The sequence below is a fragment of the Belnapia sp. genome (assembly GCF_059504005.1).
The window spans coordinates 55,729-110,110 of sequence record NZ_JCACHU010000048.1 but is presented as its reverse complement, the minus strand read 5'-3'; the positions used below and the strand labels follow the sequence as shown (position 1 = coordinate 110,110).

56 protein-coding genes and 1 tRNA gene (2 of these 57 running past the window's edge) are annotated in these 54,382 nt (G+C 72.5%); 24 read left to right on the top strand and 33 right to left on the bottom strand.

What is annotated here, in order from left to right:
• On the top strand, positions 1–112 hold the 3' portion of the coding sequence (locus tag AC5JJ1_RS08105) for a 3-hydroxyacyl-CoA dehydrogenase/enoyl-CoA hydratase family protein (protein ID WP_495784601.1). It extends 2,276 nt beyond the left edge of the window; only the last 112 of its 2,388 coding nucleotides appear in the window; its start codon lies beyond the left edge, outside the window; its stop codon occupies positions 110–112.
• A 13-nt stretch (positions 113–125) separates the two neighbouring features.
• Positions 126–1,910: an acyl-CoA dehydrogenase C-terminal domain-containing protein gene (locus AC5JJ1_RS08100; RefSeq protein ID WP_495784600.1), complete on the top strand. Its 1,785-nt coding sequence runs from the start codon at positions 126–128 to the stop codon at positions 1,908–1,910.
• 24 nt (positions 1,911–1,934) lie between these two features.
• Here AC5JJ1_RS08100 and AC5JJ1_RS08095 read toward each other — a convergent pair whose 3' ends face one another.
• The 21 genes from AC5JJ1_RS08095 to AC5JJ1_RS07995 all read right to left on the bottom strand — a co-directional run bounded on the left by AC5JJ1_RS08095 (position 1,935) and on the right by AC5JJ1_RS07995 (position 23,015).
• Positions 1,935–2,909, bottom strand: a complete 975-nt coding sequence (locus tag AC5JJ1_RS08095) for a Bug family tripartite tricarboxylate transporter substrate binding protein (protein WP_495784599.1) — start codon at positions 2,907–2,909, stop codon at positions 1,935–1,937.
• A gap of 113 nt (positions 2,910–3,022) precedes the next feature.
• The gene (locus AC5JJ1_RS08090) at positions 3,023–3,472 is read right to left on the bottom strand and encodes an EF-hand domain-containing protein (protein WP_495784598.1); all 450 of its coding nucleotides are present in this window, start codon (positions 3,470–3,472) and stop codon (positions 3,023–3,025) included.
• Positions 3,473–3,668: 196 nt separating this feature from the next.
• Positions 3,669–3,758 (bottom strand) — tRNA-Sec (locus AC5JJ1_RS08085).
• 1 nt (position 3,759) lies between these two features.
• Positions 3,760–5,640, bottom strand: a complete 1,881-nt coding sequence (gene selB, locus AC5JJ1_RS08080) for a selenocysteine-specific translation elongation factor (RefSeq protein WP_495784597.1) — start codon at positions 5,638–5,640, stop codon at positions 3,760–3,762.
• Complete coding sequence (gene selA / locus AC5JJ1_RS08075) at positions 5,637–6,983, bottom strand: L-seryl-tRNA(Sec) selenium transferase (RefSeq protein WP_495784596.1); 1,347 nt, start codon at positions 6,981–6,983, stop codon at positions 5,637–5,639. Before selA ends, selB begins: the two co-directional genes overlap by 4 nt.
• Positions 6,983–7,357, bottom strand: coding sequence for a cytochrome C oxidase subunit IV family protein (locus AC5JJ1_RS08070; protein ID WP_495784595.1), 375 nt, complete (start codon positions 7,355–7,357; stop codon positions 6,983–6,985). The genes selA and AC5JJ1_RS08070 overlap by 1 nt, the downstream gene beginning before the upstream one ends.
• A complete protein-coding gene (locus AC5JJ1_RS08065) occupies positions 7,354–7,980 on the bottom strand; it encodes a cytochrome c oxidase subunit 3 (RefSeq protein WP_495784594.1) in 627 nt (208 codons plus the stop codon). Before AC5JJ1_RS08065 ends, AC5JJ1_RS08070 begins: the two co-directional genes overlap by 4 nt.
• Positions 7,977–9,662 (bottom strand): cytochrome c oxidase subunit I, encoded by a 1,686-nt coding sequence (locus AC5JJ1_RS08060; RefSeq protein ID WP_495784593.1) that lies wholly within the window; start codon positions 9,660–9,662, stop codon positions 7,977–7,979. Before AC5JJ1_RS08060 ends, AC5JJ1_RS08065 begins: the two co-directional genes overlap by 4 nt.
• Positions 9,659–10,600 carry a cytochrome c oxidase subunit II gene (gene coxB, locus AC5JJ1_RS08055; RefSeq protein ID WP_495784592.1) on the bottom strand — a complete coding sequence of 314 codons (942 nt, stop codon included), beginning with the start codon at positions 10,598–10,600 and terminating at the stop codon, positions 9,659–9,661. The genes AC5JJ1_RS08060 and coxB overlap by 4 nt, the downstream gene beginning before the upstream one ends.
• A complete protein-coding gene (locus AC5JJ1_RS08050; RefSeq protein ID WP_495784591.1) occupies positions 10,597–11,313 on the bottom strand; it encodes a hypothetical protein in 717 nt (238 codons plus the stop codon). The genes coxB and AC5JJ1_RS08050 overlap by 4 nt, the downstream gene beginning before the upstream one ends.
• Entirely contained in the window at positions 11,310–11,696 is a 387-nt protein-coding gene (locus AC5JJ1_RS08045) for a hypothetical protein (protein ID WP_495784590.1), read from the bottom strand. Before AC5JJ1_RS08045 ends, AC5JJ1_RS08050 begins: the two co-directional genes overlap by 4 nt.
• Positions 11,686–12,738: a hypothetical protein gene (locus AC5JJ1_RS08040; RefSeq protein WP_495784589.1), complete on the bottom strand. Its 1,053-nt coding sequence runs from the start codon at positions 12,736–12,738 to the stop codon at positions 11,686–11,688. The genes AC5JJ1_RS08045 and AC5JJ1_RS08040 overlap by 11 nt, the downstream gene beginning before the upstream one ends.
• Positions 12,735–13,253, bottom strand: coding sequence for a c-type cytochrome (locus AC5JJ1_RS08035; RefSeq protein WP_495784588.1), 519 nt, complete (start codon positions 13,251–13,253; stop codon positions 12,735–12,737). The genes AC5JJ1_RS08040 and AC5JJ1_RS08035 overlap by 4 nt, the downstream gene beginning before the upstream one ends.
• Positions 13,250–13,771 carry a DUF3341 domain-containing protein gene (locus AC5JJ1_RS08030; RefSeq protein WP_495784587.1) on the bottom strand — a complete coding sequence of 174 codons (522 nt, stop codon included), beginning with the start codon at positions 13,769–13,771 and terminating at the stop codon, positions 13,250–13,252. Before AC5JJ1_RS08030 ends, AC5JJ1_RS08035 begins: the two co-directional genes overlap by 4 nt.
• Positions 13,768–15,120 (bottom strand): NrfD/PsrC family molybdoenzyme membrane anchor subunit, encoded by a 1,353-nt coding sequence (gene nrfD, locus AC5JJ1_RS08025; protein WP_495784586.1) that lies wholly within the window; start codon positions 15,118–15,120, stop codon positions 13,768–13,770. Before nrfD (AC5JJ1_RS08025) ends, AC5JJ1_RS08030 begins: the two co-directional genes overlap by 4 nt.
• Positions 15,117–17,903, bottom strand: a complete 2,787-nt coding sequence (locus tag AC5JJ1_RS08020) for a 4Fe-4S dicluster domain-containing protein (protein ID WP_495784585.1) — start codon at positions 17,901–17,903, stop codon at positions 15,117–15,119. Before AC5JJ1_RS08020 ends, nrfD (AC5JJ1_RS08025) begins: the two co-directional genes overlap by 4 nt.
• Positions 17,900–18,601 carry a cytochrome c3 family protein gene (locus AC5JJ1_RS08015; protein WP_495784584.1) on the bottom strand — a complete coding sequence of 234 codons (702 nt, stop codon included), beginning with the start codon at positions 18,599–18,601 and terminating at the stop codon, positions 17,900–17,902. The genes AC5JJ1_RS08020 and AC5JJ1_RS08015 overlap by 4 nt, the downstream gene beginning before the upstream one ends.
• 107 nt (positions 18,602–18,708) lie before the next feature.
• On the bottom strand, positions 18,709–19,518 hold the full coding sequence (fdhD, locus tag AC5JJ1_RS08010) for a formate dehydrogenase accessory sulfurtransferase FdhD (RefSeq protein ID WP_495784583.1): 810 nt from the start codon (positions 19,516–19,518) through the stop codon (positions 18,709–18,711).
• Between the two features lie 4 nt (positions 19,519–19,522).
• Positions 19,523–19,834, bottom strand: a complete 312-nt coding sequence (locus tag AC5JJ1_RS08005; RefSeq protein ID WP_495784582.1) for a hypothetical protein — start codon at positions 19,832–19,834, stop codon at positions 19,523–19,525.
• Positions 19,824–22,367: a molybdopterin-dependent oxidoreductase gene (locus AC5JJ1_RS08000; protein WP_495784581.1), complete on the bottom strand. Its 2,544-nt coding sequence runs from the start codon at positions 22,365–22,367 to the stop codon at positions 19,824–19,826. Before AC5JJ1_RS08000 ends, AC5JJ1_RS08005 begins: the two co-directional genes overlap by 11 nt.
• Positions 22,368–22,421: 54 nt before the next feature.
• On the bottom strand, positions 22,422–23,015 hold the full coding sequence (locus AC5JJ1_RS07995) for a hypothetical protein (protein WP_495784580.1): 594 nt from the start codon (positions 23,013–23,015) through the stop codon (positions 22,422–22,424).
• 157 nt (positions 23,016–23,172) lie between these two features.
• Between AC5JJ1_RS07995 and AC5JJ1_RS07990 the strand changes: the two genes are divergently transcribed.
• The 3 genes from AC5JJ1_RS07990 to nrfD (AC5JJ1_RS07980) are packed head-to-tail and all read left to right on the top strand — an operon-like array spanning position 23,173 to position 25,398.
• A complete protein-coding gene (locus tag AC5JJ1_RS07990) occupies positions 23,173–23,394 on the top strand; it encodes a hypothetical protein (protein ID WP_495784579.1) in 222 nt (73 codons plus the stop codon).
• A 16-nt stretch (positions 23,395–23,410) separates the two neighbouring features.
• Entirely contained in the window at positions 23,411–24,319 is a 909-nt protein-coding gene (locus AC5JJ1_RS07985; protein WP_495784578.1) for a 4Fe-4S dicluster domain-containing protein, read from the top strand.
• Between the two features lie 2 nt (positions 24,320–24,321).
• A complete protein-coding gene (gene nrfD / locus AC5JJ1_RS07980) occupies positions 24,322–25,398 on the top strand; it encodes an NrfD/PsrC family molybdoenzyme membrane anchor subunit (protein ID WP_495784577.1) in 1,077 nt (358 codons plus the stop codon).
• Here nrfD (AC5JJ1_RS07980) and AC5JJ1_RS07975 read toward each other — a convergent pair.
• Genes AC5JJ1_RS07975 through AC5JJ1_RS07935 form a run of 9 tightly spaced genes read right to left on the bottom strand, consistent with a single transcriptional unit; the run spans position 25,340 to position 32,055 of the window.
• Entirely contained in the window at positions 25,340–26,479 is a 1,140-nt protein-coding gene (locus AC5JJ1_RS07975; RefSeq protein WP_495784576.1) for an NAD(P)H-dependent flavin oxidoreductase, read from the bottom strand. The genes nrfD (AC5JJ1_RS07980) and AC5JJ1_RS07975 overlap by 59 nt on opposite strands.
• A gap of 21 nt (positions 26,480–26,500) precedes the next feature.
• Positions 26,501–27,058: a HupE/UreJ family protein gene (locus tag AC5JJ1_RS07970; RefSeq protein ID WP_495784575.1), complete on the bottom strand. Its 558-nt coding sequence runs from the start codon at positions 27,056–27,058 to the stop codon at positions 26,501–26,503.
• Positions 27,058–27,681 carry an urease accessory protein UreG gene (ureG, locus tag AC5JJ1_RS07965; protein WP_495784574.1) on the bottom strand — a complete coding sequence of 208 codons (624 nt, stop codon included), beginning with the start codon at positions 27,679–27,681 and terminating at the stop codon, positions 27,058–27,060. Before ureG ends, AC5JJ1_RS07970 begins: the two co-directional genes overlap by 1 nt.
• Positions 27,678–28,376 (bottom strand): urease accessory protein UreF, encoded by a 699-nt coding sequence (locus AC5JJ1_RS07960; protein ID WP_495784573.1) that lies wholly within the window; start codon positions 28,374–28,376, stop codon positions 27,678–27,680. The genes ureG and AC5JJ1_RS07960 overlap by 4 nt, the downstream gene beginning before the upstream one ends.
• Positions 28,354–28,866 carry an urease accessory protein UreE gene (locus AC5JJ1_RS07955; protein WP_495784572.1) on the bottom strand — a complete coding sequence of 171 codons (513 nt, stop codon included), beginning with the start codon at positions 28,864–28,866 and terminating at the stop codon, positions 28,354–28,356. Before AC5JJ1_RS07955 ends, AC5JJ1_RS07960 begins: the two co-directional genes overlap by 23 nt.
• Positions 28,866–30,578, bottom strand: a complete 1,713-nt coding sequence (gene ureC / locus AC5JJ1_RS07950) for an urease subunit alpha (protein ID WP_495784571.1) — start codon at positions 30,576–30,578, stop codon at positions 28,866–28,868. Before ureC ends, AC5JJ1_RS07955 begins: the two co-directional genes overlap by 1 nt.
• A complete protein-coding gene (locus AC5JJ1_RS07945) occupies positions 30,578–30,883 on the bottom strand; it encodes an urease subunit beta (RefSeq protein ID WP_495784570.1) in 306 nt (101 codons plus the stop codon). Before AC5JJ1_RS07945 ends, ureC begins: the two co-directional genes overlap by 1 nt.
• Positions 30,880–31,182, bottom strand: a complete 303-nt coding sequence (locus AC5JJ1_RS07940; protein ID WP_495784569.1) for an urease subunit gamma — start codon at positions 31,180–31,182, stop codon at positions 30,880–30,882. Before AC5JJ1_RS07940 ends, AC5JJ1_RS07945 begins: the two co-directional genes overlap by 4 nt.
• 42 nt (positions 31,183–31,224) lie before the next feature.
• On the bottom strand, positions 31,225–32,055 hold the full coding sequence (locus AC5JJ1_RS07935; RefSeq protein WP_495784568.1) for an urease accessory protein UreD: 831 nt from the start codon (positions 32,053–32,055) through the stop codon (positions 31,225–31,227).
• Between the two features lie 102 nt (positions 32,056–32,157).
• On the opposite strand from AC5JJ1_RS07935, the gene AC5JJ1_RS07930 reads away from it, so the two are divergent.
• The 3 genes from AC5JJ1_RS07930 to AC5JJ1_RS07920 are packed head-to-tail and all read left to right on the top strand — an operon-like array spanning position 32,158 to position 34,402.
• Positions 32,158–32,634, top strand: a complete 477-nt coding sequence (locus AC5JJ1_RS07930) for an ureidoglycolate lyase (protein WP_495784663.1) — start codon at positions 32,158–32,160, stop codon at positions 32,632–32,634.
• The gene (locus tag AC5JJ1_RS07925; RefSeq protein ID WP_495784567.1) at positions 32,634–33,560 is read left to right on the top strand and encodes an allantoinase PuuE; all 927 of its coding nucleotides are present in this window, start codon (positions 32,634–32,636) and stop codon (positions 33,558–33,560) included. Before AC5JJ1_RS07930 ends, AC5JJ1_RS07925 begins: the two co-directional genes overlap by 1 nt.
• Positions 33,557–34,402, top strand: a complete 846-nt coding sequence (locus AC5JJ1_RS07920) for an NHL repeat-containing protein (RefSeq protein WP_495784566.1) — start codon at positions 33,557–33,559, stop codon at positions 34,400–34,402. Before AC5JJ1_RS07925 ends, AC5JJ1_RS07920 begins: the two co-directional genes overlap by 4 nt.
• A 67-nt stretch (positions 34,403–34,469) precedes the next feature.
• Here AC5JJ1_RS07920 and prfB read toward each other — a convergent pair.
• Positions 34,470–35,601 (bottom strand): peptide chain release factor 2 gene (gene prfB, locus AC5JJ1_RS07915; RefSeq protein WP_495784565.1). Its coding sequence is split into 2 segments (ribosomal slippage): positions 34,470–35,531 and positions 35,533–35,601, totalling 1,131 coding nucleotides; the frame shifts between segments, so codons are not numbered across the junction.
• A 128-nt stretch (positions 35,602–35,729) separates the two neighbouring features.
• Between prfB and AC5JJ1_RS07910 the strand changes: the two genes are divergently transcribed.
• Positions 35,730–37,328, top strand: coding sequence for a DUF1800 domain-containing protein (locus tag AC5JJ1_RS07910; RefSeq protein WP_495784564.1), 1,599 nt, complete (start codon positions 35,730–35,732; stop codon positions 37,326–37,328).
• A gap of 12 nt (positions 37,329–37,340) precedes the next feature.
• Positions 37,341–38,558, top strand: coding sequence for a DUF1501 domain-containing protein (locus AC5JJ1_RS07905; RefSeq protein ID WP_495784563.1), 1,218 nt, complete (start codon positions 37,341–37,343; stop codon positions 38,556–38,558).
• 22 nt (positions 38,559–38,580) lie between these two features.
• Here AC5JJ1_RS07905 and AC5JJ1_RS07900 read toward each other — a convergent pair whose 3' ends face one another.
• Complete coding sequence (locus AC5JJ1_RS07900; protein WP_495784562.1) at positions 38,581–40,155, bottom strand: aq_1923 C-terminal domain; 1,575 nt, start codon at positions 40,153–40,155, stop codon at positions 38,581–38,583.
• 173 nt (positions 40,156–40,328) lie between these two features.
• Between AC5JJ1_RS07900 and AC5JJ1_RS07895 the strand changes: the two genes are divergently transcribed.
• The 12 genes from AC5JJ1_RS07895 (at position 40,329) to AC5JJ1_RS07840 (ending at position 51,282) form a co-directional block, all read left to right on the top strand.
• Complete coding sequence (locus AC5JJ1_RS07895) at positions 40,329–41,024, top strand: VWA domain-containing protein (RefSeq protein WP_495784561.1); 696 nt, start codon at positions 40,329–40,331, stop codon at positions 41,022–41,024.
• On the top strand, positions 41,024–41,698 hold the full coding sequence (locus AC5JJ1_RS07890) for a J domain-containing protein (protein ID WP_495784560.1): 675 nt from the start codon (positions 41,024–41,026) through the stop codon (positions 41,696–41,698). Before AC5JJ1_RS07895 ends, AC5JJ1_RS07890 begins: the two co-directional genes overlap by 1 nt.
• A 57-nt stretch (positions 41,699–41,755) precedes the next feature.
• Positions 41,756–41,968, top strand: coding sequence for a hypothetical protein (locus AC5JJ1_RS07885; RefSeq protein WP_495784559.1), 213 nt, complete (start codon positions 41,756–41,758; stop codon positions 41,966–41,968).
• 117 nt (positions 41,969–42,085) lie between these two features.
• Entirely contained in the window at positions 42,086–42,961 is an 876-nt protein-coding gene (locus tag AC5JJ1_RS07880; protein ID WP_495784558.1) for a UTP--glucose-1-phosphate uridylyltransferase, read from the top strand.
• A 9-nt stretch (positions 42,962–42,970) separates the two neighbouring features.
• Positions 42,971–44,386 (top strand): phosphoglucomutase/phosphomannomutase PgmG, encoded by a 1,416-nt coding sequence (gene pgmG, locus AC5JJ1_RS07875; RefSeq protein ID WP_495784557.1) that lies wholly within the window; start codon positions 42,971–42,973, stop codon positions 44,384–44,386.
• Positions 44,387–44,444: 58 nt separating this feature from the next.
• Entirely contained in the window at positions 44,445–44,789 is a 345-nt protein-coding gene (locus AC5JJ1_RS07870; protein ID WP_495784556.1) for a gamma-glutamylcyclotransferase family protein, read from the top strand.
• Positions 44,790–44,995: 206 nt separating this feature from the next.
• Positions 44,996–46,069 carry a heat-inducible transcriptional repressor HrcA gene (gene hrcA, locus AC5JJ1_RS07865; protein ID WP_495784555.1) on the top strand — a complete coding sequence of 358 codons (1,074 nt, stop codon included), beginning with the start codon at positions 44,996–44,998 and terminating at the stop codon, positions 46,067–46,069.
• 134 nt (positions 46,070–46,203) lie between these two features.
• A complete protein-coding gene (locus AC5JJ1_RS07860; RefSeq protein WP_495784554.1) occupies positions 46,204–47,367 on the top strand; it encodes a glycoside hydrolase family 1 protein in 1,164 nt (387 codons plus the stop codon).
• 91 nt (positions 47,368–47,458) lie between these two features.
• Positions 47,459–48,205 (top strand): SapC family protein, encoded by a 747-nt coding sequence (locus AC5JJ1_RS07855; RefSeq protein ID WP_495784553.1) that lies wholly within the window; start codon positions 47,459–47,461, stop codon positions 48,203–48,205.
• Positions 48,206–48,261: 56 nt separating this feature from the next.
• Positions 48,262–49,224 carry a Bug family tripartite tricarboxylate transporter substrate binding protein gene (locus tag AC5JJ1_RS07850; protein WP_495784552.1) on the top strand — a complete coding sequence of 321 codons (963 nt, stop codon included), beginning with the start codon at positions 48,262–48,264 and terminating at the stop codon, positions 49,222–49,224.
• The gene (locus AC5JJ1_RS07845; RefSeq protein ID WP_495784551.1) at positions 49,221–49,730 is read left to right on the top strand and encodes a tripartite tricarboxylate transporter TctB family protein; all 510 of its coding nucleotides are present in this window, start codon (positions 49,221–49,223) and stop codon (positions 49,728–49,730) included. Before AC5JJ1_RS07850 ends, AC5JJ1_RS07845 begins: the two co-directional genes overlap by 4 nt.
• A 55-nt stretch (positions 49,731–49,785) precedes the next feature.
• A complete protein-coding gene (locus tag AC5JJ1_RS07840) occupies positions 49,786–51,282 on the top strand; it encodes a tripartite tricarboxylate transporter permease (protein ID WP_495784550.1) in 1,497 nt (498 codons plus the stop codon).
• 12 nt (positions 51,283–51,294) lie between these two features.
• On the opposite strand, the gene AC5JJ1_RS07835 is transcribed toward AC5JJ1_RS07840, so the two are convergent.
• Positions 51,295–52,653 carry an LLM class flavin-dependent oxidoreductase gene (locus AC5JJ1_RS07835; protein ID WP_495784549.1) on the bottom strand — a complete coding sequence of 453 codons (1,359 nt, stop codon included), beginning with the start codon at positions 52,651–52,653 and terminating at the stop codon, positions 51,295–51,297.
• A gap of 111 nt (positions 52,654–52,764) precedes the next feature.
• On the opposite strand from AC5JJ1_RS07835, the gene AC5JJ1_RS07830 reads away from it, so the two are divergent.
• Together AC5JJ1_RS07830 and AC5JJ1_RS07825 are read left to right on the top strand one after the other, a co-directional pair.
• Positions 52,765–53,586, top strand: coding sequence for a sugar phosphate isomerase/epimerase family protein (locus AC5JJ1_RS07830; protein ID WP_495784548.1), 822 nt, complete (start codon positions 52,765–52,767; stop codon positions 53,584–53,586).
• On the top strand, positions 53,583–54,382 hold the 5' portion of the coding sequence (locus tag AC5JJ1_RS07825; protein ID WP_495784547.1) for an enolase-like domain-containing protein. It continues 604 nt past the right edge of the window; the window shows 800 of its 1,404 coding nt (coding positions 1–800); it begins with the start codon at positions 53,583–53,585; its stop codon lies off the right edge, out of view. The genes AC5JJ1_RS07830 and AC5JJ1_RS07825 overlap by 4 nt, the downstream gene beginning before the upstream one ends.

Sequence of the window (54,382 nt, the reverse complement as noted above, 5' to 3'; positions counted from 1 at the left end):
GGAGGAGGTGCTGACGCTCGAGCGGCAATCCTTCATGGCCCTGCTCCGGACGCCTGCCACCCTCGCCCGCGTCGAGCACATGCTCGAGACCGGGCGCCCGCTGCGCAACTGAGGGATACCGAACCATGCCCGCCTATCACGCGCCGCTGCGCGACATGCGCTTCCTGTTCAACGAGCTGGCCGACCCGGCCCGGCTCCGCGCCCTGCCGGGCTGCGAGGAGATGACGCCCGACCTCGTCGACCCGATCCTCGAGGAGGCGGCGAAGCTCTGCGAGGAGGTGCTCTTCCCGCTCAATCGGCCGGGCGACGAGGAGGGCTGCGCCCTAGAGAACGGCGTGGTCCGCACGCCCCGCGGCTTCCCCGAGGCCTATGCCGCCTTCCGCGACGGCGGCTGGGCGGCGCTGGCCTGCGACCCGGACTACGGCGGGCAGGGCCTGCCGAAATCCGTCTCGCTGCTGTTCGAGGAGATGATGTGCTCCGCGAACCTCTCCTTCGGCATGTATCCCGGCCTGTCGCACGGCGCCTATTCCGCGCTGAGCAAGCACGGCACGGATGAGCTGAAGGCGCGCTACCTGCCGAAGCTCGTCTCCGGCGAGTGGACGGGGACGATGTGCCTGACCGAGCCGCAATGCGGCACCGATCTCGGCCTGATCCGCACCCGGGCGGTGCCGCAGGAGGACGGTTCCTACGCCGTCACCGGCAACAAGATCTTCATCTCGGCCGGCGAGCACGACCTGGCGGAGAACATCCTCCACCTGGTCCTCGCCAAGCTGCCGGATGCGCCGGCGGGCACGCGCGGCATCAGCCTCTTCCTCGTGCCGAAATTCCTCCCCGGGGAGGATGGCCGGCCGGGTCCGCGCAACGCCGTCACCTGCACCTCCATCGAGCACAAGATGGGCATCAAGGCCTCGGCGACCTGCGCCATGGCCTTCGACGGCGCCACGGGCTGGCTGGTCGGGCGGCCGCACAAGGGCTTGTCCGCCATGTTCACCATGATGAACGCGGCGCGGCTCTCGGTCGGCGTGCAGGGCCTCGGCCTCGCCGAGGTCAGCTACCAGAACGCCGTCGCCTATGCGAAGGACCGGCTGCAAGGCCGCGCCCTCGGCGGCGCCGCCGCGCCCGACAAGCCGGCCGACCCCATCCTCGTCCATCCGGATGTCCGGCGGATGCTGCTGACCATGCGGGCGCAGATCGAGGGCTGCCGCGCGCTCGCCATGCTGACCGCGGTGGAGCAGGACGTCGCCACCCGCCATCCCGATCCGGCCGAGCGCCAGGCGGCCGACGACTTCGTCCAGCTCATGACGCCGGTGATCAAGGCCTACCTCACCGATATCGGCTGGGAGACGACGGCGACGGGGATGCAGGTGCTGGGCGGCCACGGCTACATCCGCGAATGGGGGATGGAGCAGTACGTCCGTGACGCCCGCATCGCGCAGATCTACGAGGGCACCAACGGCATCCAGGCGCTCGACCTGGTCGGGCGGAAGATGGGCGCGCATGCCGGGCGCTACCTCCGCCGCTTCTTCCACCCCGTCCTCGCCTTCATCGAGGCGAAGTCGGAGGACCCGGCGATGGGCGAGTTCGTCCTGCCGCTCTCCAAGGCCTTCGGCCGGCTGCAGCAGGCGACGGCGGAGCTGGCGCGGCGCGGCCTCTCGGACCCGTTCGAGGCCGGGGCAGGGGCCTCGGACTATCTCCGCCTCTTCGGCCTGACGGCGCTCGCCTATGTCTGGGCGCGGATGGCGGAGGTGGCGCTGGCGAAGCAGGCCGACGACCCGACCGGCTTCTACCGCGCCAAGCTGACCACGGCACGCTTCTTCATGCAGCGGCTGCTGCCGCAGGCGGGGCCGCATTTCCAGGCCGTGCTGGCCGGCGGGGCGGTGCTGCGCGAGATGGAGGACGCGGCCTTCTGAACCGGGCGCCGGCCGCCGTCGCGCTCAGTCCGTCAGCCGCTCGATGCCCGCCGTCTCCACGACGGACCGCCAGCGCGCGACCTCCGCCTGCACATGCGCGGCGAAGCGGCCGGGCGGCCCGCCCTCGGGCCGGGCGCCGAGGTCGAGAAGGCGCTGGCGGACCTCCGGGTCGGCCAGCGCCTCGTTCATCAGGGCGTTCAGGCGCCGCACGACATGCGGCGGCGTGCCGCGCGGCGCCATGAAGCCGAACCAGGGCTCGACGACGACGTCCGGGACGCCGGCCTCGGCGAAGGTCGGAACCTCCGGCAGCGCCGGGTCGCGCTCCCGCCCCGTCACGGCGATGGGCCGGATGCTGCCGGCCCGGGCGGCGGCGACGAGCGTCGGGACATTCTCCAGCATCAGCTGGACCTGGTTGGCCATCAGCGCCTGCAGCGCCGGCGCGCCGCCGCGGAAGGGGATGTGCACGAGCCCGAGGCCGTAGCGCCCGTTCAGCAACTCCGGCGCGAGGTGGTTGGAGGAGCCGAAGCCAGAGGAGCCGTAGTTGACCCGCCCCTTGTTCGCCGCCGCCCATTCCATGAAGCCCCGCAGGTCGCGCGGCGGCAGCGAGGGGTGGATGGCGAGCAGGTTGATGACGCTCGCCGACCAGAAGACGGGGACGAGGTCGCGCTCGATGTCATAGGGCATGCGCGCATAGATCGAGGCGTTGATGGCGCAGTTGCCGACCGTGCAGTTGCCGAGCGTGTAGCCGTCGGGCGCGGCGCGCGCGACGACCTCCATGCCGATATTCCCGTTCGCGCCGGAGCGGTTCTCGACCACCCATTTGTTCGGCAGGTCGCGCGACGCCCGGTCGGCGACGAGGCGGGCCACGAGGTCGGAGGCCCCGCCCGGCGGGAAGGGCTGGATGATCCGCACCGGACGCTCGGGCGTCCAGTCCTGCGCGGCGGCGGGGAGCGCGAGCAGCGCGCAGGCAAGCAGGAGGGCGAGCCGGTGCATCATCATCCTATCCTCTCCGGGGCAGCGGGCTGCCGCACTGGATAGCGGCATCCGCCTGCGCCTCTTGTTGGGCAGGCCATTTGCTTCGACCGGGTGGCTCCACCTGACCGGAATGGGTCCTAGCGCGACGGGGTTGCCGATTGGCTCGGCCGGCGCCGCGGTATCTCCTGGCGCGTCAGCGCGCCGTCCCGGTTCAGGTCCTGCGACCGGAACCAGGCCTCCGATGCCGACCGAAGCTCGTCCGGCGTCACCTTCCCGTCCCGGTCCGCATCCGTGGCGCGGAAGGTGTCGGCGCGATCCCGGGGCGCGCGGGATTCCGACAGGCTCAGGGCGCCGTCGCGGTCCCGGTCCCGGCTGTCCAGGCGCTTCCGCACCCATACCCAGAACTCGTCCGGCGTGACCCGCTGGTCGCGGTCGGCATCCGCTTCCATGGGGTCCCCGCCGAACAGTCCGCCCGGGCTGTCCGGCCCTCCCCAGGGCGATCGCTGGGCCTGCGACGGCACCGGCAGCAGCAGCAGGACTCCCAGGGCGCCTAGGACGCTGAAGCGCATGGCTTCCTTCTCCGACATGACACGGCGTTTCCCGGAACGGCTGGGACGGGCCACGAGCCCTGTCCAGGTGCCGCGACCCGCACCATTCCAGTGTTAGAGGCGCGGCGGTGCCTGGTCAAAGCCCGGCCCGAAGGCGCCTGGAGCGGCCTTCCGGACGAGCTCGTCGGGAAGGCGTGGCTCGGGCGTCGCTTGTCCTGGCTGGGCGTCACGGCGGCGGAGGCGGACAGGAATCGAACCTGCCGCACGCGGTTGGCGTGCCACCGGTTTTGAAGACCGGGAGGGCCACCAGGCCCAGGACGCCTCCATCACCCCGCCAAGCTGGGCGCCGGCTGCCCCTCCGTCGAATCACGGATCAGGAAGCGCCGGTCGCCGACCCGCCGGGTGATGTGCACGGCATCCAGGTGCTCGAGCAGCGGGATGCCGTATTTGCGCGAGATGCCGAGCAGCGCCCCGGCCTCGCCCGCGGTGAAGCCATCGGGCGCGGCGGCGAGGCGGCGCTTGGCCTCCTTGATCGCCTCGCGGTGGAAGAGGAGGGTGCGGCGCTGCACGGCATCCACCGCGCGCACCAGCACGCCGCGCTGGAGCAGGAAGCGGAGCGCGGCCTGGCGCCGCGGGTCGCCGGCCGCGACCTCCGCCGCGTCGGGCGGGGTGAGGCCGGCGCGGCGGAACAGGGCGGCGAGGCCGAGCGCGAGCTCCTTCGCGTCGCCGGGGAGGGCGCGGGCCGGGTCGAAGCCGGGGGCGCGGAGCAGGCCCTGGACCCGCTCCGCCGCACCCTCGGCGAGCAGGGCGGCGAGCACGGGCTCGGTGATGGCAGGGGGCAGGGCCTCGGGGCGGAGGCCGGCCTCCATCGGATGCGCGGCGTGGAAGGCGGCGAGGCTGGCGCGCAGGGTCTCGCGCAGGGTGGCCCAGCTTTCCGGGTGGACAAGGGTGCCATCGGCCAGCTCCCGCGCCCCGGCGGCGAGGGCCCAGGCGCGCAGCCGCGCCGCAGGCTGGCCGAGGCGGAGCATGAGCGCGGCGGGGGTGGCCGGCTGCTCGCGCAGCAGCGGGGCGGCGGCGGCGGGCCAGTCCCCCGCGGCGGCGGCCTCGAGCCGGGGATGGGCCAGGCGGTCGCCGCGGCGCCGGCGCCGGGCGCCGGGGTCGAGGATGGTGCCGCCGGCGATGCTGCGCGCCGGCGAGGCGAGGCGAAGGATGAAGCCGTCGCCCGACATCGCCGCCAGCGGCGGATCGCAGCGGAGCTGGACGAGGGCGGTGGCGCCGGGGGCCAGGGCCCCGCCGTCCGGGAGGCGGAGCCGGGCGGAGGCCTCCGCCGTGCCGGCGAGCAGGCGGAGGGTCGTGCCATCGGCCAGCGGGGCGGGGGCGGAGGGGAGCAGGGTGAGGCACGCATCCAGCCATTCCGCCGGCTGCACGGCGCCGGGCGGGGCGAGCAGCAGGCCGCGATGCAGCCCGGTCAGTTCCACCCCGCGCAGCGCCACGGCGACCCGGCGGCCGGGCGGGGCGGCGGAGACGGGGCGGCCATGCATCTGCAGGCTCCGGATGCGGGCGCGCCGGTCGCCGGGATGGAGCGCGACCTCGTCACCCACGGCGAGGCGGCCGCGGCGGAGGGTGCCCGTCACCACCGGGCCGATGCCGGGCAAGGCGAAGGCGCGGTCGACGGGAAGCTGCGGCAGGCCGGGCTCGGCCGGCGGCACCGTGCGGGCGAGGCGGGCCAGGGCCTCGGCCAGCGCGGCGATGCCCTCCCCGGTGACGGCGGAGGTGGCGACGACCGGGGGCGGCAGCAGCCCGGCCTCCACCGCCAGCGCTGCCGTCGCCGTCCCGGCCGCCTCCGGCGATGCGCGATCGGCGAAGGAGACGGCAATCACCGCATGGCGCAAGCCGAGCAGGCCGGCGATCTCCAGATGCTCCCGCGTTTGCGCCCGCGGCCCCTCCAGTGCGGAGACGACGACGAGGGCGGCGCCGATACCTGCTGCGCCCGCGACCATGGTGCGGAGGAAGCGCTCATGGCCGGGCATGTCGATGAGGTCGATCTCGGCATCCCCTGCCCGCAGCAGGGCGAAGCCGAGCGCGATGGAGATGCCGCGCGCCCGCTCCTCTGGCAGGCGGTCGGTCTCAGTGCCGGTCAAGGCCCGGACCAGCGCGGTCTTGCCGTGGTCGACATGGCCCATGACGCCGATGGCGAGCGCGCTCATGGGGCAACGGGGCGTTCGAGAGCCGCCGGATCCTCGAGGCAGCGCAGGTCGAGCAACAGGGCGCCGCGGGCGACTCGGCCGATCACCGGCACGGGCAGGCGGCGGAGGCGCGCGGCGAGGCCCTCCGCGCTGTAGCCGCGGCGGGGGCGGAGGCAGAGGGCGGCGCTCGGCAGGCGGTCGGTAGGGCGGGCGCCGCTGCCGATCTGGCTTTCGCAGGGCGTGACGGTGACCTCGGCGCAATCGGCGAGCGCGGCGGCGAGGGCGGGACGGAGACGCTCGGCCATGGCGGCGATGTCCGCCTGGGGGCGCGTCAGCAGGCGGAGGGTGGGCAGGCGCTCGGCCAGCCGGTCGGGATCGGCCTGCAGGCGGAGCACGGCGGTGAGCGCGGCGATGGTGGTCTTGTCGAGGCGCAGCGCCCGCTTCAGCGGATGGCGGCGCAGCTTCGCCACGAGATCGGCGCGGCCGACCACGAGCCCGGCCTGCGGGCCGCCCATCAGCTTGTCGCCGCTGAAGGTGACGAGGTCCGCGCCGGCCGCGATGGCCTCGCGCACCGTGGGCTCCTGCGGCAGGCCCCAGCGCCCGAGGTCGTGCAGGCTGCCGCTGCCGAGATCGACCACCATCGGCAGGCCCTGCGCATGGGCGAGGCGGGCGAGCTCGGCCTCGGCGACCTCGGCGGTGAAGCCCTCGATGGCGTAGTTGCTGCGGTGGACCTTCATTAGCAGCGCAGTGCGGGGGCCGATCACCTCCTCGTAGTCGCGCGGATGGGTGCGGTTGGTGGTGCCGACCTCGCGCAGGCGGCAGCCGGCCTCGCGCATGATGTCGGGGATGCGGAAGGCGCCGCCGATCTCCACCAGCTCGCCGCGGGAGACGACCACCTCGCGCCGCGGGGCGAGGGCACGCAGCAGCAGCAGCACGGCGGCGGCGTTGTTGTTGACGGCGAGCGCGGCTTCGGCGCCGGTGAGGTGGCGGAGCAGGGCTTCCAGATGGGCATCGCGCTCGCCGCGTTCGCCGGCCGCGAGGTCGTATTCGAGGTCGGTGGCGGCGGCGGCCTCGGCCATGGCGGCCAGCGCCTCGGGCGGCAGCGGGGCGCGGCCGAGATTGGTGTGCAGCACGGTGCCGGTGAGGTTCAGCACCCGGCGCGGGCCCCGCGCATGGCGGTCGAGCCAGGCGGCGGCGGCATTGAGCGGCGGCGTCTCGTCGCCGGTGCGGAAGGCCTCAGCAGCGGCGCGCAGAGCCTCGGTCACCAGCGGGCGGCCATGACGCTCGACCAAGGCATGGGCCTCGGGCGTGGCCAGTAGCCGGCCGATGGCGGGCGGGCGGCGGGGCGGGGCGAGCGCGTCCATCAGAAGGCCCGCCTGCCGGTCGCGGCGCTGTCCGGCTGGCTGCGCGGCATGACCGTGCCCGGCTGGGTCGGCGCGGAGCGGGTCAGCACGTCGGAGAAGGTGAGCACCAGCAGGAAGGCGACGAAGACCAGCGCGGCGCCGGCGGCGAGGCGCAGCAGCGGGTCCGGCTTCTCCAGCTGCATGAAGACCGCCATCACCAGCACCGCCTTCAGCGCCGCGATGCCGAGCGCGGCGAGGATGGCGAGGCGGCCGAGCGGCACATAGGCGAGGCCGAGCGTCAGCGCGAGCAGTAGCATCAGCCCGGCCCAGACCGGCAGCAGCCGCCGCCAGATGGCGCCCGGGCTTTGCGGAACCCCTTCGCCGAGGCCGCTCATGACCGCCCCATCAGGTAGAGCAGCGGGTAGAGGATGATCCAGACCAGGTCGACGAAGTGCCAGTAGAGGCCGGCGCCCTCGAAGGCCGGGCTCCTCAGCGGGCGGGAGCCGCGCCAGGCCTGGGCCAGCAGCGTGGAGACGATGCCGAGGCCGATCGTCATGTGCAGCGCGTGCACGCCCGTCAGCAGCCAGTAGAAGGCGAAGAAGACCTGCGCCTGCGGCTCCGCGAGGCGGAAGCCGGGGCCGGGGACGAGGTGCTTCTCGATATCCTCGGCATATTCGAGCCCCTTCACCACGAGGAAGGCGAGGCCGAGGGCGAGCGTCAGCCCGAGGCAGACCAGGGTGAGCCGGCGAAGCTCCGCCCGCGCGCCCTCCGCCGCCGCCGCCATGGTGAGGCTGCTGGTCAGCAGCAGCGCGGTGTTGAGGGTGCCGTAGAGGATGTTCGCCTCGCGCCCGGCGGCGGCGAAGGCCTCGGGCCAGAGCACGCGGTACACCGCATAGCCGGTGAGCGCGCAGGAGAAGAACATGATCTCGCTGCCGAGGAAGACCCAGAGGCCGAACTCGGACGCCTCGCGCTCGCGGCGGGGGCTGCGCCAGGGCTTGTGGAGCGCGGCCCCGCTCATTGCGGCTGCCCGCCCTGCGGACTGTGCGGCTCGCGCTCCATCGCCGGCGGGCCGGCATGTTCGGGGTGGTAGTTGTAGGGGCCCTGCGTCACCACCGGCGGCTTGCGGAAATTCTCGGTCGGCGGCGGCGAGCTGGTCTGCCATTCGAGCCCCGTCGCGCCCCAGGGGTTGGACGGTGCGCGCTTGCCCCAGACCAGCGACCAGGCGAGGTAACCCATCGGCAGCAGATAGGCGACGGCGAGGATCAGCGCGCCGCCCGAGGCCAGCACGTGCCAGACCTGGAACTCCGCCGGATAGACATGGTATCGCCGCGGCATGCCGAGGAAGCCCATGATGAACATGGGGAAGAAGGTGAAGCCGAAGCCGAAGAACATCATCACCGCGGCGAAGCGGGCCCAGGCTTCCGGATACATCCGCCCGGTGATCTTCGGCCACCAGTGGCTCAGCCCGCCATACAGCGCCGAGACCGCGCCGCCCACCATGATGTAGTGGAAATGCGCGACGACGAAGTAGGTGTCCGTCACATGGATGTCGACGGGGACGGAGGCGAGGAAGAGGCCGGTCAGCCCGCCGATGGTGAAGAGGCCGATGAAGCCGAGCGCATAGATCATCGGCGCGTCGAAGACGATCTGGCCGCGGTAGAGCGTCGCCGTCCAGTTGAAGACCTTGATCGCCGAGGGCACCGCGACGACGAAGGACAGGAATGAGAAGGCCATGGTGGCGAAGAGCGACTGGCCCGAGACGAACATGTGGTGGCCCCAGACGAGGAAGCCGACCAGCGCGATCCAGAGGATCGCATAGACCATGAAGTTGTAGCCGAAGACCCGCCGCCGCGCGTAGCAGGTGACGAGCTCCGAGATCACCCCGAAGGAGGGGAGGATCATGATGTAGACGGCCGGGTGGCTGTAGAACCAGAAGAGGTGCTGGAACAGGACCGGGTCGCCGCCGCGCAGCGGGTCGAAGATCGGGATGCCGAAGAGCCGTTCGGCCGAGATCAGCAGCAGCACCATCGCCAGCACCGGCGTCGCCAGCACCATGACGATGCTGGTCGCATAGATGGCCCAGACGAAGAGCGGCAGGCGGAACCAGCTGAGGCCGGGCGCGCGCTGGAGGTGGACGGTTGCGATGAAATTCACCGCCGTGGCGATGGTGGAGAAGCCGGCGATGAAGACCGCCGCCGTCGCCGCCAGGACATTGCCGTTGGAGAAGGCCGTCGTCAGCGGCGTGTAGAAGGTCCAGCCGGTGTCCACGCCGCCCAAGATCAGCGTGTAGATCGCAAGCGCTCCGGCGGTGATGAAGATGTACCAGCTGATGAGGTTCAGCCGCGGGAAGGCGAGGTCCTTCGCCCCGATCATCAGCGGCAGCAGGAAATTGCCGAGGATGTTGGGGATGGAGGGGATGAGGAAGAACCACACCATCACCACGCCATGGAAGGTGAAGGCGCGGTTGTAGGCATCGGCCGAGAGCAAATCGCCTTCGGGCGTGAAGAGCTCCAGTCGGATCAGGAAGGCCGCGGCGCCGCCGAGGAAGAAGAAGACGGTGATGGCCGCCATGTAAAGCAGGCCAATGCGCTTGTGATCCGTCGTCAGCAGCCAGGAGGCGAGGCCGGTCTCGGCCGTCAGGTAGCTCTCCTCGCGCGCCGGCGTGTCGGGGATGGCGCGTTCCGCCGTCAGGCCGCTCATCGTGCCGCCTCCCCGCGCAAGGATTGGAGATAGGCCAGCAGGGCCTGCATGTCGCCCTCGTCCACCAGCCCGTCATAGGAGGGCATGATGGGCTCGAAGCCGGCGACGATGTCGCGCTTCGGCAGCAGGATGGAATCGCGCAGATAGGCGGCGTCGGCGCGGACGGTGCGGCCATCGGCGAGGTTCACCATGCGGCCGTAGACGCCGGCGAGGCTCGGCGCATGGACGGTGGAGGAGGGCGCGTGGCAGCCGGAGCAGCCGAGGGCGGTGAAGACCGCGGCGCCCTCGCCGGGCAGGTCCTGCTCCCGCGGCTGAGCGGCGGCCCAGCGCGCGTAATCCTCGGGCTCCATCACCGTGACCGTGCCGCCCATCACCGCATGGTTCGTCCCGCAGAATTCAGCGCAGAAGAGATGGTAGGCGCCAGTCTTCGTCGCACGGAACCACATCTCGGTGAAGCGGCCCGGCACCACGTCCTGCTTGATGCGGAAGGCGGGGACGAAGAAGCTGTGGATGACGTCCTGCGAGGTCATCACTAGGCGCACCGCCTCGCCGCGCGGGACGTGCAGCGCGTTGATCTCGCGGGCGCCGTTCGGGTGGCGCGCCTTCCACATCCATTGCTTGGCGACAACATGCATCTCAAGCGCATCGGGCGGCGCGTCGCTGGCGCGCAGCTGCGTCGCCCCCGCCCACCAGAAGAGGAAGAGGGCGAGGAAGAGTGTCCCCGCCGTCCAGCCCAACTCCACGTCGCGGCGGAGGAATTCCGGCAGGTCGCCGCGCTGCGCCTTGGAGCCGCGGCGGTAGCGGATGGAGAAGACCAGCAGCAGCGTCGCCACCAGCAGCAGGATGGCGCCAGAGACGACGAGCAGGCCGGTGAAGAGCAGGTCGATCCGCGCCGCCTGCTCCGAGGCGGTCTGCGGCCAGAGCGAGACGCTGCTCATGCCCGCCGCTCCCACCGCCGCAGCAGCACGAAGCCGCCGGCGAGGATGCCGATCATGCCGAGGCCGGAGGCGGCGAGGACAGGGCGGAGCAGCCCGCCCTGCGCCGCGGCGGCGGTGCAGGCGAGCTGCATGCGGGCGAGGAGGCCGGGGCTGCCGGTGTCGCGGAGCGCGGCGCGCAGCGCCTCCGGCTCCGCGCCCAGGGCCGGCAGGGTGGCGCCGAGCCGGCCATCGGGGCGCAGGACGAAGAGCGCCAGCGGATGGTCGAAGCCCTCGCCGCGGCGAACGGCGTGGTAGCCGAGCGCGGCCATCGCCGCCTCGATCGCCGGCGCGTCGGCCAGCAGGAAGCGGGAGGTCTCGGCGAGCGCCCCGGTCTCGCCGAGCCAGGCATGCCGCATGGCCGCCGCCTCGGCCGGTCCGTCCGCAGGATCCATGCCGAGGACGACCAGGCGGTAGTCGCGCCCGGGCACGAGGCCGATCCCCGGCAGCATGGCGGCCGCGAGGCCGATCGAGGTGCCACAGAGGGTGGTGCAGCCATAATCGGCGAAGGCGAAGACCGCCGGCAGGCCGCCCAGCGCGTCGCCCAGCGTCAGATGGCGATGCCCGTCCCGCACGGGCAGGCCGGGCGGCAGGGCGGCGCCGGGCGGCGGCGCGAGGGAGGGCGCCCCGGCATGGGCCGTGGCCGGGAGCAGGGCGAGCAGGCCGCGGCGGGTCATCGGCGCGGGTCCGGCTGGCGCGGCGGGTCGAGCGGCGCATAGGCCTCCCGGCCGCGGGCGGCGATCATCGCCATGGCGCGCTCGATGGGGATGCGGACCAGGCCGCGCTCGCGGTCGGCCCAGGCGTAGGTTTCGAGCTGGGCGCGCTGGGCGGCCTGGTAGTCGCGCAGGTCCCCGGCCGGGTCGCTCTGCAGCCGCGGCGGGGCGAAACCCGTGGGCGGGGTGCCGCTCGGCGCCTGGAGGCCGGACAGGCGTTCGAAGAGCAGGACGAGGCCGAGCGTGGCCCCGACCAGCCCAAGCGTGCCGAGGCCGACGAGGAGGATCTTCCGGCTGTCGAGGTCCTGCGTCTGGCGCTGCTCCTCGAGGATGGTCTCAGGCGCCATGCGGCACCTCCTTCCGCAGCCGGGCCGCGAAGGGGCCGCCGGCGAGGCCGAGCCAGAGCCCGCCGATGGCGAGCGTGCCGAGCGCGGCGGCAGGCAGCATCCAGGCCCCGAAGCCCGGCCCGACCAGCCAGGCGATGTGCAGCAGCACGCCGAAGAGCACACCGCCGCCGACCCAGGCCAGCGCCCGCGGGCTGCGGCGCAGCAGGCCGGGCAGCAGGGCGACCACCGGCAGCACGGCGCTTGTGGCGATGGAGGCAGCCTCGATCAGCAGCCAGGGCATCTCCTGACGCGGCAGGTACCAGTCGGCGCGCGGCTTCAGGTTGCCGTACCAGGCGACGAGGTATTGCGCGAAGCCGAGATAGGCGGCGCCGAGCGCCGCGGCCAGCAGCAGGCCGGCGAGGTCCGCGGCGCGGCGGCCAGCGGGCTCCGGCTCCAGCAGCGCGCACCAGGCCAGCGCCGCGAGGATCTGCGTCACGCCGAGCCACATGCCGAAGGCGGTGGAGCGGAAGGGCGGCTCCAGCGCCAGGATCCAGTCGAGGCCGATCAGGGTGAGGGCGACGGCGTGGAGGATCAGCGCCGGCGCGCCGATCGCCGGCCGCCTCGCCCCGCCACCGACCAGCAGCAGGCCGAAGACGGACCAGCCGAGCAGGGCGAGCGCGCTCCGCAGGACGAGGCCCGGCAGATTGAGCCAGAGGCGCGCGACATCCGGCGGGACGGAGCCCGGATCCGTCACCCAGGGCCAGACCGCGGCGGCATCGAGCAGCAGCGGCATGGCGAGCAGAGTGAAGACGGGCAGGGTCGCCACCGCCGGCGCCAGCACGGGGAAGAGCGGCGCCAGCCACCGGCCGCCGGTCAGCGCATGCACCGCGAGCAGCGCATAGCCGCCGAGCGCCAGGCCGAGCCAGAAGAGCAGTCCCGTCAGCCAGCCGGCGAGCGCCAGGCGCGGCGCGGCAAGGCCCCAGGCGAGCATCAGCGCGGCCGCCACCGCCCCGCCGAGGAAGATGCGGCCGGCATGGGCGCGCAGCCATTCCTGCGCGCTCACGGCAGCCTCTCCCGCGCATCCGACACATCGGCGAGGGCCACGCTGCGGGAGAGCTGCAGCGCGCGGATATAGGCGATGATGGCCCAGCGGTCGGCCGGCTCCACCCGCGCCGCATAGCCGTACATCACGCCATAGCCGCGGGTGATGACGTCGAAGACGTAAGGCGCGGGCGCGGCGCGGAGCCGGGCGGTATGGTAGCTCGACGGATGCGGGAAGCCGCGGCGCGGGATCATGCCGTCGCCATCGCCGGTCGCGCCATGGCAGGGCGCGCAATAGATGCCGTAGCGCTCCTGCCCGCGCGCGAGCAGGGCGGGCGTGACCTCGGGCGGCGTGGCGATGGCCGCGTCGCGCGCCAGGTCGTCGCGGGAGACGACACCCTCCGGCAGCGGGCGGGCGGTGGTGCCGTCGGGCCATAGCGAGGAGCGCTCATAGGTGTCGAGCCGGCGCTGCTGCGCCATCTCCTGCTTGCAGGCGGCCAGCAGCAGCAGCGGCAGGAGGAGGACGAGGCGCATCATCCGACCTGCCGGATGGAGAGCGGGCCGAGCCCGTCCAGCATCGCCGCGAACCGCGCCGCATCGACCTCCGGGTCGGCGACGGCGAGGAAGAAGCGGTCCTGGCTGGCCCGGGCGAAGCCATGCGCGGCGAAGGCCGGGTGGTGCAGCCGCGGCAGGCCGGTGGCGACGAGGAAGGCGACGACGCCGGCCAGCGTCGCGCCGAGGATCACCGCCTCGAAGGTCGGCACCAGGAAGGCGGGCCAGCTGTGCAGCGGCCGGCCGCCGGAGTTGAAAGGGTAGTCGTAGACCGCGCTGTACCACTGCATCGCATAGGCGACGAGGCCCGCCAGCACGCCGCCCGCCAGCATGGCCGGGCGGATGCGCGTGGGGTCGAGGCCGAGCGCCTCCGGCAGTTCCTCGATGGCGAAGGGGACATGGGCGTCGAGGCCACGCCAGCCTGCATCGCGGGCGCGGCGGGCGGCGTCGAGCAGCGTCTCCGGGTCGCGGAACTCGGCGAGGAGGACCGGCGCCTCGTTCATGCCGCCCTCTTCTCGGCATGGAGCTGCTTGTTGACGTCGTGCATCGCCACCATCGGCAGCAGGCGTGCGAGGCAGAGGAACAGGAAGGCGAAAAGGCCGAAGGAGCCGGCGAGCGTCGCCCAGTCCCAGAAGGTCGGGTGGAAGAGGAAGCGCGTGCTCGGCAGCTGGGTGCGGGACAGCGTGTTCCAGATGATGAGGATGCGCTCCAGCCACATGCCGATATTGACCAGGATGCAGACGGCCAGGATCGGCAGCACCCGCTGCCGGCAGGCGCGGAACCAGAGGAGCTGCGGCGCCAGCACGTTGCAGGCCAGCATCGCGTAGTAGAACGGCGCGTAGCTCCCGGTGAACTGGAAGACGAGGAAGTCGCGCTCCTCATGCTCGCCGCTGTACCAGCCCATGAACCATTCGGTTGCGTAGGAGAGGCCCATGGCGATGCCGCCAGCGAGGATGATCTTGCCCATCGCATCGAAATGTCGCTCGCTGATGACGGATTGCAGCCCGAGCCCCCAGCGCAGCAGCACGGCGAGCGTCACCACCATGGCGAAGCCGGAGAAGAGCGCGCCGACGACGAAATAGGGCGGGAAGATCGTCTCCTGCCAGCCCGGCATGAGGCTGGCGGCGAAGTCGAGCCCGACGACGCTGTGAACGGAGACGACGAGCGGCACGGCCAGCGCCGCCATCGCCTTGTAGACCGCGTCATGCCGCTGCCAGTGCCGGGCGGAGCCGCGCCAGCCGAAGGCGAGCACCCCATAGGCGAGGCGCGCGCCACGGCTCCGTGCCCGGTCGCGCATCGTGGCGAGGTCCGGGATCAGGCCGAGATACCAGAAGAGCAGCGAGAAGATCAGGTAGGTGGCGATGGCGGCGAAGTCCCAGACCAGAGCGCTCCGCCATTGCGGCCAGAGCTCCATGGTGTTCGGGTAGGGCGCCAGCCAGTAGGCCCGGTAGGGCCGGCCGAGGTGCAGGATGGGGAAGAGCCCGGCGATGCCGGCGGCGAAGAGCGTCATCGCCTCCGCGAAGCGGTTGATGGAGGAGCGCCAGCCCTGCCGCGTCAGCAGCAGCAGGGCGGAGATCAGCGTGCCGGCATTGCCAATGCCGATCCACCAGACATAGTTGGCGATGGGGAAGCCCCAGACCACCGTGGTGTTGTTGCCGTAGATGCCGATGCCGCGGACGAAAAGCCAGGCGAGGCAGAGGCCGAAGCCGAGGGTGACGGCGAAGGCGATGCCGGTGGCGACCCACCAGCGGCGGCCGGCGCGATGCTCCAGCACCGGGTCGGCGACGAGCGAGACCATCTCGCCATAGCTCGCCTCCGGCGGCAGCCCGGCCTCCTGCGCCGCGGCGCTCATGCGTCGCCCTCCAGCACCGGGTTCGGGTTGCGCACGCGCTTGAGGTAGGTGGTGCGCGGGCGGGTGCCGAGATGGCCGAGCAGGGCGTAGTGCTGCGGCTCCTGCCGCAGCAGCGAGGGCGCAGATTGCGGGCGGTTCAGGTCGCCGAAGGTGATGGCATGCGTCGGGCAGGCGGCCTGGCAGGCGGTGACGACCTCGCCCTCGGCGATCGGACGGTTCTCGCGCTCCGCGGCGCGGCGGGCGGTGCTGATGCGCTGCACGCAGTAGGTGCATTTCTCCATCACGCCGCGGGCGCGCACCGTCACCTCCGGGTTGTGGCGCGCGGCGACGACGGGGGCGCCCTGGTTGGCGTATTCCTGCCCGTCGGCATAGCCGTACCAGTTGAAGCGCCGCACCTTGTAGGGGCAGTTCGCCTGGCAGAAGCGCGTGCCGATGCAGCGGTTGTAGACCTGGAGGTTCAGCCCCTCATGGTCATGCACGGAGGCGGCGACGGGGCAGACCGGCTCGCAGGGCGCCTTCTCGCAATGCATGCAGGGCACGGGCTGGAAGCCGATGCCGGCCTCTTGCTCGTAGGTGTCGATGCGCAGCCAGTGCATGTCGCGGCCCCGCCGCATCTCCTCCGGCCCGACGACGGGGATGTTGTTCTCCGCCTGGCAGGCGACGACGCAGGCATTGCAGCCGATGCAGAGCGTGGTGTCGATCGCCATCGCCCAGGCATTCCCGCCGTAGGTGACATCGGGATAGAAGCTCGGTGGGCTGAGCGCGTGCCGGGCCGAGGTGCCGCTGGCCTCCAGCGCCTCGGCCAGGGGGACGATGGGCAGCAGCTCGCGCTCCTCGCCCTCGAGCTTCTGCCCGACCTGCGCGAGCACGAGCGGGTTGCGGCGGCCGGTGGGCGAGAGGCGGAGGCCGCAGGCGGTCCAGAGCGCGTCGCTGCGGCGCAGGCGGTAGCCGTTGGCGCCGATGCCGGTGCCGATGGCGCCGGCCCGCTCGCGGCCCTGGCCCAGGGTGAGCGCGACGACGCCCGGGGCGACGCCGGCATGGGGCATCAGGGTGGCTTCGAGGCTCATGCCGTCGAGCTTGAGGAGCACCAGGTCGCCGGCGGCGAGGCCGTGGCGCTCCGCCTCCTCCGGCGCGACGAGGGCGGCGTTGCCCCAGACCTGCCGCGTCAGCGGCCGCGGACATTCCTGCAGCCAGGCATTGCCCGCATAGCTGCCGTCCCAGGTGGAGGGATCGGGCCGGAGCACCAGCGTGAGGCCCACGGGGACCGGGGCGGGCGGGAGCTCCGGCAGGCGCGGCTCGGGCAGCGGGATGCGGGGCGCGGCGCTGCCGGCGACGAGGCCGTCATGCAGCGTGCGGCGCCACCACGCCTCGAACGCCTCCGCGTCGCGGTCGCCGCGCCAGGTCTCGCGCACGGCGTCATGGGGCTTGAGGTCGAGCTGGCCGAGCAGCAGGCCGAGCACCGTCGCGGCGGAGCGCGTGGCGTAGAGCGGGCGGATCAGCGGCTGCACGATCGCCGCGGTGCCGTCGCGGGCGCGGAGGTCGCCCCAGTCCTCGAGCGCGTGGGGGGCGGGGACATGCCAGCTGCAGAGCGCGGCGGTCTCGTCCGCGGCGAGGCCGTGATGCAGGCTGAAGGGAACGCGCCTCAAGGCCTCGGCGAAGCCGAGATCGGCCGGCGCGTCATAGGCGGGGTTGGCGCCGAGGATGAGCAGCGTGCCGCAGCGCCCCTCGCGCATGGCGGCGACGAGGTCGGCCAGCGGGGCGGCATCGGGGCGGACGGGCTCCACGGCCTCGATGGGGGCGACGAGCCGGGCGTTCATCGCATGCACCAGCGCGTGCAGCTCCGGCGGCAGGGCTTCGCCGGCGAGGATGAGCGCCGCGCCGCGATGCGCCGCAAGGTCGGCGGCGGCGGCGCGGAGGAAGCGCGCCTGCTCCTCCGGCAAGTCGAGCTGCGGCACGGGCAGGCCGAGCGCGGCGGCGAGGCAGGCTGCGATGCCGTGGAAGTCCTCCGGCGGCGTCGGCAGGTGGTGGTCCGCATTGGCGCCGGTCAGGCTGATCGCCGGCTCCATCGCATAGAGGCGGCCGAAGCGCGTCCCCCCCCGGCGCGCCAGGCGCTGCGCGGCGAAGCCGCGGCCATGGCGGAGCTGGTCCGGCCCCGGGCCGAGCGGATCGGCATCGAGGCAGAGCACGACCTCGGCGTGGTCGAGCCGCGGCAGGAGGTCGAGCGGACGGCCGAAGGCGAGGGCGGCGCCGCGCCGGCTGTTCTCCTCCCCGATCGGCACGTGCATGTGCCAGGTTATGCGCGGGAAGCGCGCCCGCGCTGCGCCGATCAGCCGCAGCAGCGTGGGCGAGGTGACGGGACCGGTCAGCAGGCGGAGGTCGTCCCCTTCGCCCTGGAGCCGCGGCAGGAGGGCGGCGAGGAGGCCCTCCCATGTCGCCGTCCGCTCGCCCTGGCGCGGCGTGCGGGAGCGGTCCGGATCGTAGAGCTGCATCAGCTCCGCCTCGGCGAAGACGTCGGTGGCGCCGAGGCTGGCAGGATGCGCCGCATTGCCCTCGACCTTGACCGGCCGGCCCTCGAAGGCGGTGCAGATCATGCCGCGCCCATAACCGTTCAGCGGCAGGGCGGTGGCGAAGCGCATCGGCCTGCCGGGGGTGAGGGTCTCCGGCTGCTCGACATAGGGAAGGATCTGCTCCTCCGGCTCGGAGCAGGCGGCGAGCGAGCCGGAGAGCGCCGCGGCAACGAGGCCGAGCGCCGCCTGCCGGCGGGAGAGGGCCGGGCCGCTCATCGGTGGCAGACCGAGCAGTCGCTGAGGTGCTCGGTCCTGATGCCGTAATGCGCGACGAGCGCGGCGCCGCGCTTCTCCTGGTCCGCGGGCGGCGTCCAGTGGCCGGCGAAGATCTCGCTCTCGGGCCGCAGGTGGGGCGCCGGGTTGCGGTGGCAGTCGAGGCACCAGCCCATGGTCAGCGGCGCCGCCTGGCGCATCAGCGGCATGGTGTCGACCTGGCCATGGCAGGTGGTGCAGCCGACGCCCTTCGTCACATGGATGCTGTGGTCGAAGAAGACGTAGTCGGGCAGGCCGTTGACGCGCGTCCACGGGATCGGCTTGCGCTCGGCCAGGCTGCGCCGCACCGGCTCCAGCACCGCCGCATTGGTCCAGAGCTGCGAGTGGCAGGTCATGCAGGTATGGGTCGGCGGCAGGCCGGCGAAGCGGGATGTCTCGACCGAGGTGTGGCAGTAGCGGCATTCGATGCCGAGGCCGCCGACATGATGCTCGTGGCTGAAGGGTACCGGCTGGCTCGGCGTGAGGGTCTGGCCGGTCACGTAGGGCGTATATGGCAGCACCATCAGCACCCCCAGCGCCGCCAGCGGCAGGAGGACGAGCGAGACGAGCGCGGCGCGTGCGGCGAAGGTCGTCCAGCGAGGGAAGAGCTGCGCATCCGGATCGTCCTGCGGCGGCCGCATCCCGGCCGGCTCATCGCGCACCGCTCATCCGCCCTGTCCCCGCGGCCGGTAACACCCAGCGCAGGTGCCGCCGCCGCTGGCGCCAACGTCACGCCAGGTCCGTGGTTCGGGCGAGTCAGCGTGACATTTCAGCCATCTAGCCGATGCGCGCCGGTGAAGACCTCGAAGCCGTCATCCCGCGCGACGCCGATCAGCGTGAGGCCTGCCGCCTCCGCGCAGCGCAGCGCGAGCGCGGTCGGGGCGGAGACGGCGGCGAGCACGCCGGCGCCCATGCGCGCCGCCTTCTGCACCAGCTCCACGCTGATGCGGCTGGTCAGCGCCAGCACGCCGGCGGAGGCGTCGATGCCCTCGCGCGCGAGCGCGCCGGCGAGCTTGTCGAGCGCGTTGTGGCGGCCGACATCCTCGCGCAGCGCCAGCAGCCCGCGGCCGGGCTGCCAGAAGCCCGCGGCATGCATCGCCCGCGTCGCGTCATGCAGGTGCTGCGCGGGGGCGAGGCTCGCCATGGCGGCGGCGATGTCGGCCGGTGCGAGGCGCGGGCCGGGCGGCACGCGGGGCAGGCTGCGCACGGCCTCGGCCAGGCTCTCAAGCCCGCAGAGGCCGCAGCCGGTCGGACCGGCGAGATGGCGGCGGCGCGCCTCCAGCGCACCGAGCCGGGCCGCGTCGATCCACATGCGCAGCTCGATGCCGAGCGGCGTGTGGATGACCTCCAGCTCCTCGATCTCCGCCGGATGCGCGACGATGCCCTCGGCCAGGCTGAAGCCCGTGGCGAAATCTTCGAGGTCGGCCGGCGTCGCCATCATCACCGCATGGCCGAGGCGGTTGTAGCTGAAGGACATGGCCGTCTCGGCCGGGACGAGGCGATGCCCCGCATGCCAACCATCGCCATGCCAGCAACGCGTACTCCCGGCCTGGACCGCGGCCTCCCCCGCGAGGCTCATCGCCCTATTCCGCCTCCTCGATCAGCCGGCACAGCACGCCACGCGCATGCTCCACCTCCGACCATGGCGTGTTGCCGAGTGGGAAATGCCCGGCCAGCGCCGTGCTGATGACGGAATTCAAACGCTCCAGCAGCGGCGGCGCGGCGCCGCCCAGGCGGCCATGGCCGATCAACAGGTCGCGCATGGTGCAGAGATGCTCCGTCATCTCGGCGAAGGCATGGCCGTCGCGCTTCGGCCGCTGCGCCAGGGCGCGGTCGAGGGCGGCGAGCGCCGCCGCGCCCTCCGCCTTCGCGCTGAGCTGCCGCTCAGACGGCATCGGGGCCCGCCCTGGCGCCGGCGCGGCGCCCCGCGCGCAGGTTGCAGGTCAGCGCCTTGGTGGTGTGGATGCTGGTATTCGCGTCGCCGGTGATGGCGAGCAGGACATTGGCGACATCGCCGCGCGCATAGCCCTCCCAGCCATAGACCCAAGGAACGCCGATCTGATAGACGCGGCGGCCACCGATCTCGAAGGGCGTCAGCCGCTCCGTCACCATCGCCCGCATCTCCACCTCGCCGCGCAGCGTCGAGAGCGTCGCCCAGCCGAGATGCCGGATGCCGAGCTCCCGCGCCAGCTCCGGCGGAATCTCGACGAAGGCCTCGGGCTGCAGCTCCGCCGTATGCGGCGCGACGCGGCTCATCACGCCGCCGCAATGCAGCTCGGTCAGGCGGAAGGTGGTCAGCACATAGGGGAAGCGCGGGTCGCCCGCCTCGTGCAGTTCGTTGCCCGGCTGCTCCCAGATCTTCGCCGTGGGGTTGCCCTGCTGGCGGTAGAAGGGGTTGCGCACCGGGCTCTCGAGCGGCTCGTAATAGGTCGGCAGCGGCCCGTCCTTCAGCCCGCTCGGGACGAAGAGCATGCTCTGCCCGTCGGCCTCCATGATAAAGGGGTCGGCGCCGCCGAGCGCCTCCATGCCCTGCGGCTTCTGGCTCCAGTCGGGGCGGTAGTCGGGGCGCTTGGTCGGCTCGAAATCCGGCACGTCGGTGCCGGTCCACTTCCCCTCGCCCTCGTCCCACCAGACCATCTTCTTCCGCTCGGACCAGGGCTTGCCCTCCGGGTCGGCCGAGGCGCGGTTGTAGAGGGTGCGGCGGTTGCTCGGCCAGGCGAAGGCCCAGCCGAGATGGCTGCCGGGGCCGCCCGGCCTGTCCGGCTTGCGGGAGCGCGCCTGGTTCTGCCCCTCCTTCGGGAAGATGCCGGAATACATCCAGCCGCCGCAGGCGGTGGAGCCGTCATCCTTCAGCTCCTGGTAGGAGGAGACGAGCTTGCGGTCGGCGACGGTCCAGCCGTTGATCTCCTGGAGCACCGCCTCCGCATCCGGCTCCGCCTTGTCGCCGACCACCGGATAGTCCCAGGTCAGCGCCTGGATCGCGCGGTCGCGCGGCAGGGTGCTGCCGGCATAGAGCTGCTTCAGCCGCCGCCCCAGATGGTAGATGAACCAGAGGTCGGAGCGGCTGTCGCCCGGCGGCTCGCAGACCGCGTCATGCCATTGCACCAGGCGGCTGGTATTGGTGACGGTGCCGCCCTTCTCCGCCGAGATCGCGCTCGGGAAGAAGAAGACCTCCGTGCCGATCTCCTCCGGACGCGCCTCGCCGCGCTGGATGCGGTTGCCTTTCTCCCAGAAATTCGCCGTCTCGGTCATGGCGAGGTCGCGCACCACCATCCATTCGAGGCGGGCGAGGCCCTTCTCCACCAGCGCCGTGTTGACGGCGCCGACGACCGGGTTCTGGCCGATGAAGAACTGCCCCTTGACCACGCCATGCGTCATGGCGAGCGTCATCGGCAGCTGCGAGACGTCGCCGGTCAGCTTGGGGATGTGCTGGTAGCCCCATTCGTTCGCGGCGGTGGCGTTCTCGCCGTACCAGGCCTTCAGCAGGCTGACGATGTATTTCGGGAAATTGTGCCACCAGCCGGTCGCCGGCGTCTCGGAGGCGATGTAGCGCTTGAGCGTCGCATGGTCGTGGAAGGCGTTGGGCTGCGGCAGGTAGGTCGGCAGCATGTTGTAGAGCGTCGGGATGTCCGTGCTGCCCTGGATGCTGGTATGGCCGCGCAGCGCCATGATGCCGCCGCCCGGCCGCCCGACATTGCCGAGCAGCGACTGCACGATGGTCGCGGCGCGGATGATCTGCACGCCGGTGGTATGGTGCGTCCAGCCCACCGCATAGGCGAAGGCGCCGGTGCGGTCGCGGCCGGAATTCCTCGTCACCACCTCGCAGATGGCGAGGAAGGTCTCGCGCGGGCAGCCGGTGACGCTCTCCACCATCTCCGGCGTGTAGCGCGCATAATGTCGGCGCATGATCTGGTAGACGCAATTCGGGTGCTGCAGCGTCGGGTCGGTCGGCGGCGGGCCCTCGGCCATGCTTTGCGACTGCGGGCCCTTCTGCTCGCCCTGCACGCGATGCTCGGCGATGGAGGAGGGGACGGTCTTCCCCTTGTACTGCCAGCTCGCCTCGCTGTAGTTGCGCTGCTCCGCATCGAAGCCGGAGAAGATGCCGTCGCCCTGCTCCGGGTCGGCATAGCCGTCCTCGATGATATGGGCGATGTTGGTGTAGGCCAGCGCGAAGTCGCGGAACCAGTGGTCGCCCTCCAGAATGTAGCGGATCATCCCGCCGAGGAAGGCGATGTCGGAGCCGGAGCGGATCGGCGCGTGGATGTCGCAATTGGCGCCCGTGCGGGTGAAGCGCGGATCGACATGGATGAGCGTCGCACCCTTCCGCTTCGCCTCCACCAGGAAGCGGAAGGCGATCGGATGGTTCTCCGCCATGTTGGAGCCCATCGTGATCACCCAGTCGGCATTCGCGAGGTCCCACAGGGCCATCGTCGCGGCCCCGCGCCCGAAGGAGGTGCCCAGACTGGGCACCGAGGAGGAGTGTCAGATTCTCGCCTGGTTTTCTATGGTGACCATGCCGAGGCCACCGTTGAAGAGCTTCTTGATCAGGTAGTTCTCTTCATTGTCGAGCGTCGCGCCGCCGAGCGAGCCGATGCCGAGCGTGTGGTTGACGACCTTGCCGTCCGGCAGGCGCTCGACGAAGGTCTCGTCGCGGGCCTGCTTGGTCAGCTGCGCCACGCGCTCCATCGCCCAGTCCAGCGGCCGCTCCTCCCACGCCTTCGCGTAGGGGGCGCGGTAGAGCACCTTGGTGACCCGCTGCGGGCTCAGCAGCACGCCGAGCGTGCCGGCGCCCTTGGGGCAGAGCGTGCCCTGGTTGACCGGGCTGCGCGGGTCCCCCTCGATATGGATCGGCCTGCCGTTCTTGGCATAGACCAGCTGCGAGCAGCCGACGGCGCAGAAGGGGCAGATGCTGGTGCCGACCTTGTCCGCCTGCTCGAGCCTTGGGCGGAGACGCTCCGAAGCGGTGCTGCGGGCGGCCGCCGACATCGGGCTCTCGCCCGCGAGTTGCCGCGGCAGGGACCAGTCCTTCAGGAAGCGGGCGCCACGCGCCGCGATGCCACGACGAATCCTCGCCACAGGCCACTCTCCACCCCGTCGTCAGCGGCCATAAGCACGGCGCCGGGCGGCGGGTGGCGTGGCCGGCCCGTCAACATTCCGCGACTGCGACAAGGCGACGGAAAGGGGGCGGCATCGGCGCGTATGGGTCGCCAGCAGCGTGTGCGGAGCCGCATCGATGAGGAGCATGGAGGGGGTCGTCACCATCCTGCAGGAGAGCCGCTTCCAGCTCACCGACGATGCGGGCGTCTCCCACCTCTTCATCCTCGGCCATGACTCGCTCGGCGAGCCGGACCAGCTGGAGCCCCTGCAGCAGCGCCAGGCGCGCGTGCGGGTGCGCTACACGGCGCCGCGCAACGTCATCGGCTTCGTCGCGCATGCCGTCGAGGCCCGAAGCTAGGGTAAGGACACCAGCCATGGACGTGCATGCCCGCGCGCAGGACTACACCGGCTCCGAACTGGACGGCATGATCGAGGACGAGGCGGAGCTCACCGCCGGCGTCCGCATTGTCCCCGGCCGCTCCTACGGCTTCTTCACCGACACCACGGTCTGCATCGGCTGCAAGGCCTGCGAGGTGGCGTGCAAGGAGTGGAACAACCTGCCGGCCGACAATATCGGCCTGACCGGGCACAGCTACGACAATACCGGCCAGCTCTCGGCCAATAGCTGGCGGCACGTCGCCTTCGTCGAGAAACATACGGGCCAGGATGGCGGGCCCGGCGTGCGCAGCACCGGCAAGCCCCCCTACCAGGGCGGCTGGCTGATGCTCAGCGATGTCTGCAAGCACTGCCACAACGCCCCCTGCCTTGAGGCCTGCCCGACCGGCGCGATCTTCAAGACCGAGTTCGACACCGTCGTCGTGCAGCAGGACATCTGCAACGGCTGCGGCTACTGCATCCCGGCCTGCCCCTTCGGCGTCGTCGACCTCAGCACGCTGGACGGCAAGGCGCATAAGTGCACGCTCTGCTACGACCGGCTGAAGGGCGGGCTGGAGCCGGCCTGCGCCAAGGCCTGCCCGACCGACAGCATCCAGTTCGGCGAGCTGCCGGACCTCCAGGCGCGGGCGCAGGAGCGCGTCGAGCAGCTGCACGGGCAGGGCGTCTCCACCGCCTATCTCTACGGCACGCCGGGCGCGCCGGGGGCGACGGGCGACCTCGGCCATCTCAACGCCTTCTTCCTGCTGACCGACCGGCCGGAGGTCTACAACCTGCCCTCGGCGCCGACGCGGCCCGCCAACCGCGTGGCACCGAGCCTCGCCTCCGGCCTTGCCGCCGTCGCGGGGCTGGCGCTCGCGGCGCTCTTCGCCTTCAACCGGCGGGGCTGAGCATGTCCGAAGCCAAGGCCGCGATCCTCGGCGCCGAGGAAGCCTCGCCCACCCCGCCGACCGCGACGGGCGGCACCCAGGGCCAGCAGGGCGAATGGCAGGGGCCGACCTATTACGGCCGGCCGCAGCTGAAGGAGGCGCCCTTCAACAACTGGGTGGTCGGCGGCTACATCTTCCTCGCCGGGCTTTCGGGCGGGTCGGCGATCCTCTCCGCGCTCGCCGACCGGGCACGGCCGCGGATGGGGCGCGCGGCGCGGCGCGGGCGCTACCTCGCGCTGCTGGCGCCGAGCATCGGCTCGGCGCTGCTGGTCTGGGACCTGCACACGCCGCAGCGCTTCTACAACATGCTGCGCATCGCCAAGGCCACCTCGCCGATGAGCATCGGCACCTGGCTGCTGATGAGCTTCACTGCCTTCAGCGGCGTGGCGGGCGCGCTACAGCTCATCGCCGACCGGATGCCGCGGCTGCCTTGGCCGCGCCGCGCCGCGCGGGCGGCGGGGCTGCCGGCGGCGGCGGTGGGCGCGGGGATGTCGACCTACACGGCCGCGCTGCTGGCGGCGACGAGCACGCCGCTCTGGGCCGCGGCGCCGCGCTCGCTCGCGGTGCGCTTCGGCAGCTCCTCCATCGCCAGCGCGGCGGCGGCGCTCTCGCTGGCCGAGCCGCCGGGACGGGCGAAGCGGGCGCTGGATGCCGTCGCCGTCGCGGCGCTGGCGGCGGAGCTTGCGGCGTCCTCGGCGCAGAAGCGGCGGTACGAGGATGCAGGCGTCGCCGGCGCGCTGGACGGCGGCTGGGGCAGGACGGAGCGCATCGGCGCGACCGGCCTCGGCACCGCGCTGCCGCTCGGCCTGCATGCGCTCTCGCTGGCCGAGGGCGGCCATCCCGGCCTCTCGCGCCTTGCCTCGCTCGCCATCCTCGGCGGCAGCCTGATGCTGCGCGTCTCCACCATGGCGGCGGGCGATGCCTCGGCGCGAAGGCCGGAGACGAGCTTCCGCTTCGCCCAGCCGGACAACCTGCCGGGGGCTACTCCCCCTCGGCGAGGGATCGCATCGCCTCGAGCGCCTCGGCGAATTCCTGCATGAAGCCCTCGACGACGCCGCGGCAGGACTGCACGCCCTCCACCAGCCCGACGCCTTGGCCGACGAAATAGCTGACCAGCGCCCGCGCCTCCGCCTGGCCGCCCTCGGCCGCGCGGTTCGCCCGGGCCATGGCCGGCTCGCTGATCAGGCCCTGCAGCGGCATCGGCAGCGTGCCGGGGCTGTCCGGCCCCTCCCAGGCCTCGGTCCAGGCGGAGCGGAGCTGGCGCGCCGGCTTCCCCGTCCGCCCGCGCGAGCGCACGGTGTCGCGCGAGCGCGCCGCCACCATCTTCTCGCGGAAGACGGGCGAGGTCTCCGCCTCCGCCGTCGCCAGCCAGACCGAGCCGGTCCAGACGCCGGCGGCGCCCATCGCCATGCAGCCGGCCATCTGCCGGCCCGTCATGATGCCGCCGGCGGCGAGCACGGGCGTGTTGCCGGCGACGCGCAGCACCTCCGGCACCAGCACCATGGTCGAGACCTCGCCGCAATGCCCGCCCGCCTCGCCGCCCTGCGCCACCAGGATGTCGACCCCCGCCTCCACCTGGCGCAGCGCATGCTCCCGCGCCCCGACCAGCGCGGCGCAGGGGATGCCGGCCGCCTTGGCCCGCGCCAGCATGGAGGCGGGCGGCACGCCGAGCGCATTGGCGATCAGCCGGATCGGGTGGCGGAAGGCGACCTCCATCAGCCGCTCCCCCGTCTCGCTCTGGTAGGGCGGCGGCCGGTCCGGATCGTCGCGCCGCCGTTCGCCGAGCGGCCGGTCCGGGTCGACGCCATGCCGGCGCAGCAGGTCGCGCACGAAGTCGCGGTGCCGGTCGGGGACCTGCGCCAGCAGATCGGCATTGCTCGCGCCGCTCCCGGTGCGGACCGACAGGTTTTCCGGGATCAGCAGGTCGACGCCATAGGGCCGGCCCTCGAGCTGCGCGTCGATCCAGCGCAGCTCCTGCTCCAGCTCCTCCGGCGTGTAGCCGGCGGCGCCGAAGACGCCGAAGCCGCCCGCCCTGCTCACCGCCGCCACCACGTCGCGGCAATGGCTGAAGGCGAGCAGCGGGAAGCCGATGCCGAGCATGCGGCAGAGAGGCGTGTTCATGCCGGCTGCCATGGCCCGGCCCTACACCAGCGCGAGCACCAAGCCGCCCAGCGCCGCCGCGCCGCCCGCGAGCCGCGCGGCCCGCCGGGCCCAGAGCGCCCCCGGAACCGACAGCGCCAGGCCCGCCGCGTGCAGCACCGCCGTGCCGGCCAGCATGCCGAGGAAGGCCGTGCCGGCCAGCATCTCCGTCCCATGCGCATGCCCGTGCAGCAGGCCGAAGCCCGCCGCCAGCACCATCCCGACCGGCAGCGGCAGCCGCAGCGCCAGCGCCGCCATCACGCCGAGGATGATGACGGAGGCGAGGATGCCCGCCTCCACCCCCGGCAGCGTCACGCCCGCGAAGCCCATCAGCGCCCCGCCCGCCATGCCGGCGAGGAAGCCCCCCGGCAGCGCCCAGCGCGCCCGCCCGCTGAGCAGCCCGGCCCAGAGCCCGACCATCACCATGGCCAGAAGGTGGTCCGCGCCGGAGAAGGGATGGAGGAAGCCCGCCGTCAGCCCGTGGTCCAGCGCCGTGCCCGGATGGGCGAAGGCGGTGGCCGGCAGCAGCAGCAGGGAGGCGAGGAGAAGGATCGGGTGCATCAGGCAGCCTTTCGCGGGGCGATCCCGCCCTGTGTGAGGATGAAATCGGCGATCTCAGCGACGCCGAGATCCTCCTTGAGGTTGGTGAAGATGAAGGGCCGCTGCCCGCGCATGCGCCGCGCGTCGCGGTCCATGACCGAGAGGTCGGCGCCCACCAGCGGCGCCAGGTCGATCTTGTTGATCACCAGCATGTCGGAGCGGGTGATGCCGGGCCCGCCCTTGCGCGGGATCTTGTCGCCGGCCGAGACGTCGATGACGTAGATCGTCAGGTCCGCCAGCTCCGGGCTGAAGGTCGCGGCCAGGTTGTCGCCGCCGCTCTCGATGAACAGCACCTCGAGCGCGGGGAAGCGCTCCACCATGTCATGCACCGCGGCGAGGTTGATGCTGGCATCCTCGCGGATGGCGGTGTGCGGGCAGCCGCCCGTCTCGACGCCGGCGATGCGGCTCGGCTCCAGCGCGCCGGCGCGCGTCAGGAATTCCGCATCCTCCTTGGTGTAGATGTCGTTGGTGATGACGGCGATGTCGTGCGTCTCGCGCAGGTGCCGGCAGAGCCGCTCCGTCAGCGCCGTCTTGCCCGAGCCGACGGGGCCGCCGATGCCCACCCTGAATGGTCCGTTGCTCATGAGCGGAAGAGCCTCGTGTACTGCGTCTCGTGACGCATGGAGAAAAGGTCGAGCGCCGGCGCCGCCGTGCCGAGCCTGTCGAGATCGGCCGCCAGCGCCGCATCGGCGGCCTGCTCCACGACCGGGTGCAGCGCCGCCGTCGCAATCTGCCCATCCGTCTGCCCGAGCGGTACCAGCCGCACCCCGGCGGAGACAAGATTGGCCGCAAACGTCGCAAGCCATCCGGCGAGCGAAGGCCGCAGCGGCAGGCCCTGGAACCCTGCCGCGGCGCCGAAGGCCACCGGATGCGCGAGCCGCCGCGGATGCCGCGCGGCCAGCGCCGCGAAGCGCGGCTCCGGCCAGGCCGATTGCGTCACGCCGGTGAAGGCCGTGCCCTGCGCCATGCTCTCCAGCGCCAGCTCCGCCGAGCCGCGCCAGGCCGCCGCCAGCTCGGCGACCTCGTCGAGGGCCGCATCATCCCCCACCACCGCGCCGCGCCAGGCTGCGACCAGCAGCGCCCCGTCGACGCGCCCCGCCCCCGCCAGCAGCACGCTGCGGATATAGCCGACGAGCGTCGCGCGGTCCCGCACCGCCCCATCCTCGACCGCCGTCTCCAGCCCATGGCTGTAGGTATAGGCGCCGACCGGATAGGCCGGCGACAGCCAGGCCAGCAGCCGGTAGAGCGCCGCGCCCTCAGTGATGGTGGTCGTGGTCATGGCCATCATGGTGGTGATGGTGGTGATGCCCCGGCTGCCGGTTGTGCTCGCCATAGGCACCGCCCTCGGGGTTGAAGGGCTCTTCCACCTTGCGCAGCTCGGCGCCGAGCCCGCGCAGCATGGCGACGATCACATGGTCGTCGCGGATCAGCAGGCGGTCGGGCTGGATCTCCGTCGGCAGGTGCCGGTTGCCGAGATGCCAGGCGAGGCGCATCAGCCGCCCCGCGCTCTCCGCCCGCACCTCCACCAGCGGCTCCGGCGCGGCGCGGACGAGGATGACGCCGCCCCCCTCCAGCAGCAGCCCGTCGCCCTGCCGCAGCGCGACGGCCTCCTCCAGGTCGAGCAGGAAGGCGAAGCCGTCCTCGGCCACATAGCGCTTGCGGCGGCGGAAGCGGTCGTCGAAGTCGAGCGTCACGATGTGGCGCGCCGTGCGCTCCACCCATCCGCCGGCCGGCAGCACCTGGGTGGCGCGAGGGAGATCGCCGCTCATCAGAACAGGAAGTACCGCTGGGCCATGGGCAGGACCTTCGCCGGTTCGCAGGTGAGCAACTCGCCATCCGCCCGGACCTCATAGGTCTCGGGATCGACCTCGATCCGCGGCAGCGCGTCGTTCAGCACCATGTCGCGCTTGCCGATGCCGCCGCGCGTGTTCCGCACCGCGATCAGCTCCCTTTGCAGCCCGAGCCGCGCGCCGATGCCATCCTCCAGCGCCGCGGCCGAGGTGAAGGTGACGGCGCTCGCCACCATCGACTTGCCGAAGCCCGCGAACATCGGCCGGTAATGCACCGGCTGCGGCGTCGGGATGGAGGCGTTGGGATCGCCCATCGGCGCCATGGCGATGGAGCCGCATTTCAGCACGAGGTCCGGCTTCACCCCGAAGAAGGCCGGCGACCAGAGCACGAGGTCGGCGAGCTTCCCCACCTCCACGCTGCCGACATGCGCCGAGATGCCCTGCGCGATCGCCGGGTTGATGGTGTATTTGGCGATGTAGCGGCGGATGCGGAGGTTGTCGTTCTCGCCCGCCTCGCCCGGTAGCCGCCCGCGCTGCTGCTTCATCTTGTGCGCGGTCTGCCAGGTGCGGATGATCACCTCGCCGACCCGCCCCATCGCCTGGCTGTCCGAGGACATCATGGAGATGGCGCCAAGGTCGTGCAGGATGTCCTCGGCGGCGATGGTCTCGCGGCGGATGCGGCTCTCGGCGAAGGCCACATCCTCCGGGATGCGAGGATCAAGGTGGTGGCAGACCATCAGCATGTCGAGATGCTCATCCACCGTGTTGACGGTGTAGGGCATCGTCGGGTTCGTGCTGCTCGGCAGGAAGTTGGGTTCGCCCACGACGCGGAGGATGTCCGGCGCATGCCCGCCGCCCGCGCCCTCGGTATGGAAGGCCTGGATGGTGCGGCCGCCGATCGCCTTGATCGTGCTCTCGACGAAGCCGCTCTCGTTCAGCGTGTCGGTATGGATCGCCACCTGCACGTCGAGCGCGTCGGCGACGCGGAGGCAGGTGTCGATCGCCTTCGGCGTCGTGCCCCAGTCCTCGTGCAGCTTCATCCCGCAGGCGCCGCCGCGCACCTGCTCCTCCAGCCCCGCCGGCAGCGCCGCATTGCCCTTGCCGAGGAAGCCGAGATTGACGGGGAAGCTCTCCGCCGCCTGCAGCATCCGCGCCAGGTGCCAGGGCCCCGGCGTCGCGGTGGTGGCGAGCGTGCCATGCGCCGGCCCCGTCCCGCCGCCGACCATGGTGGTGATGCCGGAAGCCAGCGCCTCCTCGATCTGCTGCGGGCAGATGAAGTGGATATGCACGTCGAGCCCGCCGGCCGTCAGGATCCGCCCCTCGCCGGCGATGATCTCCGTCCCCGGTCCGATGACGATGCTGACGCCCGCCTGCGTATCCGGGTTGCCCGCCTTGCCGATGGCGGCGATCCGCCCGTCCTTCAGCCCGACATCGGCCTTCACGATCCCCCAATGGTCGACGATCAGCGCATTGGTGATGACGGTGTCCATCGCGCCGGCGGCGCGCGTCACCTGGCTCTGCCCCATGCCGTCGCGGATGACCTTGCCGCCGCCGAATTTCACCTCCTCCCCATAGGTGGTGAAGTCGCGCTCCACCTCGAGGATGAGGTCGGTATCGGCGAGCCTGAGCCGGTCGCCCACGGTCGGGCCATACATCCCGGCATAGGCGCTGCGCGAAAGCCGTGCCGGCATCAGACCTGCCCCTCCGTCTCGCCGCGGAAGCCGTGCACGATGCGCGCGCCGCCGAAAGCGATGAGCCGCACCGTCCGGCTCTGCCCCGGCTCGAATCGCACCGCGGTGCCCGCCGGGATGTCGAGCCGGCGCCCGCGCGCCTGCGCACGATCGAAGGTGAGCGCCGGGTTGGTCTCGGCGAAATGGTAGTGGCTGCCGACCTGAATCGGCCGGTCGCCGGCATTGCCGACCTCGATCTCGACGGCCTCGACGCCGACGTTCAGCTCGATCTCGCCGGCGCCGGGGAACAGCTCGCCGGGGATCACCGGATGGGCTCGTGGATGGTCACAAGCTTGGTCCCGTCCGGGAAGGTCGCCTCCACCTGAACTTCGAGAATCATCTCGGCGATGCCCTCCATCACCTGCTCCCGCGTCAGCACCGTGGCGCCGTCGCGCATCAGCTCGGCGACGCTGCGCCCGTCCCGCGCGCCTTCAACCACGTAGTCGGTGATGAGGGCCACGGCCTCCGGATGGTTGAGCTTCACACCCCGCTCCAGCCGGCGCCGCGCCACCTGGGCCGCCATGGCAATCAGCAGCTTGTCCTTCTCGCGTGGCGTCAGGTTCATGCGGGCCTCATTTGTGGCGGGGCGATCATGGCCCGGCCCGCCCTAGGTCGTCCACAGCCGAGGCAGCCGCGCCGGCCGGCCGAGCGCCGCCCCCCGCACGGCCGCGATCGCCGCCCCCGCCGCCCGCCGCACCGCGCTCGCCCCCCCGAGCCAGCGGGCGAGCAGCAGGCCAGGCCGCGGCAGGGTGGCGGCGGCCCCGGCCTCGCGCAGCTTGTCCCGCATCGCCTCCGCCTCGGGTGCCACGAGCAGCAGCATCGCCATCGCCTCCGCGCCGCCGAAGCCGAAGGGCGCCGCCAGCTCCTCCGCCGGATCGGCGAGCGAGAGCGCATCCGCCCAGAGCAGCCCGCCCGGCCCGCGCAGCCGCCAGCCGTCGAAGACCGCGCCCGCCTGCATCCGCTCCCCCGCCGCGGCGCGGCCGAAGACCAGCATCTCGACGGCCAGCAGCCGCGCGCCCTCGGCCAGCTCCGCCTGCATCCGCCGCGCCATCCGTGCCCCGTCGAAGAGAATGGTCTCCTGCGGCAGCCATTCCAGCACCGCCCCCGCGCTGAGGGAGAGGCGCGTCTCGATCCGCGTCTCCGGCCCGAGGCTGCGGTAGAGCTTCTCCGCCGCCGCGGTGCAGAGCGTGGCCTCCGCTCCCGCCTCGAGCCGCACCGACTGCCGCAGCACGTCCCCGCCCGCCAGCCCGCCGGCGCAGTTCAGCAGCGCGGCCGTCGGCGGCTCGCCCGGTTCCGGGTCGGGGAAGAGGATGCGTAGCGGCGCCTGCTGGAAGAGGTGCCGCAGCACCGTGCCGCGCGGCCCGGGGCCGAAGCCCAGCTCGAAGGCGCCATCGGCCCGCTGGTGGCGGAAGGGCGGGGCAGGGGCGTCGCGCGGCATCGCGGCGAGCATGGCATGCCGGCGCAGGCCCGCAAGCGCCGGAACCCCCTTCCGTTCCGCCTCCCGGCCGGACATGCTGCGGGCGACGATGCACAGGTGCCGATGATGATCCTGCGGGCCGAACCCCTGACCTCCGCCGCCTTCCTCCCCTATGGCGAGGTGATCGAGTGCCCCAGCATCCCGGGCCGCACCTATTTCGAGGATGCGCTGGCCAATCTCCGCCCGCACGCCCGGCCGAGCCTGTCGCTGACGGTGACCGACAAGGCCGCCGCGATGCCGCTGCGCTCCACCACCATGGAGCGGCACGAGTTCTCCTCGCAGAGCTTCGTCCCGCAGCAGGCCGGGCGCTGGCTCGCCATCATCGCGCCCCACGCCAGGGATGGAGGGCCGGACATGGCCCGCGCCCGCGCCTTCCTCGCCGGGCCGAGGCAGGGCGTCACCTATGGCGCCAATGTCTGGCATCACCCCTTCACCGTCATCGACGCGCCGGCGTGCTTCGTCGTCACCATGTGGCGCGACGGCACCAAGGGCGACGAGGAATTCGTCACCGTTCCCGAATTCACCGTGGAGCTGCCCTGATGGCTTATGAGGTGCGGCGCGACTTCATCGGCTACGGCGCCAACCTGCCCGATCCGCAATGGCCGAACGGCGCGAAGCTCGCCGTCAATTTCGTCATCAACTACGAGGAGGGCTCGGAGCCCTCGATCGCATTGGGCGACGGCTATAGCGAGCACGGCCTCACCGAATCCTACAACGTGAAGCAGGTGGCGAAGGGCCGCGACCTCGCCGCCGAGGGCATGTTCGAATATGGCAGCCGCGTCGGCTTCTGGCGCCTCGCGCGGCTGTTCCAGGAGCGCGGCCTGCCGCTCACCATCTTCGGCTGCGCCCTCGCCCTCGAGGAGAACCCGGAGGCCTCGGCCGCCATCCGCGCCGCCGGCTACGACGTCTGCAGCCATGGCTGGCGCTGGGTGAAGCATTTCGAGCTTTCCGAGGCGGAGGAGCGCGACCACATCGCCCGTGCCGTCGCCAGCATCGAGCGGACGACGGGCGCGAAGCCCGCCGGCTGGTACTGCCGCTACGGCCCGAGCGTGAACACCCGCCGCCTGGTCGTCGAGCATGGCGGCTTCCTCTACGACAGCGACTACTACGGCGAGGAGCTGCCCTTCTGGGTCACGGTGGAGGGCCAGGGCCATCTCGTCGTGCCCTACTCGCTCACCAACAACGACGGGAAATATGCCGGCTGGATGGGCACCGGCGAGCAGTGGTTCTCCTTCATCCGCGACGCCTTCGACATGCTGCTCGCCGAAGGGCGGGCGGGGCAGCCGAAGATGATGTCGGTCGGCCTGCACCAGCGCCTGATCGGCCACCCCGCCCGCGCGGCCGGGCTGCAACGGGTGCTCGACCACATGGTGCAGCAGCCGGATGTCTGGATCACCCGCCGCCTCGACATCGCCCGGCACTGGGTCGCCACCCATCCCTATCCCGGCCGGGGCCTGAACGAATGACGCCCCTCGTTGTCGCTCTCGGCGAGCAGCGCTACCGCGTCGAGCGCCCCTGGGGCGAGCTGCCGGAGGGGCCGGGCCGCATCAGCGACGTCGCCTGCGATGCGGCCGGCAACGTCCTCGTCCAATACCGCACCGACCCCTATGTGGATCCGGAGGCGCCGGCGATCATCGTCCTTTCGCCGGAGGGCCGGCACATCGGCGCCTGGGGCGCGGGCGAGGTGGCGGACGGGCATATGTTCACCGTCCACCCCGATGGCCGCGTCTTCGTCGTCGACCGCGACGCGCATGAGATCGTCATCTTCTCGGCAGCGGGGCAGCGGCTCGGCGCCCTGGGCAGGCGCCACGCGCCGGGCGAGCCCTTCAACGCCCCCTGCGACATCGCCTTCGCCCGCGACGGCAGCATGTATGTCGCGGATGGCTACGGGAACTCCCGGGTCCACCGCTTCACGGCGGAGGGCACCCCGCTCGGTGCCTGGGGCCGCCCCGGCCAGCGCGGCGGCGAGTTCGCCACGCCGCATTCCGTCTGGGTTCTGGAGGATGGCCGGGTGCTGGTGGCCGACCGCGAGAACAACCGCGTCCAGGTGTTCACGCCTGACGGCATCCACCTGATGGATGTGCGCGACCTCCACAAGCCGATGGACGTCCATGGCGGCCCGGATGGCAGCTTCTACGTGACGGACCAGGTCCCCCGCCTCAGCCAGTTCAGCCGCGAGGGCCGGCTGATCGGCCGCTGCCGCCCGGTGCTGAACGGCACGCATGGCATGTGGCGCGACCCGCTGAGCGGCGCGATCTACCAGAGCGAGCAGAACCCCAACCGCCTGACCCGCCTAGCCCCGATCTAACTCAAGGGTTCCAAGGGCCCTTCGGCCCTTGGTGGGGGAGCGTGAGGGGGCAAAGCCCCCTCAACCTTTACCTCGCGGCGGCAGAAGCCTCCGACCTCGTCGCCCCCACGCGCGAGGCCAGCGCCGCCGCCATGAACTCGTCGAGGTCGCCGTCCAGCACCGCGGCCGGGTTGCCCTTCTCGACCCCCGTGCGCAGGTCCTTCACCAGCTGGTAGGGCTGCAGCACGTAGTTCCGGATCTGGTGGCCCCAGCCGATGTCGGTCTTGCCCGCCTCGATGCCGGCCGCCACCGCCTCGCGCTTCGACAGCTCCAGCTCGTAGAGGCGCGCCTTCAGCATGTTCATGGCGATGGCGCGGTTCTTGTGCTGGCTGCGGTCCTGGGTGGAGGCGGCGACGATGCCCGTCGGGATATGGGTGAAGCGCACGCCGGACTCGGTCTTGTTGACGTGCTGCCCGCCGGCGCCCGAGGCGCGGAAGGTGTCGGTCTTGATGTCCGCCGGGTTGATGTCGATCTCGATCTTGTCGTCGACGACCGGGTAGACATAGACGCTGGCGAAGCTGGTCTGCCGCTTGTCGTTGCCGCCGAAGGGGCTGATCCGCACCAGGCGGTGCACGCCCGTCTCCGTCTTCAGCCAGCCATAGGCCGAGGGCCCGGTCACCTGCAGGGTGGCCGACTTGATGCCCGCCTCCTCCCCGTCGGACTGCTCGGTCAGCGCCACCTTGTAGCCGTGCTGCTCGGCCCAGCGCTGGTACATGCGCAGCAGCATCTCCGCCCAGTCCTGCGCCTCGGTGCCGCCGACGCCGGCATTCACCTCGACATAGGCGTCGTTCTGGTCGGCCTCGCCGGAGAGCAGGCTCTCGATCTCGCGCCGCTTGGCCTCGGTGGCCAGCGCATGGAGGTCGGCGACGGCGGCATCGGCGGTCGCCGCATCGCCCTCCGCCTCGGCCAGCTCGATCAGCTCCATGGCGTCGCTGACCGCCTGCTCGAGCCGCCGGACGCCCTCGGTCTGGTCGGCGAGGCGGGAGCGTTCCCGCATCAGCTTGTTGGCGGCCTCGGCATCGGTCCAGAGGCTCGGGTCTTCCGCCTTGGCGTTCAGCTCATCGAGGCGTCGGAGTGCGGCATCCCAGTCAAAGATGCCTCCTCAGCAGGGACACCGAGGCGGTGATCTGCTCGTTCAGGGATTCTGCATCGGCGCGCATGGCCGGGCGATAGGCCAAGCCGGGCGACCTGTCCAGCCCGTGACGCAGGGATACAATATGGAAGAGAAATTCATTCGGTCCTGAATACACCAGAGGTATAGGGTCCGCCCTGGATGGAAGCGGCCCGCATGTTCCGGCGGGCCCCGCGCATGGAGGGCCCGCCGGCCATGACCGCCGCCTCGATCGACCTGGCCGCGGCCCACCGCATCCTCGCCCGCGCCGCCTATGGCGCCCGTCCGGGCGAGGCGGAGGCGCTGGCCCGCACCGGCCTCGGCCCCTGGCTCGACCGCCAGCTCGCCCTGCCCGCGGCGGAGCCGGCGGTGGAGGCGCGGATCGACGACCTCGCGATCCCCATCCGCTACGCCGCCGGCCCCGGCGAGCAGATCACCGACGAGCGCCGCCCGCCCACCACCCTGCGCCAGTCCCAGGCCGAGCGCTGGCGCCTTGGCGAGTTCCGCCGCGAGGTCCGCATCCCCGGTGCCGAGCGCGAGCGCCCGCGCCTCGAATTCACCCTCGCCACCCTGCTGCGCAGGACCGCCGCAGAGGCCCAGCTCCGCGAGCGGACGGCGGAGTTCTGGCACGACCACTTCAACGTCTCCTACCAGGCCGATGGCCGCGTCGCCGCCTCGCTGCCCGACCATGACCGGCGCATCCGCGAGCACGCCCTCGGCTCCTTCCGCGCCCTCCTGGAGGCGATGGCGACCAGCCCGGCCATGCTGGTCTACCTGAACAACCAGAGCTCCCGCGCCGGCGCCCCCAACGAGAACTACGCCCGCGAGCTGCTGGAGCTGCACACGCTGGGCCGCGCCGCCTATCGCGGCAGCGCCCGCACCGGCCGCGACGTGCCGCGCCTGCCGGACGGCCGCCCCGCCTTCTATGTCGATGCCGATGTCTGGGAGGCCGCCCGGGCGCTGACCGGCTGGAGCGTCGCCGCGGGACAGAACTTCGACGGCGCCCGCAGCCTGCCGCGCACCGGCGAGTTCGCCTATGTCGCCCAGTGGCACGACCCCTACCAGAAGCACTTCCTTGGCCTGGACCTCGACCCCTTCGCCCCGGCCATGGCGCATGGCCGGGCGGTGCTGGACGCGCTCGCCGCCCATCCGGCGACGGCGCGCTTCCTCTGCACCAAGCTCGCCCGCTTCCTGCTCGGCGACCCGCCGCCGGCCGCCGCCATCGCCCGCGCCGAGGCGGCCTGGACGCGCAGCCTCGGCCGGGACGACCAGATCGCGCGCACCGTCCGCGCCCTGCTGGCCGGGCCGGAGATCCTGGACGCCGCCCGCGGCCGCGCCCGCCGCCCGGTCGACGCCATGGCCGCCGCGGTGCGGGGGCTCGACATCCCCTTCGCCCCGAACCAGGCGCTGATCGGCCAGCTCGCCGCCGCCGGCCAGCTTCCCTTCGGCTGGGCGCCGCCGGATGGCCAGCCGCTCGATGCCGAGCCCTATCTCGGCGCGACGGCGCTGCGCGCCCGCTGGGGCATGCTGCTCGGCCTCGCCCGCAACAGCACCGGCACCGGCCTCTCGCCGCATTATGCCGAGATGGCGAAGGCCCCGGTCGAGGCGACCGCGCGCCGCCTCGCCACGCTGTCGCTCGGCCCCGCCGGCGCGCCGGTGGCGGAGACCGTCGCCGGCGTCTGGATCACCGCCGGCCGCAACCCCCGCCCGGCGCCGAACGAGGTCGCCGAGCTTGCCGGCTGGGTGCTGAACGCCCCCGCCTTCCAGACCGCCTGAGGGAGATCGGCCATGCCCATCCTGCTCGGCCGCCGCCACCTGCTCCGCGCCGGGATCGGCGCTGCCCTGCTGCCCAATCTCCGCAGCCTCGCCTTTGCCGACCCAAGCGGCGCCGGGCAGCCCGGCGGGCCGCTGCTGGTGCTGGTCAACCTCCGCGGCGGGATGGACGGGCTGCACGCCCTCTCGCCCGCCGACGACGCGCATTTCGTCGACCAGCGCGCGGAGAGCCTGCGCAACCCGGCCGGCGGCCCGCAGGCCGGCCTCCGCCTCGATGCCTCCGCCGCCGCGGATTTCCGCCTGCACCCCGAGGCCGCGCCGCTGGCCGAGATCTGGCAGGACCGCCGCATGGCGATCTGGCCCGCCGCCGGCGTGCCGCAGGCGACGCGCAGCCATTTCGAGGCGCAGGCGATGATGGGCCTCGGCCAGGGCCTCCGCGCCGAGCAGGGCGGCAGCACCGGCTGGCTCGCCGCCTGGGCCGCCGGCGCCGCGCCCTCCGGCGCCACCCTCTCGGCCCAGGGCGGCCTTGCCCGGGACCTGCTCGGCGCCCATCACGGCATCGCCGTCTCCTCGCTGGGCGACGGCCTCGCGCCGCCGGGGGGGAGCTTCGGCGAGGCGATGCTGGAGGCGCTCCACCGCCGTGGCCAGGGGCCGGTGGCCCGGGCCGGGCAGGAGGCACTCGCCGGCCTCCGCAGCATCGACCGGCTGCTGCCGCGCGACGCCGAGGGCAGGCTGCTCCCCTACGCCCCCGCCGCCGGCGCCGACTACGCTGCCGGCCGCGAGTTCGGCCGGGCGCTGGCCGTCGTCGCCCAGACCGCGAAGCTGAACCCCGCGCTCATCGCCGCCACCGTCGATCTCGGCGGCTGGGACACGCATGAGGGCCAGCCCGGCCGCTTCGCCGACCGCATGCGCGTGCTCGCCCGGGGCTTGGGCGCCTTCGATGCCGACATGGCCGGCCTGCCGCGGCGCTGGACGGTGCTGGTGGCGAGCGAGTTCGGCCGCCGCCTCCGCTCCAACCGCAGCAACGGCACGGATCACGGCCGGGCGGGGGTGATCCTCGCCTTCGGTGCGGGCTTCGGCCTCGGCCGCCGCTTCGGCGACTGGCCGGGCCTCGCGCCGGATGCGCTGGACGAGGGCGTCGACCTGCGCGTGGCGACCGACTACCGCGCGGTCTTCCGCACCGTCATCGCCGACCTCGCCCCAGGCGCGCCGCCGCCCTTCGCGCGGAGCTGAAGGCCCCGGGCCGAGGCCCGCCTCAGCGCGCCGTCGCCGTGATCCCGAGCGTCCGCTGGACCTCAGCCGGCCCGCCCGCCGCCGCGCCCGACAGCTCGCTGACCGGCACCGGCTTCGGCGGCTGCATGTTGACGGTCACCTCCTGCGCCTGCCCGCGCAGCAGCCGCTGCACCGCCGCCAGCACCGGCGCCACCGCGCCCGTGCCGCCCTGCATCGCGCCCGCCGCCTGGTTGGCCCAGGCCTCGCGCACCTGCCGCTCCGGCCGCCGGCTGTCCCGCGCCTCGGCGGCCGCCAGCCGCTGCAGCAGCGACTGGTCGAGGTAGCGCATGCTCAGCGAGACCAGCCGCGCGGCGGCGAATTTCTCCTGCGCCGAGCCGTCCGGCGCGATGCCGTCCATGGTCACCGACAGGCCGAAGGCGCCGGCATCCCGCACGCCGAGCAGCATCCCGACGATCTCCAGCCGCCCGGCCGCCTGGTCGACCCGGCTTTCCACCGAGAAATCCCCGGTCAGGGCCTGGTAACCCAGCCGCTGGAGCCAGGGCGCGATCATCGGGAAGGGCTCCACCCTGAGCCCCTCCAGCGTGAGCCGCCCGGTATCCGGCCCGCCCTTGCCGAGCGCCCCTGTCATCCGCACGGCGCCGAGCGAGCCGACGGCGGCATCGCCCTGCGTCACCGTCACCCCCTCGATCGAGGCGGTATAGGCCCCCGGCGGCTGCGGCGGCGTCCCCTTCTCGGCCAGCGCGCCGAGCGTGCCGGCAAGGTCGATCCCCTCCAGCGCCATGCGGGCGACCTTCACCCGGTCGGCGACGCCGCTCCCTTCCGGCACCAGCATGTCGAGCCCGGTGACGGTCGCCCGCCCCGGCTGCCCCGCCCGGTAGTCCTGCACCACGATCTCGGCGATGCCGACCGGCCGCTCGCCCTGCACCGCCAGCGCCTCCAGCCGGAGGAAGCCGAGGCTCATCTGGTCCGGCCGCAGCTCCTCCCCCGGCGCGGGCTGCTGCACCGTGAGGTCGCGCAGCTCCACCCGCCCGATCGCCGTCACCTGGCCCTCCTTGCCGGTCAGGGTGACGGTCTGCGCGGTGAGGCCGGCGATGCCGTCCGCCCGCGGCCGGTCGACGAGCATCTCCTGCGCCGCGAGGCGCTCGCCATCCGGCCTGCGGAGCTCGGCATCCTGCAGCCGCACCGCGCCCGTCGCCGCATTGGTGACGGTGGCCGTCCGGTAGGTGAGGCTCGTCCCCGTCCCGAGCATGGCGCGGAGCTGCCCGAGCGCCGCCGGCTCGTTCGGCGGCACCGGCGCGGGCGCGGCCGCCGGCGGGGCCGGGGTGGCGGGGGCACCGCCATCGCCGAATTTGTCGGAGCGCGGCGCCGGGGCAGGGGTCTCGGCCCGTGGCGCCGCCGGGGGCGGGTCGGCGAATTTATCCGCCTGCGGCGACGCGGGCGGCATGGCGGGCGCTGGCGCCGGCCCGAATTTCCCGCCCTGCTGCTGCGGCGGCTGCGGAGCCCCCAGCGCCGGCGGCTTGCCTTGGGCGAGGGCGAAGCCTCCCCCCAGCAACGCCGCCATCCCGCCCAGCACCCCGATGCCCCGCAAGCCGCGCATCCCTGCCTCCGTCCAAATCATTGGCGGCGAGTTTCGCACGCCCTCGCCCGCCCCGCCCGTGTTTTTGCGCAAGCGTGACGTCCCCGGCCCCGCCGGGGCAGCGCGGCCCGGCGGCGATTGAGCGCTGCCGCCCCGCATTCCAAAACCGCGGGTGCCCACCCATCTCCTGTGACATGAGCAAGCTGCCCACCGCCCCGGGCTCCGCCGCCGTCACCGATTTTCTCCGCCAGGTGGCGAGCCTTCCCGCCCGTCCGGCGAGCCACCGGCCGGGCCGGCTCGTCATGGCGATCGACGCCACCGCCTCCCGCCAGCCGACCTGGGACCGCGCCTGCCAGCTGCAGGGCGAGATGTTCCAGGCGACGCGCGCCCTGGGCGGCCTCGTCATCCGCCTCGCCTATTTCCGCGGCTTCGAGGAATTCGCCGCCACCCCCTTCCTCGCCGATGCCGCCGAGCTCACCCGCCGCATGACCGGCCTGCACTGCCTCGGCGGCCAGACCCAGATCGGCCGCGTCTTCCGGCATGCGCTGGAGGAAACGAAGCGCGACCGCGTCCACGCCCTCATCCTCATCGGCGATGCAGTGGAGGAGCCGCTGGACCCGCTCTGCCACCAGGCCGGCCAGCTCGGCCTGCACGGCACGCCCGTCTTCGCCTTCCATGAGGGCGGCGACCCCCGCGCCCGCGATGGCTTCCGCCAATTCGCCAGGGTCTCGGGCGGCGCCTATGCCCCCTTCGACTCCGCCAGCGCCGCGACGCTCGCCGAGCTGCTGCGCGCCGTTGCCGTCTATGCCGCCGGCGGCCGCGCCGCCCTCGCCCGCCTCCCCGGCGCGGCCGCCCGGCGCATCGCCGGCCAGCTGCCCGCGCCCGGCTGATGGCCTGGCTCGCCCTCGGCGCGCTGGCGCTGCTCCTCGGCCTCTGGCTGCTGCGCGCCTTTGCCGAGGCCTCGCCGGCCACCATCCGCAAGGCGGCGGTCTGGCTCCTCGCCCTGCTCGGCGGCGGGCTGCTGTTGCTCCTGCTGCTGAGCGGCCGCGGCCCGCAGGCGCTCTGGGCGCTGGTCTTCTTCGGCCCGGTCCTCTGGCGCCGCGTCGGCGGCTGGCTCGCCGCCCGCCGCTTCGGCCGCCCGGCCGGCGACGCCAGCACGGTGGAGACGGCGACGCTCGCCATGAGCCTCGACCATACGACCGGCACCCTCAGCGGCCGCATCCTGCGCGGCGCCGAGGCAGGGCGGGACCTGGCGAGCCTCGACATCCCCGCCATCCTCGGCCTGATGGCGGAGTGCCGCACCGCGGACCCGGAGAGCATCCCCCTCCTCGAGACCTGGCTCGACCGCACCCATCCCGGCTGGCGCGACATCCCCTCCGAGCCATCCGACGGCCCGATGACCCGCGCCGAGGCCCTGTCCGTCCTCGGCCTCGCCGAGGGCGCCGATGCGGAGGCAGTGCGCGCCGCCCATCGCCGCCTGATGCGGAGCGCCCATCCCGACCGCGGCGGCAGCGACTGGCTGGCGGCCCGCATCAACCAGGCCCGCGACATCCTGCTCGGCTAACGAACATCGCCGCCCGGCCCGCGTTGGCCTTCCTCAACTCAGCGAGGGAGCAGCCCGATGACCAAGCCCAAAGGCAGCGACGACCGCAACGGCCAGCTCGGCGAGACCGAGGCCCGCCAGGGCAACCGCGGCCAGCCCGCCACCGGCGAGAAGGACGCCCGCGGCCTGACCCGCGACAGCACCCTGCTCCGGGAGGAGGACGAGGCCCCCGTCCCCGGCGACGCCGCCCGCGGCCCCTGGGCCGTCGACACCACCCCGAAGGGCGACTGAGCCCCGCGCGGCATCCTGGGCGGGCATAACTTGCCCCGCCCCCGCCCCGCATGGCATCCCTCCGCCCGAGGCGCCGCAACCGTAGCGCACCCATCGCCATCCGCCAGGGAGAGCCCCGTGCCCGCCAAGAAGCCGCTGAAGAAGGCCGTCCTGCCCGTCGCCGGCCTCGGCACCCGTTTCCTCCCCGCCACCAAGGTAATGGCGAAGGAGATGCTCCCGGTCGTCGACAAGCCGCTGATCCAGTACGCGGTGGAGGAGGCGCGCGCCGCCGGCATCGAGCAGTTCTGCTTCGTCACCGGCCGCGGCAAGGTGATGCTGGTGGATCAGTTCGACGTCGCCGTCGAGCTGGAGCGGACATTGACGGAGCGCGGCAAGCAGAAGGAGCTCGACATGCTCCACGCCCAGGCGCTGCCGCCCGGCTCCATCGTCACCACGCGCCAGCAGGTGCCGCTCGGCCTCGGCCATGCGATCTGGTGCGCCCGCGCCTTCATCGCCGACGACCCCTTCGCCATCCTCCTCCCCGACGACCTGATGCAGTGCGAGGTGTCCTGCACGAAGCAGCTCGCCGAGGCCTATGACGAGACCGGCGGCAACGTCGTCGCCGTCGAGGAAGTGCCGCGCGAGATCGTCAACCGCTACGGCGTCATCGACCCCGGCGCCACCACCGGCCGACTGGTCGAGGTGAAGGGCCTGGTCGAGAAGCCCCCGGTGGAGAAGGCGCCCTCCAACCTCACCGTCATCGGCCGCTACGTGCTGATGCCGGAGGTGATCGGCCATCTCTCCAAGATGGAGCGCGGCGCCGGCAACGAGATCCAGCTCACCGACAGCATGGCGAAGCTGATCGGCACCCAGCCCTTCCATGGCGTGCTCTACGAGGGCCGGCGCTTCGACTGCGGCGACAAGGCCGGCTATCTCGAGGCGCAGATCGCCTTCGCCATGGCCCGGCCCGACATGGCGCCGGCCATGCGCGAGATCATGAAGCGCTACGCGTAAGGAACCGTCATGTCCGTCTTCCACCACGAATTCCACGGCACCGTCCTCCGCGAATACGACATCCGCGGCATCATCGGCGAGACGCTGCAGCCCGAGGACGCCTTCGCCATCGGCCGCTGCTTCGGCTCGATCGTGATCCGCAAGGGCGGCGGCAAGGTCGCGGTGGGCTATGACGGCCGCCTGTCCTCGCCCGACCTCGAGCCGCAGCTCGTCGCCGGCCTCCGCGCCTGCGGGCTCGAGGTGCTGCGCATCGGCCTCGTCGCCACGCCGATGCTCTACTTCGCCAGCCATGCCCTGCAGGCCGATGGCGCGGTGATGGTCACCGGCAGCCACAACCCGCCGAACTACAACGGCTTCAAGATGATGCTGCGCCAGAAGCCCTTCTATGGCCCGCAGATCCAGGAGATCGGCCGCATGGCGCGCGACGGCGACGTCGTCCCCGTCGCCACCGAGGGCACCGACCGCCAGGTCGAGATCATGGAGGACTATGTCGCCCGCGTGCTGCGCGACTACGACGGCGGCGAGCGCCGGCTGAAGGTGGTCTGGGACCCGGGCAACGGCTCCGGCTGCGAGGTGACGAAGGTGCTGGCCGGCAAGCTGCCCGGCGAGCACACCGTCGTCAACGCCGATGTCGACGGCACCTTCCCCAACCACCACCCCGACCCGACCGTCGCCAAGAACCTAGAGCAGCTCATCGCCGAGGTGGTGCGCACCGGCGCCGACCTCGGCATCGCCTTCGACGGCGACGCCGACCGCATCGGCGTCGTCGACAACGAGGGCCACATCCTCTTCGGCGACCAGCTGCTCATCATCCTGGCGCGCGACGTCCTCAAGGCGAAGCCGGGCGGCACCATCATCGCCGACGTCAAGGCGAGCCAGGTGCTGTTCAACGAGGTGGCGAAGGCCGGCGGCACGCCGCTGATGTGGAAGACCGGCCACTCCCTCATCAAGACCAAGATGGCCGAGACGGGCAGCCCGCTCGCCGGCGAGATGTCGGGCCACATCTTCTTCGCCGACAAGTGGTACGGCTTCGACGACGCGCCCTATTCCGCCATCCGCCTGCTCGGCATCGTCGCCCGGATGCAGGAGAGGCTGAGCGAGGTGCGCGCCGCCCTGCCGCAGGTCGTCAACACGCCGGAGCTCCGCTTCGACTGCGCCGAGGATCGCAAGTTCCAGGTGGTGCAGGAGGTGAAGCAGCGCCTCGCCGCTTCCGGCGCCAAGGTGCAGGACGTGGACGGCGTCCGCGTGCTGACGGATGACGGCTGGTGGCTGCTGCGCGCCTCCAACACCCAGGCGGTGCTGGTCGCCCGCTGCGAGGCCTCCTCCGAGGCCGGACTCGACCGGCTGAAGGCGCTGCTGGTCGAGCAGCTGACGTCCAGCGGCCTGCCCGTCCCCGACTTCTCGGCGGAGAATGCCGGCCACTGAGCCTTCGGGGGCTGCCGGTCCCTCGCAGGCGGCGGCCTTCAGCGGCAGGAGCGCAGGCGTGCTGCTTTTCCTCTATGGCAGCCTGCTGGATCCCAGGGTGCTCGCCCGGCAATCCGGCGAGCCCCGCCTGGCCTGGCGGCTCCGCCCCGCGACGCTTCCGGGCCATGCCCGCCGCCCGCTCCGCGGCACCCCCTACCCGACGCTGGTCCGGCAGGCCGGCGCCATCACTGATGGCGCCCTGCTGCGGCCGGGCCCCGCCGCCCTCCGCCGCCTCGCCGCCTATGAGGGGGCGGAGTACCGCCTGACCCCCGTCCGTCCGCTGACAGCCCGCGGCCCGGTCCGTGCCCATGCCTGGATCGCCCCGCGCTGGCGGGGGGATAGCGCCCGATTTCGCTTGTCTTAAGGAATAATTTCCTGCTAAGCTCCCCGCCCTTCGGTGGAGCCACCCATGCCAGCCATCCCTCCCATGCCGCGCCGGCCTGCCCCAGGGGACGGCGGGGAGGGTTTTGTCCGGAACCTGCCGTCTCCGCTCCGGCCCTGCGGCGCATTGACGCGGCCCGGTCCCGATCCCTACCTTGTTGACCGGATGCACAAGGGTTCAAGCCATTGATGGTCCCGCCGAAAACCCCGCTCGGGGCGGGCGTCGGCACGTCCCTGGCCAGCCTCGACACCCGCGCCGCGACCATCCTGCGGGAGCTGGTCGAGATCTATGTCACGACCGGGGAGCCGGTGGGCTCCCGCACCCTCTCGCGCCGCCTGCCCCTCGGCCTCTCCCCCGCCTCCATCCGCAACGTGATGGCGGACCTGGAGGAGGCCGGGCTGCTCTACGCCCCGCACACCTCCGCCGGCCGCCTGCCGACCGAGCGTGGCCTCCGCCTCTTCGTCGACGGGCTGCTCGAGTTCGGCGACCTCAGCGAGGACGAGCGGAGCGAGATCGCCGCCCGCTGCGCCGCCTCCGGCCGCTCCATGCAGGAGACGCTGGGTGAGGCCGGGCAGATGCTCTCCGGCCTCGCCGGCGCCGCGGGCCTCGTCGTCGCGCCGAAATCGGAGGGCACGGTCCGCCACATCGAATTCGTGGGCTTAGGCCCCGGCCGCGCCCTGGTGGTGCTCGTCACCGCCGATGGCCGGGTCGAGAACCGGGTGATCGACGTGCCCCCCGGCCTGCCGCCCTCCGCCTTGGTGCAGGCGAGCAACTACCTGAACGCCCGCCTGGCCGGCCGCTCGCTCGACGAGGCGCGGCTGCATGTCACCGACGAGATCTCGGCCAACCGCACCGCGCTCGACGCGCTGACCAACCAGGTGGTGGAATCCGGCCTCGCCACCTGGGCGGGCGGCGGCGGCGGCAGCCTCATCATCCGCGGCCAGGCGAAGCTGCTGCAGAACCTCGACCAGGCCGCCCGCCTTGCCGAGATCCAGGCGCTGTTCGAGCGGCTGGAGGCGCAGGAGACGGTGCTCCGGCTGCTCGACCTCGCGCAGCGCGGCCAGGGCGTGCAGATCTTCATCGGCGCCGAGAGCGGGTTGTTCGACAGCGCCGGCCTCTCCATGGTCGTCGCCCCCTTCCGCAACGGGCAGGAGAAGATCGTCGGCGCCATCGGCGTCATCGGCCCGACGCGGATCAACTACGGCCGCGTCATCCCGGTGGTGGACTACACCGCGCGCGTGATCGGCCGCCTGCTGGGCTGATCCGGGGGCGGGAACGCATCCTGCCCTCCGGCTTTGTGGCATCGGTTCCGCCGTCAAGGAGTGGGCAAGGCGTCCGTGCGACACCCTGCCCGTCCCGATGGGGACCCACCCCGCCACAACGGATGGACCCGATCGTGACCTTCCGACCCAGCCTGTTCCGCAGCTTCTTCCTCGGCGGCTTCGAATGCTCGACGCATCGCCGCAACGACGGGCGCCGGCTCGACCTCATCGCCGCGACCCGGCACGACCTGCTGGCCGAGGAGGATTACCGCCAGGTCGCGGAGCACGGCATCCGCGCGGTGCGCGACGGCGTGCGCTGGCACCTCGTCCAGGCCGGCGGCCCCGGCCAGTATGACTGGTCGCCGGTGCAGGCCCTGCTGCAGGCCGCGAGCCGCACCGGCACCCAAGTGGTCTGGGACCTCTGCCACTACGGCTGGCCGGACTGGCTCGACTTCTTCTCGGCGGATTTCGCCCCGCGCTTCGCCGAATACGCGGTGCGCTTCGCCGAGCTGGCCCGCGCCGAGACCGGCCAGGCGCCGACCCTCTGCCCGCTGAACGAGATTTCCTTCCTCGCCTGGGCCGGCGGCGAGACCGGGCACTTCAACCCCTGCACCCGCGGCCGTGGGCCGGAGGTGAAGCGCCAGGCCGTCGCCGCGACGCTGGCCGCCACCCGCGCCATGCGCCAAGTGGTGCCCGGCACCCGCGTCTTCGCGGTGGAGCCGCTGGTCAACACCGTCGGCCGGCCGAATGTGGTCGAGGACATCGCCCCCTCCGAGGCGCGCAACGCCGGCATGTGGGAAGCCTGGGATATGCTGCTCGGCCGGCAGGCGCCGGAGCTCGGCGGCTCGGAGGACGTGCTCGACGCCATCGGGGTGAATTTCTACTGGAACAACCAGTGGTGGCTGCATGAGGGCCGCGACGCCGCCCCGCTCTCGGTCTTCGACGAGCGCTGGGTGCCGCTGCGCGACCTGCTCGCCAAGGTCCACGCCCACTTCCAGCGCCCCATCTTCGTCGCCGAGACCAGCATCGAGGGCGACCGCCGCGCGCTCTGGCTGCGCTACGTCGCCGAGGAGGTGCGCGAGGCCATCCGCGCCGGCGTGCCGGTGGAGGGCATCTGCCTCTACCCCGTGCTCAGCCATCCGGGCTGGGACAACGACCGCTACTGCCCGAACGGCCTGCTCGAGATGGAGCCGAGGCATGGTCGCCGGCCGGTCCATGCCCCGCTGGCGCGGGAGCTGCGCCGGCAGCAGCAGGACTTCGCCGAGTTCTTCGGCGAGCGCTCGGAGGCGGCGGCCTGAGGCGCCTGCCTCGGCGCGGCCCGCCCCGGGCTCCGACGCTTGCCGAAGCGTGACGAGCCGGGGCATAACCCCAGCCGAGGAAGGTGATCACATGTCCGAGCGCGCGAATGGCCAGGCCGCGGATGCAGCGTCCCTGCCGCCGCTCTACCACCAGCTCGAGGGGCTGACCGCCGAGCGCCACGGCGCGCTCCGCCTGCGCGACACGGGCTTCGGCTTCGCCGCCGCCGCCAGCGCGGTGCCGCTCGCGGCGGAGGAGTTCGCCATCGCCGCGCGCAGCCTCGCCATCGTCTTCGCCGCGCAGGCGCCGCACATGCCCGTTGCGCTGACCGGGCTGGCGGCGGGGACCAACCTCTTCGTCGACAGCGGCGGGGCCTGGAAGGTGGGCGCCTATGTGCCGGCCTACCTCCGGCGCTACCCCTTCTTCCTGCTGCGCGTGGCGCCCGACTCCGAGGAGCTGGCCCTCTGCATCGACCCGGGCGCGCCGCAAGTGAGCGACAGCCTGGGCGAGCCGCTCTTCACCGAGGACGGCAAGCCGGCGCCGCAGCTCGAGCGCGCCTTCGCCTTCACCAAGTCGGTGGAGGAGGCGATGCTGCGCACCCGCGCCATGACCCAGCGCCTGGCGGAGCTCGGCCTGCTGAAGTCCTCCATCGTGCAGTTCGAGCAGCACGGCAAGCCGGTGCGCATCGACGGGTTCTTCGCAGTCGACCGGCCGACGCTCGCCGCCCTGCCGCCGGAGCAGCTCGCCGAGCTGCGCGACCGCGGCTGGCTCGAGGCGGTCTACGCCCATCTCCTCTCGATCGGCGGCATGCCGGAGCTGGCGCGCGGCATCAGGGGGTAGATGGACGAGGCCGGCGAGGAGGACTAACAGACGGTCAAGGTCCAATGGGAGGAACCATGACCGGACGCCGTCACCTGCTGGCCGCCGCGGCCGGCATCCTCGCCGCCACCGGCGGCGGGGCATGGGCAGAGCAGCGCCTCGCCAGCCTCTACATGTTCATCCCCGCCGGGCCGGGCGGGGGCTGGGACGGGCTCGGCCGGGCGATCGAGCAGGTCGCGCGGCAGGCGGGGCTGGTCGGCAGCTTCCAGTTCGAGAATGTCGGCGGCGCCGGCGGCTCGGTCGGGCTGCCGCGCTTCGTCGGGCAGCGGCGCGGGCGGCCGGACGCGCTGATGGTCGCGGGCTCGATCATGGTCGGCGCGACGCTGACCAACAAGACGCCGGTCGGCATGAAGGACGTGACGCCGATCGCGCGGATGACGGAGGAGGCCGGCGTCGTCGTCGTGCCGGCGAGCTCCGACATCCAAGACATCAAGGGCCTCCTCGCCGCGCTGAAGGCCAATCCCGGCGGCACCTCCGTCGGCGGCGGCTCGGCGGGCGGGACGGACCACATCACCCTCGGCCTTATCCTGAAGGCGCTCGGCCGCTCGGCGAAGGAGGGGTCCTATGTCGCCTTCGCCGGCGGCGGGCCGGCCCAGGCGGCCATCCTCGGGGCGCAGGTGAAGGCCGGCATCTCCGGCTTCTCGGAATTCGCCGAGCAGATCAAGTCGGGCCGTATGCGGGCGCTGGCGACGACGGGCGCGACGCGCACCGACCCCAACATCCCGACGCTGCAGGAAAGCGGCATCGACGTCGCCATCACCAATTGGCGCGGCGTCTTCGCCCCGCCCGGCATCCGCCCCGACGCGCGGGAGAAGCTGGTCGCGCTGATGACGGAGATCCACGCCCTGCCGGCCTGGACCGCGATGCTGAAGACGCGCGAGTGGGAGGATGCCTTCCTCACCGGCGAAGCCCTCACCGCCTTCCTCGCCCAGGACGTGACGCAGACGGAGGCGGTGCTGAAGGAGATCGGGCTCGCGTGACCCGGCGCGGCACCGGCCCCGACCTCGCGGTCGGCGGCTTCGTCCTGCTGCTCGGCCTGCTGGCGCTCTGGCAGACGAGCGTCATCCCCGCCTCGCCGATCTATGCGCAGGTGGGGCCGAAGGCGGTGCCCTATGTGGTCTCGGCCGGGCTCTTCGCGCTCGGCGCCGGACTGGTGGCGAGCGCGCTGCGTGGCGGCTGGTCCCACACGCTGGAGGAGGTGCGGGAGGCGCCGCCGACCAACTGGCGGGCGCTCGGCCTGCTGCTGGCGGGGCTCGCGGCCAACCTGGTGCTGATCGGGCCGCTCGGCTTCTCCATCGCGGCGAGCGCTCAATTCGTGCTGGTGTCGGCCGCCTTCGGCTCGCGCCGCCTGCTGCGGGACCTGGTGCTGGCGCTGGTGCTGACGCTGCTCGTCTGGTTCCTCTTCGTCGAGGTGCTCGGCGTCAATATCGGCGCGGGCGTGCTGGAAGGCCTCGTGCTGCGGGCGCTCGGCCAGGAGGTGCTCTGACCATGCGGCCTGCTGATCCGCTCCGCGGCCTCGCCGCTTCACGGACGGGACGCCGATGATGGACAGCATCGCCGGCCTCCAGCTCGGCTTCTCCCATGCGCTGACCCTCGGCAACCTGGGCTGGGCGCTGCTCGGCTGCTTCCTCGGCACGGCGATCGGCGTGCTGCCCGGCATCGGGCCGGCGCTGACCATCGCGCTGCTGCTGCCGATCACCTTCAAGGTGGAGGCGACGGGAGCCTTCATCCTCTTCTGCGGCGTCTTCTACGGGGCGATGTATGGCGGCTCCACCACCTCGATCCTGCTGAACACGCCGGGCGAGTCGGGCTCCATCATCACCGCGCTCGAAGGGGCCAAGATGGCGCGCAACGGCCGGGCGGGGCCGGCGCTGGCGACGGCGGCGATCGGCAGCTTCGTCGCGGGCACCATCGGCACGCTCGGCATCAGCTTCCTCGGGCCGGTCGTCGTCGACCTCGCGCTGAGGCTCGGGCCGGCGGAGTATTTCTCGCTGATGGTGCTCTGCTTCGTCACCGTCTCGGCGGTGCTCGGCGGCTCGGCGCTGCGGGGGCTGACGAGCCTCTTCTTCGGCCTGCTGCTGGGCCTGGTCGGCATCGACCTGCAGACCGGGCAGCCGCGGATGACGCTCGGCGTGCCGGAGCTGCTGGACGGCGTCAATGTCGTGCTGGTCGCCGTCGCGCTCTTCGCCGTCGGCGAGACGCTCTACATGGCCTGGCGGCATACGAACGAGGCGCCGCAGGTGCGCCAGGTCGGCAGCATCATGATGTCCCGCAGCGACTGGAAGCGCAGCATCGGCCCCTGGATCCGCGGCTCGCTGCTCGGCTTCCCCTTCGGCGTGATGCCGGCGGGCGGGACCGAGATGCCGACCATGCTCAGCTACTATGCCGAGCGGAAGCTGGTGAAGCCGGAGCATGCCGGCGAGTTCGGCACGACGGGCGCGATCGAGGGCGTCGCCGGGCCGGAGGCGGCGAACAACGCGGCGGCGGCCGGCATTCTCGTGCCGATGCTGACGCTCGGCCTGCCGACCTCGGCGACGGCGGCGATCATGCTGAGCGCCTTCCAGAGCTACGGGATCAATCCCGGGCCCTTGCTCTTCGAGCAGCAGGGGGCGCTGGTCTGGACGCTGATCGCCAGCCTCTATGTCGCCAACATCATGCTGGTGGTGCTGAACCTGCCGCTGGTCGGGCTCTGGGCGCGCATCCTCAAGATTCCCCAACCTCAATTGTACGCCGGCATCCTGGTCTTCGCCACGATCGGGACCTACGGCATCAGCAACAGCGTGACCGACCTGGTGCTGCTCTACGTCATCGGCATCATCGGCATGTTCATGCGGCGCTTCGACTTCCCGACGGCGCCCGTCGTCATCGGCATGATCCTCGGGCCGATGGCGGAGCAGGCGATGCGCCAGGCGCTGACTATCAGCGAGGGGGACTGGACCACCTTCCTCACCCGGCCGGTCTCCCTGGCGATCCTGCTGCTGGCGCTGGCGGCGCTGGTCGGGCCACGCGTCTACGGGCGGCTCGCGGGCGCCAGGTAGGGGCGAGGGCGGCTACTCCGCCGCCTGTCCCAGCCGCCAGTCGCCCCGCGCCGAGCGCGGCAGGCCGAGATGGTCGCGGAGCGTCGGGCCCGTATAGTCCTGCCGGTACAGGCCGCGGCGCTGCAGCTCCGGCACGACGTAGCGGACGAACTCGGCATAGGTGCCGGGGACGTGGGTGGCGGAGATGACGAAGCCGTCGCAGGCGCCGCCGGCGAACCAGGCCTCGAGCTTGTCCGCCACCTCCTTCGGCCCGCCGACCATGTCCATCCGCGGCCGGCCGCGGCCGCTGCCGGTGATGAAGTCGCGCACCGTCGGGTTGCGCTTGCCCGTCGCCTCCACCACGCGGTCGCGGATCGCCTGCAGGCCCTGGATGCCGGCCATCTCCGCATCGGTGAAGGGCTCGTCCATGCCCTTGCTGGCGAAGTCGAAATTCAGCGCCTCGGAGAGCAGCGAGAGGGCGTCGATCTCGAGCGGCAGCCTGTCGATCAGCGCCGCGCGGTCCTCCGCCTCGGCCTTGGTGGCGGCGCAGATCGGGTTGCAGAGCGTCGCCACCTTCACCGAGGCCGGGTCGCGCCCCGCAGCGGCCACCATCGCCTTGAAGGCGTCGTAGTCGCGCTTGCCGGAGGCGATGTCGTGATAGGCGACGAAGACCAGCTCCGCCCAGCGGGCCGAGAAAGCCTTGCCGCGGCCGCTGCTGCCGGCCTGGATCAGCACCGGCCGCCCCTGCGGCGAGCGCGGCACGGTGAAGGGGCCGCGGGATTGGAGAAAGCGGCCCTTGTAGTCCAGCCGGTGCACCTTGCCGCCATCGCCGAAACGGCCGCTCACCTTGTCGACGATCAGCGCATCGTCCTCCCAAGCATCCCAATGGCCGAGCACGACCTCGACGAATTCGTCGGCGCGGTCGTAGCGGGCGTCATGCGCCATCATCTCGGCATGGCCCATGTTGGCCGCCTCGCCATCGTTGAGCGAGGTGACGACGTTCCAGGCGGCGCGCCCGTCGCTCATCAGGTCGAGCGTCTGGAAGGCGCGGGCGACGTGGTAGGGCTCGTAATAGGTGGTGGAGGCGGTGGAGCCAAGGCCGAGGCGGCTCGTCGCCGCCGCCATCATCGTCAGCACCACCACCGGGTCGAGCTTCACGCAGCGGATGCCGTGCTCGATCGTGTGGCGGTGGTCGGAGCCGTAGCGGTCCGGCATGGAGAGCCGGTCGTCGAAGAAGGCGAGGTCGAATTTCCCGGCCTCCAGGATGCGGCCGATCTCCTGGTAGTAGTCGGCGCGGAGGAAATCCGTCCGGCTTTCCGGGTGGCGCCAGGACGAGGCGAGGTTGGTGCAGTTCTGCGCCTGCAGGAAGCCGACGAGATGCATCTGGCGCATGGGCCGTTCCCTCCGTGGTTGCCGGGAAGCCTCGCGCCCGGACAGGCGGCGGTCAATGCTGGTGCCCGGAGACGGGGGTGGTAGCATCGCCGCCGGGTGGAGGGGTCCGGCATGCGATTGGCGCTCTGCAACGAGGTCCTGCGCGAGCTGCCCTTCGCCGCGCAATGCGCGCGGGCGGCGGCGCTCGGCTATGGGGGGCTGGAGGTGGCGCCCTTCACCCTCGATGCGGAGGCGCCGCACCTGCTGCCGGCCGCGCGCCGCGCTGAGCTGCGCCGGGCGGCGGCCGAGGCGGGCATCGCCATCAGCGGGCTCCACTGGCTGCTGGTCGCGCCGAGCGGGCTGTCCATTACCACGAGCGATCCGGCGGTCCGCGCCCGGACCTTCGAGGTGATCGAGCGGCTGATCGGCCTCGCCGGCGATCTCGGCGCCGGCTACCTGGTGCATGGCTCGCCGGGGCAGCGGCGGGTCGTGGCGGAGGGCGATGCGGCGCGCGCCGAGGACTGCATGGCGCGCATCGCCGGCTGGGCGGCCGCAGCGGGCGTCACCTATTGCCTGGAGCCGCTGGCGGCGCGCGAGACCAACTGGGCGACGACGGTCGCCAGGGCGGCCGGCATCGTCGAGCGGATCGGCAGCCCGGCGCTCAGGACCATGCTGGACGTCTCGGCCGCCGGGAATGGCGAGGCGGAGCCGGCCGATGCGCTGCTGGAGCGCTGGCTACCAACGGGGCTCATCGCCCATGTCCACCTGAACGACCGCAACCGGCGGGCGCCGGGGCAGGGGGAGGACCGGTTCGGGCTCATCCTCGCCGTGCTGAAGCGGCAGGGCTACGGCGGCTGGTGCGGCGTCGAGCCCTTCGACTACGTGCCGGACGGGCCCGGCAGCGCCGCCTTCGCCGCCGGCTATCTGCGCGGCCTGTGGGAGGGCTTGGCATGAGCGCCCCGCGCTTCCGCATCCTCGAGGTCGAGCGGCGGGAATGGCCCTTCCGCCTGCGCCTGCCCTTCCGCTTCGGCGTCATCACCGTCACCGAGGGGCGGCAGGCGGTGGTCCGCGCCCGCATCCGCGACGAGGCCGGGCGCGAGTGCTGGGGCGTCGCCGCCGAGACCCTTGCCGCCAAGTGGTTCGACAAGGACCTAGGCCTCAGCGACGCGCAGAACGGGCATCAGCTCCGGCGCTCACTGGAACTCGCCGGCGAGGCCGCGCTGGCGGCGGGCGAGAACACTGCCTTCGGCCATTTCGCCGACCACTACGCCGCCCATGTCGAGGCCTGCGGGCGCGAGGGGCTGAACCCGCTGGTCGCCAGCTATGGCCGCTCCCTCGTCGACCGCGCCGCGCTGGACGCGCTGCTGAAGCTGCACGGCACCTCGTTCTTCGCCGGCATGCGGGCGAATATCGGCGGCATGGCGCCGCATCCGGTGGCGCCGGACCTTGCCGGCTTCGACTTCGGCGCGATGCTGGCCGGGCTCGCGCCGGCGCGGCGCATCCAGGCGCGGCACACGGTCGGGCTGGTCGATCCCATCACCGCCGCCGACCAGGAAGCGCGTGTCGGCGACGGGCTGCCGGAGACGCTGGAGGAGGTCGCCGCCACCTACCGCCACGCCTGGTGGAAGCTGAAGGTCGCCGGCGATGTCGCGGCGGATGTCGACCGGCTCTGCCGCATCGCCGCGGTGCTGGACCGGCTGCACGGCTACCACGTCTCGCTCGACGGCAACGAGCAATATGCCGATGCCGA

Bases quoted from the DNA above. Each gene is read 5' to 3' on its own strand.
- AC5JJ1_RS08100 (WP_495784600.1), top strand. From the start codon at position 126: ATGCCCGCCTATCACGCGCCGCTGCGCGACATGCGCTTCCTGTTCAAC.
- AC5JJ1_RS08095 (WP_495784599.1), bottom strand. From the start codon at position 2,909: ATGATGATGCACCGGCTCGCCCTCCTGCTTGCCTGCGCGCTGCTCGCG.
- AC5JJ1_RS08090 (WP_495784598.1), bottom strand. From the start codon at position 3,472: ATGTCGGAGAAGGAAGCCATGCGCTTCAGCGTCCTAGGCGCCCTGGGA.
- selB (WP_495784597.1), bottom strand. From the start codon at position 5,640: ATGAGCGCGCTCGCCATCGGCGTCATGGGCCATGTCGACCACGGCAAG.
- selA (WP_495784596.1), bottom strand. From the start codon at position 6,983: ATGGACGCGCTCGCCCCGCCCCGCCGCCCGCCCGCCATCGGCCGGCTA.
- AC5JJ1_RS08070 (WP_495784595.1), bottom strand. From the start codon at position 7,357: ATGAGCGGCCTCGGCGAAGGGGTTCCGCAAAGCCCGGGCGCCATCTGG.
- AC5JJ1_RS08065 (WP_495784594.1), bottom strand. From the start codon at position 7,980: ATGAGCGGGGCCGCGCTCCACAAGCCCTGGCGCAGCCCCCGCCGCGAG.
- AC5JJ1_RS08060 (WP_495784593.1), bottom strand. From the start codon at position 9,662: ATGAGCGGCCTGACGGCGGAACGCGCCATCCCCGACACGCCGGCGCGC.
- coxB (WP_495784592.1), bottom strand. From the start codon at position 10,600: ATGAGCAGCGTCTCGCTCTGGCCGCAGACCGCCTCGGAGCAGGCGGCG.
- AC5JJ1_RS08050 (WP_495784591.1), bottom strand. From the start codon at position 11,313: ATGACCCGCCGCGGCCTGCTCGCCCTGCTCCCGGCCACGGCCCATGCC.
- AC5JJ1_RS08045 (WP_495784590.1), bottom strand. From the start codon at position 11,696: ATGGCGCCTGAGACCATCCTCGAGGAGCAGCGCCAGACGCAGGACCTC.
- AC5JJ1_RS08035 (WP_495784588.1), bottom strand. From the start codon at position 13,253: ATGATGCGCCTCGTCCTCCTCCTGCCGCTGCTGCTGCTGGCCGCCTGC.
- AC5JJ1_RS08030 (WP_495784587.1), bottom strand. From the start codon at position 13,771: ATGAACGAGGCGCCGGTCCTCCTCGCCGAGTTCCGCGACCCGGAGACG.
- nrfD (WP_495784586.1), bottom strand. From the start codon at position 15,120: ATGAGCGCCGCGGCGCAGGAGGCCGGGCTGCCGCCGGAGGCGAGCTAT.
- AC5JJ1_RS08020 (WP_495784585.1), bottom strand. From the start codon at position 17,903: ATGAGCGGCCCGGCCCTCTCCCGCCGGCAGGCGGCGCTCGGCCTCGTT.
- fdhD (WP_495784583.1), bottom strand. From the start codon at position 19,518: ATGAGCCTCGCGGGGGAGGCCGCGGTCCAGGCCGGGAGTACGCGTTGC.
- AC5JJ1_RS08005 (WP_495784582.1), bottom strand. From the start codon at position 19,834: ATGCCGTCTGAGCGGCAGCTCAGCGCGAAGGCGGAGGGCGCGGCGGCG.
- AC5JJ1_RS08000 (WP_495784581.1), bottom strand. From the start codon at position 22,367: ATGGCCCTGTGGGACCTCGCGAATGCCGACTGGGTGATCACGATGGGC.
- AC5JJ1_RS07990 (WP_495784579.1), top strand. From the start codon at position 23,173: ATGAGGAGCATGGAGGGGGTCGTCACCATCCTGCAGGAGAGCCGCTTC.
- AC5JJ1_RS07985 (WP_495784578.1), top strand. From the start codon at position 23,411: ATGGACGTGCATGCCCGCGCGCAGGACTACACCGGCTCCGAACTGGAC.
- nrfD (WP_495784577.1), top strand. From the start codon at position 24,322: ATGTCCGAAGCCAAGGCCGCGATCCTCGGCGCCGAGGAAGCCTCGCCC.
- AC5JJ1_RS07975 (WP_495784576.1), bottom strand. From the start codon at position 26,479: ATGAACACGCCTCTCTGCCGCATGCTCGGCATCGGCTTCCCGCTGCTC.
- AC5JJ1_RS07970 (WP_495784575.1), bottom strand. From the start codon at position 27,058: ATGCACCCGATCCTTCTCCTCGCCTCCCTGCTGCTGCTGCCGGCCACC.
- ureG (WP_495784574.1), bottom strand. From the start codon at position 27,681: ATGAGCAACGGACCATTCAGGGTGGGCATCGGCGGCCCCGTCGGCTCG.
- AC5JJ1_RS07960 (WP_495784573.1), bottom strand. From the start codon at position 28,376: ATGACCACGACCACCATCACTGAGGGCGCGGCGCTCTACCGGCTGCTG.
- AC5JJ1_RS07955 (WP_495784572.1), bottom strand. From the start codon at position 28,866: ATGAGCGGCGATCTCCCTCGCGCCACCCAGGTGCTGCCGGCCGGCGGA.
- ureC (WP_495784571.1), bottom strand. From the start codon at position 30,578: ATGCCGGCACGGCTTTCGCGCAGCGCCTATGCCGGGATGTATGGCCCG.
- AC5JJ1_RS07940 (WP_495784569.1), bottom strand. From the start codon at position 31,182: ATGAACCTGACGCCACGCGAGAAGGACAAGCTGCTGATTGCCATGGCG.
- AC5JJ1_RS07935 (WP_495784568.1), bottom strand. From the start codon at position 32,055: ATGCCGCGCGACGCCCCTGCCCCGCCCTTCCGCCACCAGCGGGCCGAT.
- AC5JJ1_RS07930 (WP_495784663.1), top strand. From the start codon at position 32,158: ATGATGATCCTGCGGGCCGAACCCCTGACCTCCGCCGCCTTCCTCCCC.
- AC5JJ1_RS07925 (WP_495784567.1), top strand. From the start codon at position 32,634: ATGGCTTATGAGGTGCGGCGCGACTTCATCGGCTACGGCGCCAACCTG.
- AC5JJ1_RS07920 (WP_495784566.1), top strand. From the start codon at position 33,557: ATGACGCCCCTCGTTGTCGCTCTCGGCGAGCAGCGCTACCGCGTCGAG.
- AC5JJ1_RS07910 (WP_495784564.1), top strand. From the start codon at position 35,730: ATGTTCCGGCGGGCCCCGCGCATGGAGGGCCCGCCGGCCATGACCGCC.
- AC5JJ1_RS07905 (WP_495784563.1), top strand. From the start codon at position 37,341: ATGCCCATCCTGCTCGGCCGCCGCCACCTGCTCCGCGCCGGGATCGGC.
- AC5JJ1_RS07900 (WP_495784562.1), bottom strand. From the start codon at position 40,155: ATGCGCGGCTTGCGGGGCATCGGGGTGCTGGGCGGGATGGCGGCGTTG.
- AC5JJ1_RS07895 (WP_495784561.1), top strand. From the start codon at position 40,329: ATGAGCAAGCTGCCCACCGCCCCGGGCTCCGCCGCCGTCACCGATTTT.
- AC5JJ1_RS07890 (WP_495784560.1), top strand. From the start codon at position 41,024: ATGGCCTGGCTCGCCCTCGGCGCGCTGGCGCTGCTCCTCGGCCTCTGG.
- AC5JJ1_RS07885 (WP_495784559.1), top strand. From the start codon at position 41,756: ATGACCAAGCCCAAAGGCAGCGACGACCGCAACGGCCAGCTCGGCGAG.
- pgmG (WP_495784557.1), top strand. From the start codon at position 42,971: ATGTCCGTCTTCCACCACGAATTCCACGGCACCGTCCTCCGCGAATAC.
- hrcA (WP_495784555.1), top strand. From the start codon at position 44,996: ATGGTCCCGCCGAAAACCCCGCTCGGGGCGGGCGTCGGCACGTCCCTG.
- AC5JJ1_RS07855 (WP_495784553.1), top strand. From the start codon at position 47,459: ATGTCCGAGCGCGCGAATGGCCAGGCCGCGGATGCAGCGTCCCTGCCG.
- AC5JJ1_RS07850 (WP_495784552.1), top strand. From the start codon at position 48,262: ATGACCGGACGCCGTCACCTGCTGGCCGCCGCGGCCGGCATCCTCGCC.
- AC5JJ1_RS07840 (WP_495784550.1), top strand. From the start codon at position 49,786: ATGATGGACAGCATCGCCGGCCTCCAGCTCGGCTTCTCCCATGCGCTG.
- AC5JJ1_RS07835 (WP_495784549.1), bottom strand. From the start codon at position 52,653: ATGCGCCAGATGCATCTCGTCGGCTTCCTGCAGGCGCAGAACTGCACC.
- AC5JJ1_RS07830 (WP_495784548.1), top strand. From the start codon at position 52,765: ATGCGATTGGCGCTCTGCAACGAGGTCCTGCGCGAGCTGCCCTTCGCC.